At 53.4% G+C, this 57,671-nt stretch carries 54 protein-coding genes (2 of these 54 running past the window's edge); 20 read left to right on the forward strand and 34 right to left on the reverse strand.

Annotation, left to right across the window (positions count from 1 at the left end; all coding sequences use genetic code 11):
- The 3 genes from HNV11_RS02055 to HNV11_RS02065 all read right to left on the reverse strand — a co-directional run.
- Positions 1-461, reverse strand: the beginning of a protein-coding gene (locus HNV11_RS02055; protein WP_171738080.1) for an acyl-CoA carboxylase subunit beta. Its footprint begins 1,150 nt before the window's first position; the window shows 461 of its 1,611 coding nt (coding positions 1-461); the start codon lies at positions 459-461; its stop codon lies beyond the left edge, outside the window.
- A gap of 77 nt (positions 462-538) precedes the next feature.
- Positions 539-1,540: an MlaD family protein gene (locus tag HNV11_RS02060; RefSeq protein ID WP_171738081.1), complete on the reverse strand. Its 1,002-nt coding sequence runs from the start codon at positions 1,538-1,540 to the stop codon at positions 539-541.
- A 183-nt stretch (positions 1,541-1,723) separates the two neighbouring features.
- Positions 1,724-2,494 (reverse strand): N-acetylmuramoyl-L-alanine amidase family protein, encoded by a 771-nt coding sequence (locus HNV11_RS02065; RefSeq protein ID WP_394353881.1) that lies wholly within the window; start codon positions 2,492-2,494, stop codon positions 1,724-1,726.
- Positions 2,495-2,750: 256 nt separating this feature from the next.
- Here HNV11_RS02065 and HNV11_RS02070 point away from each other — a divergent pair, with 256 nt between their 5' ends.
- Positions 2,751-5,876 (forward strand): putative LPS assembly protein LptD, encoded by a 3,126-nt coding sequence (locus HNV11_RS02070; protein ID WP_240163691.1) that lies wholly within the window; start codon positions 2,751-2,753, stop codon positions 5,874-5,876.
- A gap of 77 nt (positions 5,877-5,953) precedes the next feature.
- On the opposite strand, the gene HNV11_RS02075 is transcribed toward HNV11_RS02070, so the two are convergent.
- Together HNV11_RS02075 and HNV11_RS02080 are read right to left on the reverse strand one after the other, a co-directional pair.
- Positions 5,954-6,796 carry an SRPBCC family protein gene (locus HNV11_RS02075; RefSeq protein WP_240163693.1) on the reverse strand — a complete coding sequence of 281 codons (843 nt, stop codon included), beginning with the start codon at positions 6,794-6,796 and terminating at the stop codon, positions 5,954-5,956.
- 131 nt (positions 6,797-6,927) lie between these two features.
- The gene (locus tag HNV11_RS02080; RefSeq protein ID WP_171738082.1) at positions 6,928-8,211 is read right to left on the reverse strand and encodes a bifunctional 3,4-dihydroxy-2-butanone-4-phosphate synthase/GTP cyclohydrolase II; all 1,284 of its coding nucleotides are present in this window, start codon (positions 8,209-8,211) and stop codon (positions 6,928-6,930) included.
- Positions 8,212-8,492: 281 nt separating this feature from the next.
- Here HNV11_RS02080 and HNV11_RS02085 point away from each other — a divergent pair, with 281 nt between their 5' ends.
- From HNV11_RS02085 to HNV11_RS02095, 3 genes are all read left to right on the forward strand, one after another.
- Entirely contained in the window at positions 8,493-10,403 is a 1,911-nt protein-coding gene (locus tag HNV11_RS02085) for a T9SS type B sorting domain-containing protein (RefSeq protein ID WP_171738083.1), read from the forward strand.
- Between the two features lie 60 nt (positions 10,404-10,463).
- Positions 10,464-10,796 (forward strand): YbaB/EbfC family nucleoid-associated protein, encoded by a 333-nt coding sequence (locus tag HNV11_RS02090; RefSeq protein WP_171738084.1) that lies wholly within the window; start codon positions 10,464-10,466, stop codon positions 10,794-10,796.
- A gap of 110 nt (positions 10,797-10,906) precedes the next feature.
- Positions 10,907-11,947: a glycosyltransferase family 2 protein gene (locus HNV11_RS02095; RefSeq protein WP_171738085.1), complete on the forward strand. Its 1,041-nt coding sequence runs from the start codon at positions 10,907-10,909 to the stop codon at positions 11,945-11,947.
- Between the two features lie 23 nt (positions 11,948-11,970).
- On the opposite strand, the gene HNV11_RS02100 is transcribed toward HNV11_RS02095, so the two are convergent.
- A complete protein-coding gene (locus HNV11_RS02100; protein WP_171738086.1) occupies positions 11,971-12,192 on the reverse strand; it encodes a PspC domain-containing protein in 222 nt (73 codons plus the stop codon).
- 337 nt (positions 12,193-12,529) lie between these two features.
- Here HNV11_RS02100 and HNV11_RS02105 point away from each other — a divergent pair, with 337 nt between their 5' ends.
- On the forward strand, positions 12,530-12,736 hold the full coding sequence (locus tag HNV11_RS02105) for a cold-shock protein (protein ID WP_171738087.1): 207 nt from the start codon (positions 12,530-12,532) through the stop codon (positions 12,734-12,736).
- Positions 12,737-12,795: 59 nt separating this feature from the next.
- Here HNV11_RS02105 and lysS read toward each other — a convergent pair whose 3' ends face one another.
- Positions 12,796-14,571: a lysine--tRNA ligase gene (gene lysS, locus HNV11_RS02110; RefSeq protein WP_171738088.1), complete on the reverse strand. Its 1,776-nt coding sequence runs from the start codon at positions 14,569-14,571 to the stop codon at positions 12,796-12,798.
- 207 nt (positions 14,572-14,778) lie between these two features.
- Between lysS and HNV11_RS02115 the strand changes: the two genes are divergently transcribed.
- Positions 14,779-15,633 (forward strand): SPFH domain-containing protein, encoded by an 855-nt coding sequence (locus tag HNV11_RS02115; RefSeq protein ID WP_171738089.1) that lies wholly within the window; start codon positions 14,779-14,781, stop codon positions 15,631-15,633.
- 75 nt (positions 15,634-15,708) lie between these two features.
- Entirely contained in the window at positions 15,709-15,903 is a 195-nt protein-coding gene (locus HNV11_RS02120) for a ribbon-helix-helix domain-containing protein (protein WP_171742030.1), read from the forward strand.
- A 3-nt stretch (positions 15,904-15,906) separates the two neighbouring features.
- On the opposite strand, the gene HNV11_RS02125 is transcribed toward HNV11_RS02120, so the two are convergent.
- From HNV11_RS02125 to rpmH, 6 genes are all read right to left on the reverse strand, one after another.
- Positions 15,907-16,590 (reverse strand): hypothetical protein, encoded by a 684-nt coding sequence (locus tag HNV11_RS02125; protein ID WP_171738090.1) that lies wholly within the window; start codon positions 16,588-16,590, stop codon positions 15,907-15,909.
- Between the two features lie 693 nt (positions 16,591-17,283).
- Positions 17,284-18,060, reverse strand: coding sequence for a type III pantothenate kinase (locus HNV11_RS02130; protein WP_171738091.1), 777 nt, complete (start codon positions 18,058-18,060; stop codon positions 17,284-17,286).
- A gap of 63 nt (positions 18,061-18,123) precedes the next feature.
- Entirely contained in the window at positions 18,124-18,813 is a 690-nt protein-coding gene (gene tsaB, locus HNV11_RS02135; RefSeq protein WP_171738092.1) for a tRNA (adenosine(37)-N6)-threonylcarbamoyltransferase complex dimerization subunit type 1 TsaB, read from the reverse strand.
- Positions 18,814-18,893: 80 nt separating this feature from the next.
- Entirely contained in the window at positions 18,894-20,552 is a 1,659-nt protein-coding gene (locus tag HNV11_RS02140; RefSeq protein WP_171738093.1) for a S41 family peptidase, read from the reverse strand.
- 61 nt (positions 20,553-20,613) lie between these two features.
- Positions 20,614-21,024, reverse strand: a complete 411-nt coding sequence (locus HNV11_RS02145; RefSeq protein WP_171738094.1) for a ribonuclease P protein component — start codon at positions 21,022-21,024, stop codon at positions 20,614-20,616.
- Positions 21,025-21,090: 66 nt separating this feature from the next.
- Positions 21,091-21,258, reverse strand: coding sequence for a 50S ribosomal protein L34 (gene rpmH, locus HNV11_RS02150; protein ID WP_171738095.1), 168 nt, complete (start codon positions 21,256-21,258; stop codon positions 21,091-21,093).
- Positions 21,259-21,465: 207 nt separating this feature from the next.
- Between rpmH and HNV11_RS02155 the strand changes: the two genes are divergently transcribed.
- The 5 genes from HNV11_RS02155 (at position 21,466) to HNV11_RS02175 (ending at position 27,342) form a co-directional block, all read left to right on the forward strand.
- Positions 21,466-23,040: a M61 family metallopeptidase gene (locus tag HNV11_RS02155; protein ID WP_171738096.1), complete on the forward strand. Its 1,575-nt coding sequence runs from the start codon at positions 21,466-21,468 to the stop codon at positions 23,038-23,040.
- Positions 23,041-23,119: 79 nt separating this feature from the next.
- A complete protein-coding gene (locus HNV11_RS02160; protein ID WP_171738097.1) occupies positions 23,120-24,646 on the forward strand; it encodes an amidase in 1,527 nt (508 codons plus the stop codon).
- Positions 24,643-25,506, forward strand: a complete 864-nt coding sequence (locus HNV11_RS02165) for a chromate resistance protein ChrB domain-containing protein (RefSeq protein ID WP_171738098.1) — start codon at positions 24,643-24,645, stop codon at positions 25,504-25,506. Before HNV11_RS02160 ends, HNV11_RS02165 begins: the two co-directional genes overlap by 4 nt.
- A gap of 82 nt (positions 25,507-25,588) precedes the next feature.
- Complete coding sequence (locus HNV11_RS02170) at positions 25,589-26,164, forward strand: hypothetical protein (protein WP_240163695.1); 576 nt, start codon at positions 25,589-25,591, stop codon at positions 26,162-26,164.
- Between the two features lie 29 nt (positions 26,165-26,193).
- A complete protein-coding gene (locus tag HNV11_RS02175) occupies positions 26,194-27,342 on the forward strand; it encodes a chromate transporter (protein ID WP_171738099.1) in 1,149 nt (382 codons plus the stop codon).
- 10 nt (positions 27,343-27,352) lie between these two features.
- Here the strand turns inward: HNV11_RS02175 and HNV11_RS02180 are convergent, their stop codons facing one another.
- The 13 genes from HNV11_RS02180 to hemA all read right to left on the reverse strand — a co-directional run bounded on the left by HNV11_RS02180 (position 27,353) and on the right by hemA (position 39,161).
- On the reverse strand, positions 27,353-28,537 hold the full coding sequence (locus HNV11_RS02180) for an acyltransferase family protein (protein WP_171738100.1): 1,185 nt from the start codon (positions 28,535-28,537) through the stop codon (positions 27,353-27,355).
- Positions 28,538-28,599: 62 nt separating this feature from the next.
- Complete coding sequence (locus tag HNV11_RS02185) at positions 28,600-29,841, reverse strand: MFS transporter (protein ID WP_171738101.1); 1,242 nt, start codon at positions 29,839-29,841, stop codon at positions 28,600-28,602.
- A gap of 105 nt (positions 29,842-29,946) precedes the next feature.
- Positions 29,947-30,360 carry a T9SS type A sorting domain-containing protein gene (locus HNV11_RS02190; protein ID WP_171738102.1) on the reverse strand — a complete coding sequence of 138 codons (414 nt, stop codon included), beginning with the start codon at positions 30,358-30,360 and terminating at the stop codon, positions 29,947-29,949.
- Between the two features lie 109 nt (positions 30,361-30,469).
- Positions 30,470-31,717, reverse strand: a complete 1,248-nt coding sequence (locus HNV11_RS02195; protein ID WP_240163697.1) for an MFS transporter — start codon at positions 31,715-31,717, stop codon at positions 30,470-30,472.
- Between the two features lie 49 nt (positions 31,718-31,766).
- Entirely contained in the window at positions 31,767-33,035 is a 1,269-nt protein-coding gene (locus HNV11_RS02200) for an MFS transporter (RefSeq protein ID WP_171738103.1), read from the reverse strand.
- Positions 33,036-33,138: 103 nt separating this feature from the next.
- Positions 33,139-34,098: a hypothetical protein gene (locus tag HNV11_RS02205; RefSeq protein ID WP_171738104.1), complete on the reverse strand. Its 960-nt coding sequence runs from the start codon at positions 34,096-34,098 to the stop codon at positions 33,139-33,141.
- Positions 34,098-34,649, reverse strand: a complete 552-nt coding sequence (locus HNV11_RS02210) for an NADH-quinone oxidoreductase subunit B (protein WP_240163699.1) — start codon at positions 34,647-34,649, stop codon at positions 34,098-34,100. The genes HNV11_RS02205 and HNV11_RS02210 overlap by 1 nt, the downstream gene beginning before the upstream one ends.
- Before the next feature lie 35 nt (positions 34,650-34,684).
- On the reverse strand, positions 34,685-35,233 hold the full coding sequence (locus tag HNV11_RS02215; RefSeq protein ID WP_171738105.1) for a hypothetical protein: 549 nt from the start codon (positions 35,231-35,233) through the stop codon (positions 34,685-34,687).
- Entirely contained in the window at positions 35,230-35,724 is a 495-nt protein-coding gene (locus tag HNV11_RS02220; protein ID WP_171738106.1) for an NADH-quinone oxidoreductase subunit A, read from the reverse strand. Before HNV11_RS02220 ends, HNV11_RS02215 begins: the two co-directional genes overlap by 4 nt.
- Positions 35,725-35,755: 31 nt before the next feature.
- Positions 35,756-36,367: a porin family protein gene (locus HNV11_RS02225; RefSeq protein WP_171738107.1), complete on the reverse strand. Its 612-nt coding sequence runs from the start codon at positions 36,365-36,367 to the stop codon at positions 35,756-35,758.
- A 131-nt stretch (positions 36,368-36,498) separates the two neighbouring features.
- The gene (locus tag HNV11_RS02230) at positions 36,499-37,059 is read right to left on the reverse strand and encodes a YqgE/AlgH family protein (protein ID WP_171738108.1); all 561 of its coding nucleotides are present in this window, start codon (positions 37,057-37,059) and stop codon (positions 36,499-36,501) included.
- A gap of 135 nt (positions 37,060-37,194) precedes the next feature.
- Positions 37,195-37,791 (reverse strand): DUF4230 domain-containing protein, encoded by a 597-nt coding sequence (locus tag HNV11_RS02235; RefSeq protein ID WP_171738109.1) that lies wholly within the window; start codon positions 37,789-37,791, stop codon positions 37,195-37,197.
- An 86-nt stretch (positions 37,792-37,877) separates the two neighbouring features.
- Positions 37,878-39,161 (reverse strand): glutamyl-tRNA reductase, encoded by a 1,284-nt coding sequence (gene hemA / locus HNV11_RS02240; RefSeq protein ID WP_171738110.1) that lies wholly within the window; start codon positions 39,159-39,161, stop codon positions 37,878-37,880.
- Between the two features lie 331 nt (positions 39,162-39,492).
- On the opposite strand from hemA, the gene HNV11_RS02245 reads away from it, so the two are divergent.
- Positions 39,493-40,686, forward strand: a complete 1,194-nt coding sequence (locus HNV11_RS02245; protein WP_171738111.1) for a sensor histidine kinase — start codon at positions 39,493-39,495, stop codon at positions 40,684-40,686.
- Positions 40,687-40,749: 63 nt separating this feature from the next.
- Here the strand turns inward: HNV11_RS02245 and HNV11_RS02250 are convergent, their stop codons facing one another.
- Positions 40,750-41,298 carry a hypothetical protein gene (locus HNV11_RS02250; RefSeq protein WP_171738112.1) on the reverse strand — a complete coding sequence of 183 codons (549 nt, stop codon included), beginning with the start codon at positions 41,296-41,298 and terminating at the stop codon, positions 40,750-40,752.
- A 38-nt stretch (positions 41,299-41,336) separates the two neighbouring features.
- Here HNV11_RS02250 and HNV11_RS02255 point away from each other — a divergent pair, with 38 nt between their 5' ends.
- On the forward strand, positions 41,337-42,413 hold the full coding sequence (locus HNV11_RS02255; RefSeq protein ID WP_171738113.1) for a LuxE/PaaK family acyltransferase: 1,077 nt from the start codon (positions 41,337-41,339) through the stop codon (positions 42,411-42,413).
- A gap of 286 nt (positions 42,414-42,699) precedes the next feature.
- Here HNV11_RS02255 and HNV11_RS02260 read toward each other — a convergent pair whose 3' ends face one another.
- Positions 42,700-43,413 carry a DUF6597 domain-containing transcriptional factor gene (locus HNV11_RS02260; protein ID WP_240163701.1) on the reverse strand — a complete coding sequence of 238 codons (714 nt, stop codon included), beginning with the start codon at positions 43,411-43,413 and terminating at the stop codon, positions 42,700-42,702.
- A gap of 355 nt (positions 43,414-43,768) precedes the next feature.
- Between HNV11_RS02260 and HNV11_RS02265 the strand changes: the two genes are divergently transcribed.
- The 3 genes from HNV11_RS02265 (at position 43,769) to HNV11_RS02275 (ending at position 45,735) form a co-directional block, all read left to right on the forward strand.
- Positions 43,769-44,245 (forward strand): hypothetical protein, encoded by a 477-nt coding sequence (locus tag HNV11_RS02265; RefSeq protein WP_171738114.1) that lies wholly within the window; start codon positions 43,769-43,771, stop codon positions 44,243-44,245.
- Between the two features lie 219 nt (positions 44,246-44,464).
- A complete protein-coding gene (locus tag HNV11_RS02270; RefSeq protein ID WP_171738115.1) occupies positions 44,465-44,965 on the forward strand; it encodes a hypothetical protein in 501 nt (166 codons plus the stop codon).
- Complete coding sequence (locus HNV11_RS02275; protein WP_171738116.1) at positions 44,962-45,735, forward strand: hypothetical protein; 774 nt, start codon at positions 44,962-44,964, stop codon at positions 45,733-45,735. The genes HNV11_RS02270 and HNV11_RS02275 overlap by 4 nt, the downstream gene beginning before the upstream one ends.
- Before the next feature lie 439 nt (positions 45,736-46,174).
- On the opposite strand, the gene HNV11_RS02280 is transcribed toward HNV11_RS02275, so the two are convergent.
- Positions 46,175-47,326, reverse strand: a complete 1,152-nt coding sequence (locus tag HNV11_RS02280; protein ID WP_171738117.1) for a sigma-54-dependent transcriptional regulator — start codon at positions 47,324-47,326, stop codon at positions 46,175-46,177.
- Between the two features lie 393 nt (positions 47,327-47,719).
- Between HNV11_RS02280 and HNV11_RS02285 the strand changes: the two genes are divergently transcribed.
- Complete coding sequence (locus tag HNV11_RS02285) at positions 47,720-48,673, forward strand: alpha/beta hydrolase (protein WP_171738118.1); 954 nt, start codon at positions 47,720-47,722, stop codon at positions 48,671-48,673.
- Positions 48,674-48,684: 11 nt separating this feature from the next.
- Here HNV11_RS02285 and HNV11_RS02290 read toward each other — a convergent pair whose 3' ends face one another.
- Positions 48,685-49,212 (reverse strand): DUF2911 domain-containing protein, encoded by a 528-nt coding sequence (locus HNV11_RS02290; protein WP_171738119.1) that lies wholly within the window; start codon positions 49,210-49,212, stop codon positions 48,685-48,687.
- Positions 49,213-49,414: 202 nt separating this feature from the next.
- The gene (gene uvrB / locus HNV11_RS02295) at positions 49,415-51,436 is read right to left on the reverse strand and encodes an excinuclease ABC subunit UvrB (RefSeq protein WP_317168050.1); all 2,022 of its coding nucleotides are present in this window, start codon (positions 51,434-51,436) and stop codon (positions 49,415-49,417) included.
- 355 nt (positions 51,437-51,791) lie between these two features.
- On the opposite strand from uvrB, the gene HNV11_RS02300 reads away from it, so the two are divergent.
- Complete coding sequence (locus HNV11_RS02300; RefSeq protein WP_171738121.1) at positions 51,792-52,994, forward strand: M20 metallopeptidase family protein; 1,203 nt, start codon at positions 51,792-51,794, stop codon at positions 52,992-52,994.
- 103 nt (positions 52,995-53,097) lie between these two features.
- Entirely contained in the window at positions 53,098-55,257 is a 2,160-nt protein-coding gene (locus HNV11_RS02305) for a prolyl oligopeptidase family serine peptidase (RefSeq protein WP_171738122.1), read from the forward strand.
- Between the two features lie 54 nt (positions 55,258-55,311).
- Here the strand turns inward: HNV11_RS02305 and HNV11_RS02310 are convergent, their stop codons facing one another.
- The 3 genes from HNV11_RS02310 to HNV11_RS02320 form a co-directional block, all read right to left on the reverse strand.
- Entirely contained in the window at positions 55,312-56,433 is a 1,122-nt protein-coding gene (locus HNV11_RS02310; RefSeq protein ID WP_171738123.1) for a glycoside hydrolase family 130 protein, read from the reverse strand.
- A 74-nt stretch (positions 56,434-56,507) separates the two neighbouring features.
- A complete protein-coding gene (locus HNV11_RS02315; RefSeq protein WP_171738124.1) occupies positions 56,508-57,263 on the reverse strand; it encodes an SDR family oxidoreductase in 756 nt (251 codons plus the stop codon).
- Between the two features lie 42 nt (positions 57,264-57,305).
- On the reverse strand, positions 57,306-57,671 hold the 3' end of the coding sequence (locus HNV11_RS02320) for a hypothetical protein (RefSeq protein ID WP_171738125.1). 1,905 nt of this gene lie beyond the right edge of the window; only the last 366 of its 2,271 coding nucleotides appear in the window; its start codon lies off the right edge, out of view; it ends in the stop codon at positions 57,306-57,308.

A 57,671-nucleotide genomic window follows, 5' to 3' on the forward strand; every position in this document is an offset into this window, starting at 1 on the left:
AGGTGCGCGTTGTTGCGGAACATCCGGCCAAAGTGTTCCTTATCGGCAAACACCTCGTCCTGTAGCGGCAGGTAAACACCCGCGCTGTCGACCAGGTAAATAATAGGCAGCCGGTTCTCCATCGCGATTTCCTGCGCGCGGAGGTTTTTCTTGGCCGTAATGGGAAACCAGGCGCCCGCCTTTACAGTCGCATCGTTGGCGACGATAACGCACTGCCGACCGGACACGTACCCAATACCAACGACTACGCCCCCGGACGGACAGCCACCGTGTTCGGCATACATGCCCTCGCCGGCAAACAAGCCAATCTCGACAAACGGTTTGCCATCGTCGGTGAGGTAGTCGATGCGTTCGCGGGCGGTAAGCTTACCCTTGCGGTGTTGATCGTCAATTTTTTTGGGACCACCACCGAGTTGAGTCCGGGTAGTTCGCTGATAAAGTTCGTCGAGGAAGGGTTGCATACCTGGTAGGCAGTTGGCAGTGGCCGGGAGGCCCGTAATTTACAGTTGTTGGCACCAGAACACCGGCTACCCGCGGCTTATTGATTGATAAGAGTGTCTTTCTGCGCTGCCACCTGCGTTGTGGTAGCCGGACTGCCGGGCTGAGCAGGCGGAGTTTTGTCTTTTCTGCCGAAGATTGAGAAATGCACGTATCGCTTTGGGTTCTCGCGCAAATCTGTCAGCAGGCGTTCGAGGCTGGCAGTAGTTTGGTTGACGTTACGGTAAAGAGCCTCGTCGGAGGTCAGCTTGCCCAGCGACCCCTGCCCGTTATTAATCCCCGCCAGAAGTTTCTGCAGGTTGTCGACCGTCTGGTTAACGCTGCTGAGGGTCTGCTTCAACTGCAATCCCTGCAGTGAATCGGCAAACGTATCGGCTTTCGCCAGAATAGGCTTCAGCTGGCTTTCGGTTTCAATCAGGGAAGCCGAAAGCCGGTTCACGTTGTCGAGCGTGGCGCGTAGGCCCGCCCGGTTTTCGGCAATGGTCAGGTCCAGCGTGCCAACGGCCGCGTTCGCGCTGCGTAGCGTCTGGGCCAGGATGATGCCTGTCTGGTCAAACTGAGCAACAACCCGGTTTAACTGATACGTCAGCGAGTCGACATTATTGAGAACCGGTAACGTTTTTTCCCGAATGAGCGCCGACAGGCCAGATTCTTTAGCCGCCACCAGCTGACCGCCGGTCTCGAGCAGAGGAGCGCCCGGATTAACCCCAATCTGAATCATTTTGCCGCCCAGCAGGCCGTCGTCGACTAATACGGCCCGCGACCCTTTAGTGACCCGGATATCCTTGTTCAGTTCGAGCGTTACCAGCAACTTGTTGCCCTGATTCTGCAGAATGTCAATTTTATCAACCCGCCCAACGGATAGGCCGTTGATTCGAACTGGATTAGAGGCCGTCAATCCGTCAATACTGTCGTAAATGACCTTGTATTTATTCGTTGAAGAAAAGAAATCAGAGCCTTTCAGAAAATTGAATCCAAAATATAACATCAGCAGCGTAACGACCGCTAACAAACCAACTTTTACTTCCTGCGAAATTTTCATGCGTGTGCGAAGGTGGACAGCCACAGAGGCCGCGCCAGCCAAATAGGATTGAATGTATAACCAACTTTAAAGCTGGTTTGTCCCATGAGGCCGGGGAATTTAGCGATTGGCGGGGCAAAGTGCGCTGACGCTGTCCTTTGGCGAAGCAGTACGAATTGAGCCGTTCCCATCGTACGGGGGCGGCTAATCGGCCGATTCAATTTCCTGCTTATACTGCGCAAAGGCTTTATAAATAGCATCGGCAATCTGCTCCTGGCCTGACTCCGACATCAGGTACTCTTCTTCAGTGGGGTTGGTCAGGTAGCCCGTTTCAATCAGAACGCTGGGCATGGTCGTACGCCAGAGGACCAGAAACCCGGCCTGCTTGACGCCGTTGCTTCTGCGCTCGGCATTATGCCGGAAACTCCGCTCCACTTTCTCGGCAAAATTGATGCTGCTGCCCATAAACGCGTGCTGGTAGTTAGCCAGCATAATGTGGGCCAGTGGCGAGTTTGGGTTGAAGCCCTTATAGGTCTGCTGATAGTTTTCTTCTTTCAGAATAACGGCGTTTTCCCGCTTGGCCACGTCCAGATTCCCGTTGGTTTTGTGCAGACCCATCGTATAAGTTTCGGTACCGTACACACGGCTCGACGAGGGGCTGGCGTTACAGTGAATGGAAATAAAAAGATCGGCTCTATTGCGATTGGCAATGGCCGATCGTTCGGCCAGCTCAACAAAGTGATCCGTAGAGCGGGTATAGATTACCCGCATCTGCGGCATCGCGGCTTTAATTTTACGCCCCAGTTCAAGCACCAGCTTGAGCACAACCCGCGATTCGCGCGTTTTGCGACCGATGCAGCCGGGGTCTTTGCCCCCATGACCAGCGTCGAGCACAACGGTACGAAGCTGGTTCGGAGCATTTTCGACCGGCTGGCTGCTGGCTGACCGTTGTGTCTGAACGGTATCCTGAAGCAGCTCGGGCGTGGGCAAAACCGTTAATGCCAGCAGGGGGCAGACTGCCAGCACCAGTGTTGTTACTATTCCGGGAGCCAGAATGAGCGTCCGAACACTCGTTGGTTTAATGTTTTTTAACAGCCGAAAACGTTTCAAAGCAATAGCGGGATAACAGTTCGTGAATACCTTTGTAAGCCATAGGCTTAACGGTCTTTTGGCAAATGTAATTTTTTTAATAAACCTGAAAAAGACATACTTTATTTTACGGCCTCCGCGGATGCGGGCGCCGTGGATACGGGTTTTCTTCTGCTTCGTCTGTTCACTCTGGACGCTGAGCGCACTTGGGCAGAATAATCCGACACCTCAGCAGCCGCCTAAAGGTGGTATTCCGCCCGCCACGGTGCCGGCGCAGCGTGTTCCCAACGCCCCCTCCGGGACGTCGTCGGGCAACACGCCTGCATCCCGCACGTCGGAAGGAAACCCGGCCGCTAGCAATGCAAGCAACCCTTCGTCGGCGACGACCACGCCCGGCCTTGTTTCGCCGAATATTGTCCGCCCCGAAAGCCCAACCGCTCTCGGGAGTGATTCCCTGCGCATCTCGGCCAACGATTCGGTTCAAAATGACGATTCGTTCAAGACAACGGTAAAGTATCAGGCAAAAGACTCCACGATTTACGCAGCCGATGGCCAGACGGTTGAGCTATTCGGTGACGCCAGTGTTGAATACGGTGAAATCTCGCTCAAAGCCGACTACATCCGCATTAATTACCTGACCAACGAAGTCTATGCCAAAGCGCGTTACGACTCAACGGCTCAGAAATACATTGGTCGCCCTATTTTCCAGGACGGTTCCAGCAAATACGATACCAAAGAGATTCGCTATAATTTCAAGACCAAAAAAGGGAAAATTCAGGGCGTCATTACCCAGCAGGGAGAAGGGAATATCCGGGGGCAGACGGTCAAGAAAGACGAGGAAGATAACCTGTATATCGGTCGGGCAATCTATACGACCTGTAACCTCGCTACGCCCCACTTCCACATCAACGCCAGCAAGCTAAAGGTTATTCATAATAAGCAGGTAGTGGCCGGTCCGTTCAACCTGGTCATTAACCAGATTCCGCTGCCGATTGGTCTACCGTTTGGCTTCTTCCCGTTCCCCAAGAAAAAAGACATTGGCGTATCGGGAATTCTGGTACCGCAGTACGGCGAGGAGCCCAACGGACGGGGTTTTTATCTCCGCGATGGCGGCTATTACTGGGCCGTCAGCGAGAACCTGGGTCTGCAGTTTAAAGGGCAGATTTACTCACGCGGCAGCTGGGGACTGGGCGTTTCGTCGGCCTATAACAAACGCTATCGGTACAGTGGGGGCGTAAACCTGCAATTTAACCGTAACCGCTCCGGGGATCGGGTAGACCGGACGCAGACGCCCCGTAATGACTTTTCCTTTACGTGGTCGCACTCGCCCGTACCGCGCGGACGGGGAAGTTTTTCGGCCAACGTCAACGTCAGCAGCAACAGCTACAACCAGTTTAACTCCTACAATACCCAGCAGTATATTTCCAACGTAGCGGGGTCGTCGGTGCAATATAGTCGCACTTTCGGGCAGTTTGCCCGGGCCGGGGCCAACGTTCGGGTGAACCAGCAGTTCGGGCAGGTAAACCCACAGACGAACATCCGCGAGAACGGCAAAACCGACGTATCAACGGATTTTAACTTCGGTCTGAACCAGATTTCGCCGTTTGCGCTCAAGGGCGGCAGTGGCCGGTGGTACGAAAGCTTCCGGGTAGGACTCGATATCAGTGGCTCGCTGACGGTCAACAACACCATCCGGACGCAGATTGACACCAGCGGGCTCGGCTTTCCGGTCAATACCGAGCTAAGGACAATCAATACCGTTCAGCGTACGCTCGATAGCATCGCCCGGGCCAACAATCTCCGTAATGGTATTGTTACGCCCGATCCAACGCTGATTCCGTTCAATACGCAGAACCTGTCGAGGCTGTGGGAAAATCGGGTTGTTCAGGCTCGCTATAGCATACCCATTACGCTGCCAAACCTGAAGCTGCTGCGTTACATCAACCTGACGCCGGGCTTCTCGCTACAGGGCGATATTTATACCAAGAAGCTCCGGTACACTTATTTGGGCTATAACGATCTCATTCAGGTCGATCCAACCACGGGCTTTTATGCTTCTGACCGAAATGCTGTTCGCATTGATACGCTTAAAGGATTCTTTCCGTCCTATAACTTCTCGATCAACGCCAGCATGAACACACGCTTCTATGGCACGTATTTCGTTCGGGGCAAGCGGATCGAGGCTATCCGGCACACGGTGGCTCCGTCGATATCGTTCAGTTACGTGCCTGATTTTACGAATCCGGCATTCGGCCAGTTTCAGGTGCTGCCCGCGGTTGGCAGCCTGGCGGGTCTGCCCGAATATCGGCGAACGCTGTCGGTGTTCCGGGGCTTGGGTGGCAGCAGCGGTACCGGCACCACGGAGTCAGCTTTTATTTCGTTCGGTATTGTGAACCAGCTGGAAATGAAGGTGCGCACGCGTGGCGATTCGGCCGGGCAGGATTTCAAGAAGGTGCCTATTTTCGATAACCTGAGCCTGACGGGCAGCTATAACCTGCTGGCGCCCGACTACAAACTGTCGCCGATTTCGGTCAATGCCAACACGCAGATTTTTAAGAATGTCAGTTTTAACTTCTCGTCGACTTTTGACCCGTACGCATTACGTCCCTACGGCGGAACACCGTACTACGGACTACCGACGGCCGTAACGGGCGAGATTCCGATCCCGCCGATTACCTTTTCGCCCCTGCTGCTGGAAACGCTGGGATACCTGAACCAGGAATACGCCCGGGTACCAAGCCGGTTTGCCTTCCAGGAAGGGCAGGGGCTGTTGCGGCTGACGAACGTACAGGCTTACGTCAGCACGCGCCTGGCCCCGAAACAGGCCGACAAAAAGAAAACCAGCCCAAACGCAACGGATGCGACGATGCGTGCCATTAACAACAATCCGGAGCTTTACGTGGATTTCAATATTCCCTGGTCGCTCAACATCAGCTATACGTTTGGGTTGACCAAACTAACCCCGGAGATCTCGCAGGTGGTGCAGGCGCTGACCCTGACGGGCGATTTGAGCCTGACACCCAAGTGGAAGATTACATTTAACTCAGGCTATGACTTCCAGTACAAGCGCCCGACGCTGACGACCATTGGTATCAATCGCGATCTGCACTGCTGGGAAATGGCATTCAACTGGACTCCCTACTCGGGCAGCAACATCCGTTCGGGTAATTATTCGTTCGATTTGCGGGCGCGTTCGTCTATACTGCAGGAACTCAAACTCAGCCGTCGCCGGAGTTTCTATGATAACGGCGGGTTCTACGGGCGATAAGGGGCACGTTTACACACGAAGAAGGCCGGTATGCTGAAACAGCTACCGGCCTTCTTCGTAGTTGCTAAGGCAATACGTTACAGCACAACCCCTTCGGGATGGGCGCGGCTTAGCGGATTTGAGTCCGACGTGTGGTAAGTAGAACCATCGCTGGAGCCTGCTGACCCTGCATTCGCGGAAGCTCCGCCGGTTTCCATTAACTCCTTAAACCGGCTGATATCTTCTTTGATCATGTATTTGAATGCCGGATTGAAGAGTTTCATCACGGCTTCGCCAATACTGCCTTCCGGTGCCCGGTACAGAATTGTAACCTGAACCTCGGTTCCCTGGTTGCCCCGTGCATCGACAAAGCGAACCTCCCCTGAGTTATCTACAGTGGCGCCCGGTACCGAACGCCATACCAACCGGCTGTTGGGCTCTTCTTCAATAATCTCGGCATCCCACTCGACGGTTGGCAGCAACTTCGCCACCGCCTTGCCCGCGCCGGCTTTTGCCACCCAGTGCGAACGCCGTTCGTCCTGCTGCGTTACCGATTCAAGGTGATGCATGAACTGCGGCAGGTTCTCCAGGTGGCGCCAGAACTGATAGACTTCCTCGCGGGATTTGTTGACCGTAATCCGTTTGTTGATTTCAACGACGTCCGTTTCGGTCTTTCTGCCCGATGTATCGCGGCCTATAGCACTGTTGATCGGACAATAGCCCGACGCGCCCCGGTACACCAGTACGCCCCCCAGAGTTGCCAGAAACAGGCCGCCAAGACCACCCCGGCGCAGACCAACGGTCGTTAACAGTGCGCCGACCCCGGCTGACCAGAAGCGTTCGTTCTCGCCTACGTTTATCTGACTCGATCCGCTCGGAATAGGTTCTACAGGCGCCATCGCCTGCATGCTGCTCTTCGCTGAATAATTCGTCTCTGCCACGATGATAGAGTTGTTTTGATTCTATCAATCAACCAGACTAATCTCTGAATGTTAAGAATTTTCCGGAAATGTTGGAGAAACAAAAAGAGCCTGCGTGTGCAGGCTCCCGGATAAATACTTTGGTTAGCTGATTATTGCTGCTCTTCATTGACTGGTTCATTCAGGATGGTGTGCCCCATTTTATCCCGTTTCGTACGCAGGTACTGGACATTATGGGGGTTGGCCTGCATTTCGAGCGGTACGGTCTCAACAATCTCTAGTCCATAACCCATCAGGCCCGCCCGTTTTTTAGGGTTGTTAGAAATCAGGCGAAGTTTGTGAATGTCAAGGTCGCGTAAAATCTGCGCGCCAACGCCATAGTCGCGGGCGTCCATCGGCAGGCCCAGTTCAAGATTAGCCTCGACGGTATCGCGGCCCATCTCCTGCAATTTATAAGCTTTCAGCTTGTTAATCAGGCCAATACCCCGCCCTTCCTGGAACATATAGACAACCACGCCCTTGCCCGCGGCTTCAACCATCTGCATGGCTGCGTGGAGCTGCCCTCCGCAGTCGCAGCGACAGGAGCCAAAAATGTCGCCCGTTATGCAGGACGAGTGAACACGCACCAGCACCGGCTCATCGGGCTCCCACGAGCCTTTTACCAGCGCCAGATGCGTATCGCCGGTGTTACTTTGCTTAAAGGCAATCAGATCGAAGTGCCCCCATTCGGTCGGCATATCGACGCCAATTTCGCGCCGGATCAGCGTTTCCGTGCGCAGGCGGTATTCAATCAGGTCCTCAATGCTGATAAGTTTCATCCCAAACCGGTCGGCCATCGCGCGTAGCTGGGGCAGGCGGGCCATTGTGCCATCTTCGTTCAGAACTTCAATCAATACCCCCGCCGGCGAAAGCCCCGCAAGCCGCGCCAGATCAACGGCTGCTTCGGTATGGCCCGCCCGGCGGATAACCCCGCCCTCAACGGACCGCAGAGGGAAAATATGGCCTGGTCGACCCAGATCGTCAGGCGTTGTGGACGGATCAACCAGCGCCTGAATGGTTTTGGCCCGGTCGGACGCCGAAATGCCCGTCGTGCAGCCATGACCCAATAAGTCGACTGATACCGTAAAGGGCGTCGTATGAATCGACGTGTTGCTGCTGACCATCATGTCCAGACCCAGCTCGTCGCAGCGTTCCTGGGTGAGCGGAGCGCACATCAGCCCGCGCCCTTCCCGAACCATGAAGTTGACCATTTCGGGGGTAATCATCTCAGCCGCGCAGATCATATCCCCTTCGTTCTCGCGGTCTTCGTCGTCTACAACCAGAACGATCTTGCCCGCCCGGATATCGGCGATAGCATCTTCGATGCGATCCAGCCGGATTGGAGCCTGTTCGGCATCCATCAGGTTGGAGTTTATGTTGGTATTATTATTGCTCATTGGTTTGGTTGATGCGTGTCGGTGGCCGTAAATTTGAGTTTCCGGTTTCTGCGATCAGAGCGTTGGCTCAGCGGCTGCTGACTGTTATTATAAACCGAAAACCGTTTTCCGAAGAGATACGTTTCGCGGGGCGCGAAAATGTCCGGCCTGATGTTTTTAGGGGGAACTGATCTACTGTACTCATTGAAAAAACTTTACCCTCCGTGCGAATTTTAGGACAGTGGCTGATTGGTAGTGGGAGAAAAGCCGGGTGGCCAAAAGGTGTACTATTCTGCTGGCTCATGCTGATTCTGGCTGGCAGAACAATGGCGCAGAACGTCTGTTTAAGCCCAGCCTATAAGGGCGATTTTACGTTAGAAAAAGCAAAGATATGCATTGGCAGCCCGGTGAAGATTGTTAGTGTTCCGGCCAGCCTGACCAGTGTTGGCTACAACTACGAATACAGCGGACAGGGATTTCCCACAAAAACGACCACGAATCTAAGTTATACGTACGATAAACCGGGATCGTACACCATCATCCAGGTTGGCAGCGGGAACGGCAGCGGAACCGGTACGATTGCCTGCAAACAGGTTGATGTATTGCCCCTCGACCCCGTCAACTTTACGGTAAAGACTTGTACCGACCGGAAGGCCATCATTAGTCTCGATGCCGCTACTCTTGGGCAGTACGATAGCTATTACATTAACTGGGGGGATGGGCAGGCCGAAACGAAAGGTCGGGCGGCTGCGCTGGCTTCGCTTACGCATATCTACACGAACAACGGGCCTTATAACGTAACGCTGGCCGGGCTGTATGGAGCACCTGTCAACTGCACGGGCATAGCAAAAATATCGCAGGCGTTTAATTTTAATCCCAGCACCTCAACGCCCGTAATCAGCCGGCTGACGACTGTTAGTGATAACTCAATTTCGCTTCAGTATACGGCCGGGAACGGCAATACGGTGCAGCTCCTGCAGCGGGACGCCAACGGGCTATACGCACCAACCAGCATGACGGCTACCGGCTCGGGAACGTTTACAATTCCGGTCAATGCAACGCAGGTGCAGTGTTTTCAGCTCGCTTATCAGGATGCCTGCAACAACATCGGTCAGAAATCCGAGCAGGTGTGTAGTCTGGTGCTGGAAGCTAAAGCCGCTGACAAACAGAACCAGCTCAGCTGGCAGCCCTATGCCGGTAGCGGAACGCCGTTTCGGCAGTATCGCCTGACGCGGAACGGGGCTGCCCTCGGGAGTCCTCTGGGCAGCCGGACAACGAGTAATTACGCCGACAGTCGGGTCGATTGCGGAGTGCGGTATTGTTACGTCCTCGAGGCTACTATTGGCCCAACGGCGGCTCCCACGGTTGTTACGTCGGCTCAAGCCTGCGCCGTAGGGCTTAATACCGATGTGCCGGGCAGCTTTGGTACCATTGTCGTTTCCGTTGAAAATAACCATCCGCGACTGATAGCAACATTACCCACATCGGGTACCTCCACGTCCTACACGATAAATATCAGCCGGGCCAGCAGTGCGTCGGGCCCTTTTCAACCCGTTGGCACGACGAACACCAACACCTTCACCGACGAAAACGCCGATGCGTCGGCTGGGTCTTACTGCTATCAGCTCACGTATCAGAATAGCTGCAGTTTGGCGTCAGCGCCATCTAAGCCTGTCTGCACGGTGTTTCTGTCCTCTAAATCGCCGACCAGTATCGACTGGACAGCCGATTCGCCATTCGCGCCGAGCAACGTAGCTAGTTATAGCCTCGAAATCCTTGATTCGCTGAGCGGTACGCAACGGATTATTCCACTCGGCACCAATACGCGCTATACCCCTGATCCCAACGACCCGAACCTGCAATCACAACAGTACCGAATTATTGCTTTGTCGGCGGGAGCCGGTTCAAGCTATTCCAATTTCTTCACCTTCCGGCGCGAGTCCAAGATTCTCATTCCGGATGCTTTTACGCCCAATGGCGATGGTATCAACGATGTGTTTATCGTCAAGGGCGTTTTCGTTGATCAATTCCGGATGACTATCTACAACCGTTGGGGCGAAGTGCTGTTTAGTACAACCGATAGAACCAAAGGTTGGGATGGTACGGTGAACGGGGAGATGGCTCCGGTCGGGCAGTATATGTACCGGGTTGAGGTTACGGATACGACCGGCCAGAAAACCGTTCGTACCGGTAGGTTGTTGTTGTTACGATAATAGCCGGTGATGGTATAGATTTACGGCCGCTGTTTGCTAACCATAAATTTCTGGAAAAGTATGAATATGATGGATATGTTCGGGAAGATGAAGGAGGTTCAGTCCCGGATGAAAGACGCTCAGGAAACCCTCAGCACCGTTACTGAAACGGGTGAGTCGGGGGCGGGTATGGTTAAGGTTACCGTTAACGGGCTCAAAAATGTTCTGAAGATCGAGATCGACCCCGATCTGATCAAGCCCGACGACCGTGAAATGCTGCAGGATCTGATCGTAGCCGCTACGAACAAAGCCATGGCGAATATCGAAACCAAAGCCCGTGAACACCTGCGTCAGGCCACCGAAGGGCTGCTGCCGAACATCCCCGGTCTCAACTTAGACGGGCTAATGTCCTGAGGAGTTCATAAGTTTGTAGTTTATGGTTCGTAGTTTCTCCGGCCGGGTCAGATTCTTCCGGCTGGTTGGCTGACTACAGACAATAAACGTCAAACGTTCAGACCCATTTCGTGCCTACCCTCGCAATCGTCATTCTGAATTATAACGGGCAACCGTTTTTAGCTAAGTTTTTGCCTACAGTGCTCGCCAACGCCGACGGGCACCCCGTTTACGTCGCGGATAGCGCATCGACCGACAACTCGGTTGGTTTTGTCAAAGCAAACTTCCCTGACGTCCGGGTGATTGAGCTTCCCCGCAACGAAGGGTATGCCGGGGGCTACAACCAGGCACTTGACTACATCCGGACGCACGACGGCGGGGCTACGTATTACGTTCTGCCAAACTCCGATATAGAAGTTACACCCGGCTGGATTGCGCCCATTCTTAGTCTCTTCGAGGCAAACCCGCAGATGGCTGTCTGCCAGCCTAAGATTCGTTCCTACAGCCAACGCGAACTTTTCGAACACGCGGGCGCGGCCGGCGGCTTCGTCGACTGGCTGGGTTACGTCTTCTGCCGGGGGCGGGTGTTCGCTACGTTCGAGGCCGATCATGGGCAGTATGACGACAACCGGCGGGTGTTCTGGGCAACCGGCGCGTGTCTGTTCGTACGGGCCGAGGTGTTTCACCAGACGGGTGGTTTCGATGCTTCATTCTTCGCCCATATGGAAGAAATTGACTGGTGCTGGCGGGTGCAGCAACTGGGGTATGAAGTCTGGACCTGCGGCCAGTCAACGGTTTTTCACGTAGGGGGCGGTACGCTACCCAAGTCCAACCCGCATAAGACGTATCTGAACTACCGGAACAGCCTGTTCATGCTCTACAAAAACTGGCCGGCCGATGGCTGGCTGTGGGGCAAAATCCTGCTTCGGCTAGTGCTGGATGGGGTATCGGCCCTGCTGTTTCTGAAAGTAGGCCAGTGGCGGGATATCAGCGCGATTCTGCGGGCGCATTTCGCCTTCTACGGCCGTCTGCCAGAGCTGCACCGGCAACGTAAGGCTTTACAGCGGCAACAAAAAAACGATGCCCGCCTGTATCCGCGAAGCATTGTCTGGCAATATTTTGTCGAAGGAAAAAAAACGTTTGCAGCCATAATGGGAGCTGATACGCTCTGAACTTGCCCGGACACCTGTCGGCTTTATAGTTCCCAGATTGTGGGATGGGCGTGCCGCCGGAGGTGTTTGTTCATTTCCATCCAGAACGCCATGATCAGGTACAGAATAACGGGCGACCCTAAGGTTAGAAACGACGTATAAATGAAGTACAGGCGGATGCTGCTGGCCGAGATGTTCATCTTCTCGCCGAGGAGCGTGCAGACCCCAAACGCCTGTTTTTCCACGAAATACCTGATCTTATTCATACCTCTTAATTGACAGCCTGATCCTATACACGGGAAGGCCAACTGAGCAAAGCTAACGAATAGAGACGGTATAATGTTTGCCGTTTACGAAGAAATCCGCAATTTTCTTAGCGAAATTACCTTAAAAGTAAAGGTGCCTGTATTGAAATCGGAACAAATTTATTTACTTTGTGTTGTACCGCGTTGGTGACTAGTCAAGTTATCGGTATGGTGCTGTTGACAAAGTCCGTTGAGTTTCAGCCAAGTGTTCAGCCTTATAAATACTTCGGTGCCTGTTTCGCGTCCTTTGTTACTAACTGACCCCTTGTATGTTTAATTGTTTAATTTTTTAAGTTTTATGCAAACAGGTGTAGTAAAATTCTTCAACGAAAGTAAAGGCTACGGATTTATCGTTGAGGATGATTCAAATCGGGACATTTTCGTCCACATCACCGGCCTGAACGGTATCACCATCCGTGAAAAAGACCGGGTACAGTTCGAAGTAGTTGACGGCAAAAAAGGCCTCAACGCCGTGAAGGTAAAGAAACTGGATTCAGACTACTAAGCTTTTGGGTCTGATAACAAAATAGAAACCCCGCCCGGATGCCGAGCGGGGTTTTTCTCTTATGAATTTCCTGTCCAGCTACGAACGGTGGCCAGATCAGGCATGGGAACGTCTAGTTTTAGTTTCTTCCGGACCCCGCCCAGGTCGTTAAAGAGCTTGTTCGGACTGGCTGTGCGTAGCTGTTCAACGGTCATGAAGCCTAATTTCTGCACCGCCAGAACCCACTCGGCCGGCACACCGGCAGCAAGGAAGTCGCTTTCGTCCGATTGTTCCAGTTTCTTTTCCGGGCGCATCTGCGGGAAAAACAGAACGTCCTGAATGGAAGGCTGGTTGGTCATGATCATGGTCAGCCGGTCAATGCCAAGACCCACGCCCGCCGTTGGGGGCATTCCGTATTCGAGCGCGCGCAGAAAATCCTCGTCCAGGGCCATGGCTTCTTCGTCGCCCCGCTCGGCTAGTCGTAACTGCTCTTCGAAGCGTTCGCGCTGATCGAGCGGGTCATTCAGCTCCGAATAGGCATTCGCAATTTCTTTGCCATTGCAGATAGCCTCAAAGCGTTCAACCAGTCCCGGTTTGCTGCGGTGCTTCTTGGTCAGGGGCGACATCTCGACGGGGTAGTCGGTAATAAAGGTCGGTTGAATCAGTTTCGGCTCGCAGGCGTCCCCGAAGAGTTCATCGATCAGTTTCGACTTACCCATGGTGCTGTCAACCTTAATGCCGCGGCTCTCGGCTACTTGCCGCAGTTCGGCCTCTTCCATCTGCGATACGTCAATACCAGTGTACTCCTGAATAGCCTCGAACATAGTCAGTCGCTTCCAGGGACGTTTGAAATCGATAATGTTCTCGCCGACGGGCACTTTCGTAGTTCCGGCTACGTCTATCGCTACTTTTTCAACCATCTCCTCAATGGTGTCCATCATCCAGAGATAGTCTTTGTAGGCGACGTAAAACTCGACCTGCGTAAACTCCGGGTTATGCGTTCGGTCCATGCCTTCGTTGCGGAAGTCCTTGGCAAACTCGAAGACACCGTCGTAACCGCCCACAATGAGCCTCTTCAGATACAGCTCGTTGGCGATGCGCAGGTAGAGCGTCATGTCAAGCGTGTTGTGATGGGTCCGGAAGGGCCGCGCGGCTGCTCCGCCGTGGATGGGCTGCAGAATAGGCGTTTCGACCTCCAGGTAACCTTTCTGGCTTAGAAACTGCCGGATGGAATTGACCAGTTTTGTCCGCTTCACGAATACGTCACGCACCTGCGGATTGACGATCATATCGACGTAACGCTGGCGATACCGCTGCTCCGGATCGGTAAAGGCGTCGTAGGTTTCTTTTTCACCCTGTTCATTTACGACTTCCTTAACAACCGGCAGGGGGCGGAGGGATTTGTTCAGTATTTTGAACTCCTTTACGTAGACCGACAGTTCGCCGGTCTTGGTCGAGAAAACGTGCCCCCGAACGCCAATAATATCGCCGATGTCGAGGAGTTTTTTGAAGACGGTGTTATACAGCGTTTTATCTTCACCGGGGCAGAGGTCGTCGCGCCGGAAATATACCTGAATCCGGCCTGTCGAGTCCTGAATTTCGGCAAAGGATGCGCTCCCGCTGATCCGGATAATCATGAGCCGCCCCGCCAGTTGAACGTTGCCCCAGCGTTCGTCGCCCGAAAGATCCATTTCGGGCTCAATATGGGTGCCGGGCCCGCCCGGTTGAAAAGCCGCCCGAATGTCGGCAACGGTGGTGTTTACGTCGTACAGTTCTGCGGGGTAGGGATCGATACCCATCCGCATCAATTCTTCGCGTTTTTGTCGGCGATTTATCTCTTGTTCGCTCAGCAGCATAGCAGTCAGACAGTTGGCCAGTGTACAGCCAGTATTTAAGGCCGCAAAAATAGCGAAAAGGATTGGCGTTTGCAGGATTATATGGAAAGAAGCCGCTGATGGTCACCGGGAGCCGTTCGTAAAAATCCTGGATAAGGTGCTCAGAGATTCACTAGCATTGTGCTATCAAAATGCTATCAATTACTGCCCTTAAATAACAACCCTATCATGAACGAAAAACAACTTACATCAGTCTCCGGCTATCTGTTTATGCTGTTAGCTGTGCTGTGCTTACTGGGTTCCGTCGGGCTGGCTTTTGCCCGGCTTGGTTTCGTGCTGCCGGGGATTATCTTCCTGATTTCCATGATTCTGTTCATGGGCATTACGGTCATCAATCCGAACGAGGCCGTCGTCTGTACGTTCTTTGGCGATTACGTAGGCACCATGAAGCAGAACGGCCTGCGGTGGGTTAACCCACTATACGTCAAAACCAAGATCAGCCTGCGGGCCCGTAACCTGAATGGCCAAACCATTAAGGTGAACGACAAAATGGGGAACCCCATTGAAATTGCCGCCGTGGTGGTCTGGCAGGTAGCCGATACAGCCCGGGCGTTATTTGATGTCGACAATTACGTCAACTTCGTACAGATTCAGTCAGAAGCGGCCGTGCGGTTTCTGGCCAGTTCGCACGCGTACGATAATATGGAAGACGAACACGAGACTGTAACCCTGCGCGATAACACCGGGCAGATCAACAAATTTCTGGAGCAGGAACTTGACGAGCGACTGGGGCAGGCCGGGGTTAGGGTTACCGAAGCGCGCATCAGTCACCTGGCCTACTCACCCGAGATTGCCGGCGCGATGCTGCAGCGACAGCAGGCCACCGCCGTCGTGTCGGCCCGGAAGCAGATCGTGGAAGGTGCCGTGGGTATGGTTGAGATGGCTCTGGAACGACTGGAGCGGAAAGGAGTAGTTCAGCTGGATGAAGAGCGAAAAGCCGCGATGGTCAGCAACCTGCTGGTCGTTTTGTGTGGCGAGAAATCGGTTAGCCCGGTCGTCAACGCAGGGACGCTCTATACGTAGTAGAAAAGTCATTCAGTTTCAGGGTACGGACTGTATACCTCTGAAACTGGATGATTCAATATGACCAGACAGACTATGGCTGCTGAAAAAAAAGCCTTTGTGCTGCGGATTCAGGCCGAGACCCTGAAAGAGTTGGAACGATGGGCGCAGGAGGAGTTTCGAAGTGTCAACGGGCAGATCGAGTTTCTGCTTAACGACGCCCTGCGAAAACACAGGAAGCGAACCCGCAACCCAGCGGATAACGACCCACCCGCTGACGCCCAGGCATAGGGCTCAATGCGGGGCGTTGCCGGGGGGGCGGGCAGAAGCTGTTCTGGCTTCCTGCTGCGATAGAAAATTGAAATGGTCAATTAAAACCAGACGACCCAGCAAGGTGCGGGCATTAATGTTGTGGTTACGGACATAGGTTTGCAACTCTTGGTCGTAAAGGGTTAGCAGGGGCTGGTAAATGTCCGAATAAAAGCGGTCTACGTTCAGGAAGTTGCCGGCCTCATACACATAATAGTTAAACTGATCCGGGTTCTGCGTCAGCGTCTTCTCGTCCGTATAATAAGCGGGATTGGTCAGGATCCATTTTGCTATACCGCGAGTCCGCTTCAACCGCCTGACTACTTTGAGCGAGCCATCCATATAGATCTCAAAAAAGGTCTGGTTGAATCGTTCCGGGCCTGTAGGATTAGCGAGCGATACGAACGTGCGCTGTTTGGCCTGCTCGTAGTCGAACCAACCGAACTGCCGTATCTGACTAGCCGAGTAAGCCCGAACGCGGCCATCAGTCTGTCGGAGCAGGACCGTTTCGGCCGACCAGTTATACGATAGTTCTCCTTCCAGTATCGTATTGTCCCAGAAGCTGAGCCGACCGGTCTGCCAGCTCGTTTTTGGTCGTCCGGCCCAGGTGCTGACAACGCAGAAAAGTACAAGCAGCATTGTCTGCACAGACGTAAACAGCGTCTTCATAAGATTTTTTAATAAGTTGGATAAACGAAAAATTAACTCAACCGGCGCTCTCAGCTCGTAGCTTCTCCGGCTTTGTAATTTCTAAGATAACCATCAGACTATAAGCTTGTTATTTGCCCATTTGCAGTGCAATTTGTCTTTGTTTAACTATGGGCAGAAAGAATTGGCTTGTTAAAAGAAGTTTGTTTTGAAGTAGAAATTTTAGCCGAAAGGGTTATACAAACCCATTAATCAGTATTTATTACACGGCTATGTTTTTATTGCTATCGAATGGTGAATATTGGTATAATACAAAAAAGACACCTTGTTTTGTGGTGTCTTCATTCAGGTGAATGCATAGTCTATTTATAAGCTAACCAGGTTTCCTGCTAATTCAGTCGTTACGGACTGGAGACTCTGCACGCGAGTAGTTGTATTGATTAATGAGCATAGGTCTGGTGAAAATTCTTCCAGGAACAATGGCCGTAACAACGTTTGTTTAAATGGCTACATTAAGTAAGCCGTCTGGTCAGCGTTTGGAAAATTCCATGCCAATAAAGTGTATGGAAAGCATAGAGTTGGACTTAATGCCTTAGATCTATTTCTTTTCAGCAGAATTGTTTTTCGCTATATTAACTTGCTGACAGACAGGCGTTAGTGGCGAAGATTGCTTAAGCTTTAAAAAAATCAGCCAAGCTCTTTTAGCCGCTATAATCAGTTGGTTGAAGCCGCTATCGTTTCACCAATCAGTCGGATACCATCCAGCGTTAATGAGGGTAATACATCCACAAAGGCGTCATGTAACGAAGGCAGCCGGCCCGATAATCCTCCCGTTGCAATAGCGATACAGTCGCCGTTAAGCTCGGCGCGGATGCGGTCGATCAGCGAGCGAACCAGTCCTTCGTAGCCCAATACAACCCCGGCCTGAATGGCATGGGTCGTGTTATCGCCGAGCGCCGTGGTTGGGGTTTCAATAGGCACTTCGGGAAGCTGGGCGGTATTGGCGAATAGCGACCGGATAGCCGTTTTAAGACCTGGAGCGATGGCGACACCCAGAATTTTGCCCGTTCCCGATACGGTCGTGAAGGTGAGCGCCGTGCCGAAATCGACCACGACGCAGTTACGTTGATAACGCGTATAAGCCGCCAGGGCATTTGCCACCAAGTCGGTGCCTATTTCGTGCGGACGCAGAATATCGAGGGGCAGGAGTGGATATACGCCCGGTCCAACAACCACTGGGCTAAACCCGAACAGGTCGGCCAGCATAGTACGCATAGTAGGCGTTAAATCCGGTACGACGCTGCTCAGGACGGTTGTCTGAACGGCACTGAGCGAAATACTGGCTTCCAGCAGCCACAACCGCAGCCGACCCTCGTAGGATTTAACCGGTTCATCAGGGCGGGCAGGTGTGCGCCAGATGTGTAGCCAGGCGGTTTGGTCGTAAAGGCCGAAAACGGCATCGGTGTTGCCGATGTCAACTATAATCTGCACGAGCGTAAGCGGGACGGTTGCCGGGGCGAAATAAGGAGAAAAACGGCAGATTCCCGCAATTCGTCAGACTACGGCCCGCCTGGGCTGCGTTGTCATAAAATCTTTCAGGTAAAACGGCTCGAACGTCGCTACGTCTTCAAACCTGCTTTCCGTAAAGGCAGATGTCGCCAGTTTGCCTACCGTTCGGGCAGAGGGCAGAATCGTTACGTCGGGGAAAACAGCATTAGGGTGCTGGCCCAGGAAAGTCCGGCATTTAGCGGCTCCGTCGCCGAAAAACACAACCGGCCCCTGCGTCAGCCACTCACCGAACGAGGTTTCGTCGATTATTTCGGCTGAGGTAGGCCGTAGTTCCTGCCCGGCCGAATCGTAGAATGCGCAGTACACTTCCATCCGGCGGGCGTCGAGCATAGGGCATAGCCGGGTATTGGCAGGGTAAAACTGGCGAATTTGTTCGGTCATGGCCGCCAGCGTGTTAACGGCCAGCAGCGGTTTGTCCAGCGCAAAACATAATCCTTTGGCGGTCGAGACGCCAATGCGTAAACCCGTATAGGAGCCCGGACCTTTGGCAACGGCAATGGCGTCGAGTTGATTTAGCTCATGGCCCGTGTGCTGCACTACGTCGTTGATGAGCGTTGTCAGCATGGCCGACGATGTACGTTCGGTAAACAGTTCGTAAGCGCCCAGCAGCATCCCGTCGCGGTGGAGCGCTACGGAGCAAGCCGTTGTCGATGTGTCGAGGGAAAGAATAAGCATGAAACAAAAAGACAGGCGAAGAAACAAACGGGAGGATTGTGATGCTGCCCGGTTATTTCTTCGCCAGGTCTTCGACTGATTTATTTTCCTTTGAGAATGGAGTTATACCGCCCCATATCCTTAAAAAGGTCAAGAGCCGCTTTCAGTTCGGGGTCAGTGGCAAAAGAGGCTTCTTTAAGTCCTTTCTGCAGATAATAATGTCCGGCGATTTCCTGCTCCAGCAGCGTGCGGATCTCGGGTTTGAACGTATTCAGGTCGGCATCTTTGCTGTGTGACATCTTGGTCTTGAGCGATTTCAGCTGATCCTGAATCTGATCGAAGTACTTTTCTTTTTTGGCGGAAGCTTCGAGCGTGCCGAGGTCTTTTTCAACCTGGGTGGTATAGTCATACTCCTTATCGCCCAGCCACTTCACAAACTCGCTGTATTCGGCATCGGTCAGGCGGAACTCGCGGGCGGGCTTGATGCTCGGATGCTCATGGCGGTATTTCACGGCATAGTCGAAAATCAGCCCTTTGTTGGTCAGGCTCAGCGCAATGGGCGTCGGCGTCTGGTCTTCAACCACGATATCCGGCAAAACGCCCCCGCCATCATACACAACCCGGCCAGCTTTAGTTTTAAACGCCGTTTTGAGCGAATCGGGAATTTTACCGACGCTACCATCCGGATTACGGTGGCTATAGTCAATGGCCTGAATACAGCGACCGCTGGGGATGTAATATTTGGCAGTCGTGATCTTGAGCTTGGTGTTGAACGACAGTTCGCGGGTTGTCTGCACCAGCCCTTTTCCATACGTCCGCTGGCCAATCAGAACGCCCCGGTCGTAATCCTGAATTACGCCCGATACAATCTCGGCAGCCGATGCGCTATGACTGTTGGTCAGCACAACCATTGGCATGTCCAGATCCAGGGGTGGGTTCAGCGCCGTGTAGGTCTTATTCCACTCGGTTACCTTTCCCTTAGTCGTTACCACCTCCGAATCTTTCGGGATGAAAATATTCGAAATGTCGATGGCCATGTTCAGCAGACCACCGGGGTTTTCGCGGACATCGATGATGAGTTTTTTCATCCCTTTGCCCTTCAGTTCCTGGAAAGCTGTGCGAACCTCCCGCGAGGCCGTAGCTGTAAAATCTTTCAGATCAATATAGCCAACCTCGTCCGAAATCATACCGTAATACGGCACGTTGGTCATCTTGACCACATCGCGGACTACGTTCAGATCCAGCGGTTCTTTCTGGCCGTACCGGCGAACGGTTAGTTTGACGGCCGTGTTGGTTTGCCCCTTAAGCAGTTTCCCCGCGTCTGCGTCTTTGCGGCTTTTTACGTCGACTCCATCGACCTTAATGACCTCGTCGCCAATCTGAAGCCCCGATTTTTCGGCAGGTGTGCCTTCATAGATCATTAAGACGATGCTTTTGCCATTCCGCTGACCAATCAGCGCGCCAATGCCGTTGTAGCGGCCGGTGGTCATGGTCATGTAGTCCTCAATCTCGTCTTCGGCGAAGAAGTTCGTATAGGGATCAAGGGCCTTCAGCATGGCGTCGATACTGGTCTTGACCATGCGGTTGGGATTTACTTCATCGACATAATACAGATTCAGTTCCTTGAACAGGGTCGCGTAGATGTCGAGGTTACGGGCGATCTCGAAAAACCGGTCGTCGGTTTTAAACGAGAAGAAGCCGATGCCTCCGGCAACAACTGCCGCAGAAGCAAAAAGCGTAAGGCGTTTGGGGAAGCGCATAAGTCAGTTGGCAGTTAACAACACCTGGATGCAGGGCCACAGCAGTCAGAAGAACGGCCTGCTATAAACTGCCCATTTTCTTTAAAGCTAATTTCATACCTTTTTCTATCTCTTCAAACGAAATTATCTGTTTGGCGGTATAAAGAAAAGCGATATAAGCCGGAGTTGGCCGGGACAGGGAGTCTTCACCAACTAAAAGTGATTTTTGAAGCCGGTAGGCTTCCCGAATCCGCCGACGGATGAGGTTACGGTCAACGGCGCGTTTGAAGGTCCGCTTCGGGACACTGATAACAATAGCGGGCAGGGATGGGGCCTGATCGACTGGCCGAATGGGCAGATAAAGCGCCCGAAATGGAAAGAGGTAGAACGTCCCGACGGTCTGCTGCGACCCGGCCGTACTACCTCTTTTAAATAACTCGCCCAAAACTTTTTTGCTGCAAAGCCGCTCGGATTTCGTGAAGGTTTGCCGCATAAAACTGGTTGACGGTTTTTGATTGCTGTTCGTACTGACGATGGCGAACCGAAAACCGTAAACGCCTTACATTTTGAAGCGTTCGCCTTTTTTCTCGTCCGAAACGGTCAGTTTCCAACGCCCTTTCGCGCGACGACGGGCCAGCACTTGACGGCCGTTGGCACTGGCCATACGCTCGCGGAAGCCGTGCTTGTTTTTCCGCTTGCGGTTCGATGGTTGGTACGTTCTTTTCATGATATATCTTCCCTAAAACCCTTGTTTTCCAAATGAGTCCGCAAAGATAGCAGAATGACAGTAGTTTATCAAGTGTTGTCTTTAGAAAAACAACCGGCCGGTACGCAGTCTGGATAAATCAACGGATTGGACGTAGCTTGTCAAACTAAATCTCCTGTTCGGCCATTCATTATTCAGTGCTCAATCACGGACTTTACGTTATACCCTATGCATTATCGCTTATCTGCCGACCGTTCTGCCCCGCACTACATCGCCGTCGAAGCCCGGTTAACCGACATAACTACCCCGGAGGTTGATCTGCAGCTACCTGCCTGGCGACCGGGGCGATATGAGTTGCAGCAATTTGCGAAGAACATCCAGCGGTTTGCGATTGTGGATCAGGCCGGTAAGCCGCTACCGTTTCGAAAAGTGACGAAAGACCGCTGGCGGGTGCAGACAAACGGCGTAACCGAACTAACAGCCCGGTATAACTACTACGCCCTGCTGCCGACGCCTAACCTGCTGAACGCCGGAAGCAGTTTTGTGAGCGATACGCTGCTGTACGTCAATCCAGTGAATCTGTGTCTGTATGCCGAAGGCCGGATTGATGAGCCGTGTGTGCTCGAACTAACAGTGCCCGATCAATGGACAGTTGCGGGTGGTCTGGCCCAGACAGCATCGGGCCTAACCGGCGTAAAAGCGTTCCGGGCAGCCGATTTTTACGAACTGGTGGATTGTCCGCTCATAGCCGCGCCCACGATACAGCATATTCAGTACGATACGCAGGGCGTTACGTTCCATGTCTGGATACAGGGCGGCCGACGTACAGATGGCGGGCTAACCTTCAACTCAGAACGAATCCGGCGCGATTTCAGCCAGTTTTCCAAAACGCAACTGGCGCTTTACGGCGAATTTCCCGAATGCGAATACCACTTTTTAACGCTGGTGCTGCCCGTACCGTATTATCACGGCGTAGAGCACCGCAACTCAACCGTACTCGTTCTGGGTCCGAACGACGAAGGCGAAGGTCTCTATCAGGATCTGCTGGGCGTATCCTCGCATGAACTGTTTCATGCCTGGAATATTATCCGTATCCGGCCTACGGAACTGTTACCGTATGATTTCACGCGGGAAAACTACTTCCCCACCTGTTTCGTCGCGGAAGGCGTAACGACCTATTATGGTGATCTGATGCTGCGGCATTCGGGGGTGTTCGATGATGAAGCCTACCTGAAAGAACTACAGGTACTGTTCAAACGTCATTTTGAAGCCAACGGCCGGGCATTTCAATCTTTGGTCGAGTCGTCGTGGGATTTATGGCTGGATGGTTATGAAAAAGGCGTGCCCGACCGGAAAGTATCGGTTTATCACAAAGGCGCCATCGGTGCGCTCATGCTGGACCTGCACATTCGCCGGTTGACCAACCATGCCCGTTCGCTGGACGACGTCATGCGGGCCATGTGGCAGCAGTTCGGTAAACCATTCGTGGGCTATACGCTCGACGATTACCGAGCCGTCACCGAGGCCGTTGCGGGTGAGTCGCTGGACTGGTATTATGAGCTATGCATTTTCGGCAACCAGCCCCTCGAAGCAACGCTGAACGAGTTTCTGGCCTGGGTTGGCTTACGGGTAGTTTATGAAGAGCCCACCGCCGATCAGCCGGGCGGTATTCGACTGCTGGAACTGGACGACGAAGCGGGGCGGCAGCAGCGGGCGCGCTGGTTCGGTGGCCCGTTGACCGAAGCGTCTCACGAAGGACTGGTTCCGGAGGATAAACTGGGTAAAGACGTAGTTGCCAAGTAAGCCGAAAATCCGGCTGCGGTTCCGCACCTACTTTGTTTTGGCTATATTGGCTCATAAACCATTCTAACGCACTGCCGGTATGTCCCTTTCCGTTTCCCGAGCCCTGACTTTCGACGAATACACCAAACACGATGCAACGGCGCTGGCCGATCTGGTACGTACCGGCGAGGTTACGCCCGGCGAACTCCTGGAAACCGCCATTGCTCGGGCCGAAGCTGTTAACCCCAAACTGAATGCTATTGTAACGCCCTTATACGATATGGGCCGATCAATAGCCACGCACCTGCCACAAGGAGGGGCGTTTCGCGGGGTGCCGTTTCTGCTGAAAGACCTGGAGCTGGAATGGGCCGGAACCCCGATGAAGTCGGGTTGCCGGGGGTATCAGAACTACGTATCCACGAACGATAGCGAAGTTATTAAACGGTTGAAAGCCGCTGGTCTGGTGTTTTTTGGGAAAACCAACACGCCCGAGTTTGGTCTGACACCCTATACGGAATCAAAACTGTACGGGCCTGCGCGCAACCCCTGGAAGCTGACCCATTCGCCGGGTGGATCGAGTGGCGGGTCTGCGGTGGCTGTTGCGGCTGGCATCGTTCCGGCGGCAACCGCTTCGGACGGGGGCGGCTCTATCCGGATTCCGGCGTCATGCTGCGGTTTATTCGGCCTGAAGCCGTCGCGTGCCCGCGTTCCCATTGGGCCGCGCTTTGGTGAACTCTGGAACGGAGCCGTCATTGGTCACGCCCTTACGCGGACCGTTCGCGACAGTGCCGGACTGCTGGACAGCATTGCCGGTCCGCTGGTGGGCGATCCCTACGGCATTGCTCCTCCCGAACGGCCGTTTGTAGAGGAGGTGGGCCGCGAGCCGGGTAAACTCCGGATTGCGTTTTCGACACAATCCCTCATGCCCTCGCAGACCACCGATCCGGAATGCGTGAAAGCCGTGCGGGAAACCGTAACGCTGCTGGAAAGCCTGGGACACGCAGTAGAGGAAATTCCATTGCCCTACGAAAAAACGCTCGTGACCGAAGCCTTTTTCGTGAATGTCCTGAGCGAAACGGCGGCTACCCTGCGGGAACTGGGCGAGCACCTGGGCCGACCCGTCCGGCGCGACGATGTGGAGCTGAACACCTGGGCGCAGGCCCGCTTAGCCGAAGGCTTTTCGGCCACCGATCTGGCTTACCAGAAACGTCGCTGGAACACGCTGAACCGCAGCATGGGTCAGCTTCATCAGACCTATGACCTGTTTCTTACGCCGACCCTACCGCGTCCGCCTATTCAGATCGGTACGTTTCAGAACAAGGTTTCGGAGCAGCGACTCCTGAAATTAGTAGATGCCGTGAATGGTTTGAAGTACCTTAAGAACAGTAAAATAGTCGAAGAGTTGGCCGAGCGGTCGCTGGGGTATATCTCGTTCACGGTAATCACGAACATGACCGGCCAGCCGTCTATGTCGGTGCCACTCCACTGGTCGGCGGATGGCCTGCCAATCGGAGTTATGTTTGCGGCCAAACTGGGCGACGAAGCAACCTTATTCCGGCTGGCGGGGCAACTGGAGCAGGCGCGTCCGTGGTTCAACAAACGTCCTGACCTGAGCCAGCCGCTATGAACTGGATAACCCGCGAACGACCTAAGATCGATCGCATTGCCTGCCCGTGGCTCATCCGCCGGTTTATTGACCCGGCCGCCCGAATCATTTTTGTACCGGCACAGGAGGTAATGAAGCAGGCTGAAATCCTGCAGGCAATTCCGTTCGATGTTCCCGATACGGAGTTTTCGCACTATGGGGATCACTGCACGTTCGATTACTTTCTGAAAAAGTACGTGCTGGCCGATCCGGCCCTGCATGCAATGGCGCCAATCGTGCGTGGAGCCGACACCGACAACCATGCCTTAGCGCAGCAGGCTGCCGGTCTATGGGCAATTTCGGCGGGGCTGGCTTATAACATTCGAAACGATTACGAACTACTGACTGTTGGCATGCAGCTTTACGATGCGCTCTATAGCTGGGCGAAGTACCTGCCCGACGAAAAACATACGCAGAACCCTACGGAGCAATTGTTGTTGCAGGTATATGCTTCTTATCTGAAGCCCAAACGGGGACGTAAAACGGCGGTTCCTGTCTGGGCCGATGAATTGCGGGCCATTATTCAGGATCATATTGATACCAACCTGACCGTCAGTCTGAAAGAGCTGGCCGATACCCTCCAGGTGAACCCATCGTATGTATCGCGGGAGTTTGCGCGTTACTTCGATAACCTTTCCTTCGGTGAGTACATCCGTAAGCTCCGGCTGGAAAAAGCAACGGAATTACTTCGGACCTCACGCCACACGCTGTCTGAAATTGCTTACCTGACCGGCTTTTCGGATCAAAGTCATTTCACCCGTATTTTTAAGAAACAGATGGGGCAAAACCCATCCGACTACCGAAAAAGTCTCGTAAAAAGTAAAACCCATACAAAGGGTTAATTCTGTTCTATTTTATGCCGTGATGAGCGTGTAGCATTGCAGCCAAATGGACGTTTGTCCGCTATTGACTTGCTAGCTGCTTATGCGTTTACGTTCACAAAATGCCTTCAGGGCTTCCATTCAGGTTGCCTGTAGATTGTTGCGTCTGAGAAAGGGATTATTTACATTCGTGGTGGCGGGCGTTTTACTAACCATCACGCAGCTCCAGGCTCAGGATAAACCGCCCGTCTATCCTCGGGTAGCGGGTTACGTCGGCTTGCTGCATCCGCTACTGACGTATAGTCAACAGGAAATGTCGTCCAATTTTAACGGCTACTATGTAGTTGGATTGCCAACCGGTATCAACCTCTGGAAAAGTGATCGGGTTGGCTTTTCGGTTGAGTTCGTGCCTCAGATTCGGGTGGAGAACGGCGTCAGTCGAATGAGTAACTTCCTGTTTCATCCCGGTTTGCTGGTCAATCTGGGGCATGGCTACACTTTTGCCGGACGAGTTGCTTTCGAGACGTCGGGCCGTTACGGCTTCACACCCGTGTTGAATAAAATTGTTAAACGTGGGCGCTCGAGTACCCTTTTTGTCGCGGTGCCACTGCCGGTTCGGTTTGGGCTTGATCGTCCCGCTTCACTCACGGCCGGGTTTCAGTTTGGAATTGGATTCTGAGTAACGTTCGTCATTCTTTCCGGTTGGTTATGAATACAAGTCCGGCTTACTCGCTTGCGCAGCTTACGCACTATTTTCTGCGGCTGGGTACGTTTGGTTTCGGCGGGCCACCCGCTCTGGTAGGGGCCATGCATCGCGATCTGGTGATGACCCGTGGCTGGGTCACCGAGGATGACTACCGTGAGGGTCTGGCGCTGGCGCAACTGGCTCCGGGTCCGCTGGCGGCTCAATTAGCGATCTATCTGGGCTATGTCCATTATGGTGTTTTAGGCGCTACGATTGCTGGCGTGACGTTTGTCCTGCCCTCGTTTCTGATGGTACTGGCGCTGGGCTGGGCTTATGTCCGCTTTGGTGGGTTGCCCTGGATGCAGGCAATATTCTATGGAATTGGAGCCGCGGTTATTGGCATCATTGCCGTTGGGACGTATCGATTAACCCGCAAAACAGTGGCGGCTGATGCGCTGAGCTGGGGACTCTTTGCGCTGTCGGCGCTGGCTACCGTGATTACCCAATCCGAACTGTTGTGGCTGGTGTTGCTGGCGGGGGTTATTTACTGGCTGGTTAAGGCTCCGCCAGCCTTCGTGAGTTCGGGACGAACTTCGTTTTTTGTGCCGGTCTGGGCCGACTGGCTGCCCGCAACGGATTCTGTCCTGTGGCAGTTAGCCGTATTTTTTGCCAAAGCGGGCGCGTTTGTCTTTGGCAGCGGCCTTGCCATTGTGCCTTTCCTGTACGGGGGCGTCGTAAAAGAATACGGCTGGCTGACCGAACAGCAATTTCTGGATGCTGTGGCCGTCGCTATGATTACCCCTGGCCCCGTCGTGATTACGGTTGCCTTTATCGGCTATTTAGTTGCGGGTTTCGCCGGAGCCTGCGTAGCTGCACTGGCTACCTTTTTACCCTGCTACGTGCTGACGATCGTGCCTGCCCCGTACTTTAAACGTTACGGTCGCCGACCCGGCATTAAAGCGTTCGTTGATGGGGTGACGCTGGCTGCTGTCGGGTCAGTTGCCGGGGCGGTTCTTGTGCTGGCTCAGCGGCAATTAATTGATGTACCCGCCCTATTAATTGCCCTGGCAACTATTGGGTTACTGATTCGCTTCAAACAACTCTCCGAGCTAAGCCTGATTGGGGCTTCGGCGATCATTGGGTTGCTGCTTCGCTACGCGCATCAGGTATAGGCGATACGCTTTACACCCGCGCCGTTTGTGTGCGGGCAACGGGTTTATCGCCGGGGGCAAACCGGTCTTTCAGCTTCAGGAACTGCTTCTCGAAATATTCGTAGGAGAGCCAGGCCAGCAAGGTCGTCAAGGCGTAGCTCGTTACGTAGAGTAGTACCGAAAAGCCAATACTGTAGGGCATGAACTGCCGGATGACGTACAGACAGGTGACAATGGCGACCGGATGGTACATATACAGTCCGTAGGAAATCTTGCCCATGAAGTTGCAGAGCCGGTTTTCAAGGTTAATGACCGAGTCGGGATTCGCGGCTAGATTCATGAGCAGGAACACAAAAAAGAGCGCATAGCCTTCGTAGTTCAGCCCCGGAATCCGGACGCCCAGTGCCAGCATCGTTCCCAGCACGGCATACACGACCCACTGCGCTGGTTTCTGATACAGCACGCGCAGAATCGGGTGTTTGATAAAGACCAGATAAGCGCCAATACCACCAATTGCCATGGAACCGATGCGGAAGTGGGCCAGAAAATCCGACACCATCAGCATGGTTGTGCCCGCTTCGGGAGCTGTCGAGCCGGGACCGTAACGCAGCCAGAAGAATGTCCCGCCCAGAACCAGCGCAATGCTGGCCAGCACCAGCAGCGTCCGGCGGGGACGTACACTGCCAATGAGCCACGGCCAGATCAGGTAAAACTGTTCTTCGACGCCAATGGACCACGTATGCGAACAAAGCGGCATCTCGTGGTAGAGCATCAGCGCGATATTGGGCATGACCAGTCCGAAGAACGCCAGCTTCTGCCAGAAATGATCGTACGCAGATTCCGAGATACCCGGAATCTGCAGGGCCGGAATATGCGGAAAGACAAAGAAACTCAATCCAACGAGCCAGAAGTACAGCGGCCAGATGCGCAGAATCCGACGGACGTAAAAGTTGCCGATATGAATCCGGCCCGCCGATTGCTTTTCGGCCAGGAGCAGGTACGTAATCAGAAAGCCGCTCAGCACAAAAAACAGGGCAACACCCAGTCGGCCGGCCTGATAAACGACCGGATGCTCATTGGTTTGGGTAAACGTATCGGTATAGCCAAAGATCGTTTTAAACTGCTCAATGTGGTGAAAAACCACGGAACTGGCGGCAATGAAACGAACCCCGTTGAAGCCGGGAAAATACACCGTTGCCGGGGACACTGGACGCATGGTGCTGAAAAAATCGGTTTTGTTGAGTGAGCAACGGATCGGTGCGCTCCGTCTGCGGTGGGCTAAAGTTCCGCATAATCCAATTCTTTGCCAAACGTCTCTTCCATAGTGGCCAGCGACCAGAAGCCCAGCCCAAAGCAGACCAGTGCCACGATGGCTCCCGCGCCCAGCACACCAACGGTTAGTTTCAGGGTCTGAAAGGCCGGAATGGTAAGCAGCGTGGTGGCCCGGACGTTATTGGCGACCGAAGTTGTGGCGGTAGCGCGGAGGTTAGTGCCAAAGCTCTCGGCCGTGATGGTCAGAAACATAGCGATATAGCCGATACCAAAGCCCATACCCATGCAGACGAAGTAGAACGTACTGGCATTTTTCAGGCCACCATAAAGATAAATAAACACGAACACGAAGGTCATGCCCATCATTAGGCCAATGGCCCACCGGCGCGAACGCAGATACTGGCTTAGAATTCCACTGAATAAATCGCCGGCGACGGTGCCGATGTACGTATACATCACGCAGCGCCCCGGCTGAACCGCTTCATTCAGATTCAGCGCATTGCCGAATTCATTACCGAAAGTAGCCAGGATACCGATTACGAGATAGGTCGGTACCGAAATGCCCATGCAGCGGAGGTAACGCATGAGTCGGTCGCGCTTCTGAAACAAGGCCCAGAAGTTACCCATGGCAACGTTTGTGCCCTGCACACGCCTGAACATGCCCGACTCCAGTACGCTGACCCGAAGCGCCAGCAGGCCAAGCCCCAGCCCCCCCCCGATAAAATAGGTAGTGCGCCAGTCGAACAGTGTGACGGTGAAATAAGCGACAACCGCGCCGAACAGCCCGACGCTGGCTACCAGCGAGGAACCGTAGCCCCGCAGTTCTTTGGGCAGAATTTCGCTCACGAGCGTGATGCCCGCGCCCAGTTCGCCCGCCAGGCCAAATCCGGCGATAAATCGAAGGCCGGCGTAAAGATTGGCGTTCTGCACGAACCCGCAGGCAATGTTGGCAAGGGAATAGGTTATGATGGAACCGAACAGCACCGATAGTCGCCCACGTTTGTCGCCCAGAATACCCCACAGGATGCCGCCCGCCAAAAGGCCCGCCTGCTGAAAATTCAGAATTCGGCCGCCAATGAGCGAGATGTCAGCTTCCGACAGACCGAGGTCTTTCAGGCTCGGCACGCGCACAATATTGAACAGCAGAAGATCATAGACATCCACAAAATAGCCCAGCGCGGCCACGATAACCGGCAACGTAAAAAGCGGACGTAACGAAGTAGAGGAAACGGCAGAGACGGGTTGCATAGGAACGAAGAAACCGGACAGGCGGCAAGTTAGGAAAAACCGCTATAAAGAAAATGGCACGAAGCTGAGCCCCGTGCCATTGCCAAATTACCGAAGGAGAAACGATTAATTCATTGAGATGAGCCTCGTTGGGAGTTGCTCTTCCAGCGTCGGGGTTGATAATTTGAAAGTGATCTGTTCAGTCTGGGTGCCGTTTGAGATCCGGAAGGTGTAATTGCCGTCGCCAAGCTGGCTCATGTCGAACTGCTGCCGGAAGCCTTTTTGTTTGCCGCTTTTCTTGGGTAGTGCTTCCCAGAACATTACCTGACCTTTCTGATTGATCAGCGATACACTGATTTTTTCTTCTGGTTTATATTTTTCCAGACACATCCATAGTTTGCAGGCATTAGCGGCAGGGAACATGGCTACGGCGAATGATTTTTGTGCGTTTTTCTCATCCTGGGCATTGCTGGGCGCACATACGGAGATACTCAGAACCAGCAGCAACAGGCTGGTAACCAGTTTACTGAACGTTTTCATTGGGTTGATAAGGATTAAGTTGGAACCTTTAGCTGTCAACCCAATGATGCAATCCGGCCGCTTCAAAGCCGCCGTTCAGGAGCAACGGTTTAAGAAAATGATGAGTGGTTTACTCGACGAAATCCAGCTCTTTGCCGAAGGTTTCTTCAGTGCGGCTGAGCGAACTGAACGCCAGTCCATAAACGACCAGACCCAGCAGCCCGGCCGCCACCAATGCCCCAACCGACGGCTTAAATGCCTGAAAAAGCAGGGTCATGGGAATAAGCGTTCCGCGAACAACGCTCGGTACGGACGTAGTGGCCGTGTTGCGCAGGTTGGTGCCGTAGAGTTCAGCAACCATCGTCAGGTACATGGCGACGTAGCCCGTGCAGAACCCTGCCAGTCCACAGACGGTGTAAATACCGGCTGCCGTGCGAATGCCGCCAAAGAGATACACTCCGCTCAGGAGCATACTAAACAGCAGCAGACCGCCAATGGCCCACCGGCGCGAACGCAGAATCTGGCTCAATGGCCCGCTCAGCAAGTCGCCCCCGGCCAGTCCGACGTAAATCATCATGACGCATCGGCCGGGCTTTACGCCTTCCAGAATTCCCATCGCTTGCCCAAGCTCGTTGGCAAACGTGGCCAGAATACCCACCACAAACCAGGTCGGCATACCAATTGCCACGCAGCGCAGGTACTTGATGGCCGACGGCCAGTTTCTGAAAAATTGAAAGAAATTGCCCCGGCTTACGTCGCTATGCTGCGATTTGAACCGGCTGAACAGCCCCGACTCAAACACACTGACGCGTAGCAGCAACAGCGCCAGGCCCATGCCGCCCCCAACGAAGAAGGCTGTTCGCCAGTCGAAGTACTCAACCGTCAGATACGCTACGCCCGCGCCGAGGTAACCGATACCCGCTACCACCGATGTGCCGAACCCGCGAATCTGTCTGGGCAGGGTTTCTGCAACCAGCACCATAGCCGCGCCGATCTCGCCCGACAGGCCTATACCCGCCACAAAGCGTAAGCCAGCGTAGGTGGTTACGTCCTGCACGAACCCGCAGGCGATGTTAGTTAGCGAATACGTAATGATGGAGCCAAACAGCACCGACATGCGCCCGCGTTTGTCGCCCAGCACACCCCACAGAATCCCACCCAAAACCAGCCCCGCCTGCTGGCAGTTCAGAATAAAGGTGCCCGCCTGCGATACCTCAGCCTCCGATAAGCCAAGCGATTGCAGACTCGGTACGCGCACGATGCTGAAAATGAGCATGTCGTACACGTCCACGAAGAAGCCCAGCGCCGAAACAATCACCGGCAGCGCAAACAGCGGACGTAACGAAGGTCGGGGTGGAGAAACAGGCGTCTGAACCAAGATGTTCCGAGGAAAGTGCTTTTAAGGGTGTACGTCAGTTGCCGGTGTTTTACTCTTCCAGATAATTCAGGTCCTTGCCGTGGGTTTCGGGAATGGTCAGGATGGAATAAAAACCGATGGCGAAGCTGATCAGCCCCACAATCGCACCGGCATTGATAACGGCCAGCGACGGTTTGAGATACCCGTACAGACTCGTCATCAGAATCACCGTACCGCGCACCATGTTAGGGACGGTCGTCGCGGCCGTGGCGCGCAGGTTCGTGCCAAACTGTTCGGCTCCGATGGTCACGAACATGGCCCAGTAGCCAATGCCGAAGCCCATAGCCAGGCAAAGTGCGTAGAGGACTGTTGCGCTTTTGATACCAACAAACAGGTAAACCAGGCTGAAAACAAGCGCGATGGCCATGAGCAGAGCCACGCCTTTCTTACGCGATTCGAGCGCCTGACTGATAAATCCGCTGGACAGATCGCCAGCGGCCAGCCCTACGTAACACCACATAATGGCCAGACCGGGCTGAATTTCTTCAGTAAGGCCAAGCGCTCTGCCAAACTCATTGCTGAATGTCGCCAGAATACCAATCACGAACCAGGTGGGCAGACCAATGCCAATGCATTTGAGGTAGCGGCTCAATCGGTCAGAATTGGTGAAAAACGAGAAAAAGTCACCCCGGCGCACGTCCTTTTGTTCCGTAACGTCCTTAAACATACCCGATTCAACAACCCCGACACGTAACAGCAACAGGCCAATACCCAGGCCCCCACCCACGAAGAAGGCCGTCTGCCAGTCGAAGTATTTAACGGTAAAATACGCGACAACGGCTCCCGAAAGGCCAATGCCGGCCACTAGCGAGGTGCCAATTGCCCGTTTCTCTTTGGGTAAAATCTCGCTCACGAGCGTAACGCCCGCGCCCAGCTCACCCGCCAGCCCGATACCCGCAATGAAGCGCATGAGGGCGTAATAGGCCGTTGGGTCCATGAACGTAACGTTCTTCACAAATCCGCAGGCAATGTTGGCGATGGAATAGGTGATGATGGAACCGAACAGGACTGACAGTCGCCCGCGTTTGTCGCCCAGCACACCCCATAGAATTCCGCCTAATAGCAACCCGCCCATCTGCCAGTTCAGGATGGACGCGCCAACGGTCGAGATCTGCTCGGCACTCAGGCCGAGATCCTGTAGACTGGGCACCCGAACAATGCCAAAGAGTAATAAGTCATAGATGTCAACGAAGTAACCCAGCGCGGCCACAATAACCGGTAAGCTAAACAGACCCGATGGCGCTGAATGAGGTTTTGGAGAAAGAGTAGGAACAGCCATGCGGCAGAATCAAGAAGAATGATACTAATGCTTCTGCAATAATACGAAATGGCCAAAGAAGATTGGGAATGTTACGCATCTTTGCCCGGTAAAGATGCGCTAATCAGGCAGACGGTGCCTGCGGCTCGTGCGGGTTGGGGTTAGTGGCGGGACTATACACCGGCTCGGTTAATGGCGCCGGGGCGATTGACCGTAAGCGGAGTGAAGGCCGGGGAAGTTGTTCGTATTGAAAATAAGCCGTCCCCAGCCAGCCGACCTTCAGCGCCACCCGGCCGAAAACCAGCGCCTGCTGAACCAGAAACATGAGAAGTATTGTCGGCCAGTTCCGCATCGGAATCAGATCGTCAATCAGGAAATAGATGGCAAACAGGCCTGTTCCGGTCAAAATCAGAAGCCAGTACAGACCATAGGTTCTACCCAGGTTACGTAAGACCAGTCGACCGGCCTGTCCGAACGCCCGGAATGCGTTTCGCTCGTCTTCGCGGAACATCAGCACTTTGGCGAAATCGCCGATGCAGAGCAGTAGTGTAGCGGTCAGGACAAACAAACCAAAGAATCCCAGTCCAATCCAGAACAGGCCGCGCTCGGTGAAGAGATCACTCAGGGCGATACTCACCAGCGTGCCCGCAACGAGCCAGATGCCGGCCCCCGCCAGCACAAACAGACTCGTAACGCCGAACAGCCGCATAAACCGCCCGAAATAATGGCTGCAGGCCTGCCAGAATGTTCCCAAGTCGAACCGAGGACCGGTCTGAGTGAAACGCATCAGGATACCACCGGCCCAAAACACGCTAAGCAGCAGATAAACAGGTCCCAGCCATCGCCCGACGCTGAGCAGTGGAGCAATAGCGCGGCCGCTGCGGTGCATGAAGTCAGAATAGACCGTATAGTTGAATCCATCCAGCAGGGTTAAAAACGCGGGCGAGTCCTGATCTTCTACTTTCAGCGCATTAAAGAACGGCAGCGCAGCTACCAGACCCAGCACCAGCGTAATGCCATACAGCAGCCAGATGAGCCGGCCCGAGCGAAAAAGATGTCGGAAGGAAACGGTCAGCGCGTTCATCAGGAGGCTGGCAGAAGATCGTCGGACGGAGCTGGTTTATCAGCCGAAAGTACGACTTCTTTGCTTCCAAGCAGCGGATGCTCGGTTCGGATTTTCTCCTGCAGTTTCAGGAATCCATCGATCAGCGCTTCCGGGCGGGGTGGGCAGCCCGGCACGTACACATCAACCGGAATAATTCGATCAACGCCTTTGACCACGTGATACCCGTGCTGCCAATAGGGGCCACCGCAGTTTGAGCACGAGCCCATTGAAATCACATAACGTGGCTCGGGCATCTGCTCATAGAGCCGCCGGATACGGTCGGCCATCTTATAGGTTACTGTTCCCGACACGATCATAATGTCGGACTGACGGGGGGAGGGGCGGGGGAAAATACCGAAACGGTCGAGGTCGTAGTTCGACGCAAAGGCCTGCATCATCTCAATGGCGCAGCAGGCCAGTCCGAAGCTCATGGGCCAGAGCGATTTCTCGCGTGACCAGTTGAGCAGTTCTTCGGAACGCATCAGAATAACGCTGGCTTCGCCGGATTTATCGGGGGATTGGGAGGTCATGCTTTAAAAGGTTACGGTATTACGTCTATAACGCTTCATGGACGAACGCGGTTCAGCACATCCAGTTGATACGCGTAGGTAAAGGGTTCCAACTGACGACGCAGGTTTTCGCTTACCTGTTCACCGTCGCGCCCTCTGGGGCGGATCACCTTTCGGGAGTTCGGACCGAGGTGGTTACCCAGCACAGCCCCCAGGCCGGCCCCTCCAGCAACCGCCAGCGTCAGGTTAAGCCCATACAAAACAGGGCTGCGGAATCCGTTTTTCTGCGAACTGCGCACAACCGTATAGCCCAGCAGCAAGCCACCAAGAATGGCACCCTGAACCGGACTGCGCTGACGATTGCGCCGTCGAAGCACGACCTTTTTCACGCCAGACAGGGGAATGTTTCTCGTGGGCTGATACCAGCCGGTTCCTTCGCCATTGATTGTTACGTCGGTCTCCGATACGTCGGCCAGCGTTCCCCGCAACCGCGGACCGCCCTGCATAACAACCTTTACTTTGTATACCTCAACACTGGGTTTTTGCGCCAGCGCAGCAGTAACAGCGGTCAGGAGAAAGAGCCAAATAAAGACAACGGGCCTCATGCTGGTTTTTGGTCGGTCTTTCGGCCCGGACTGTACTTGTCGTTTACCTGCTGGTATAAGTTTGTCGGGACCCGGCTATCAACGGTCGGCACTTTCGGCTGGGGCTTAACCCAGTCGAGATACCCTTTCGCCCAGACGTAAGCCAGCCCAAGCGCCAGAATCACGACGAATAAAATGGCTTCGGTCAGCGCAAACCAGCCCCACAGCCCGTCCGTTGCCCGAATCAGGCGTTCCTGACCAAAGACCGTTGCCCATGGAAAGAGAAACACCAGCTCGACATCGAACAGCACAAACACCAGCGCCACAACATAGAACCGGATGTTAAACTGAACATTAGCGTTCCCGACGGGTTCCTCACCCGACTCGTAGGTACTATTTTTTTCTGCGTTCGGATGATCGGGTCGCAACAGCCGCGCAATGAACAGAACCAGCCCGATGAACGCAAAAGCGGCCAGAATAAACAGCAGGATGATACCGAAGTCGGAAAGCATAGTCGGGTCGGTGGATTATATCCTGTACGCCTTACTTTTTTTGCTTTGGATACAGATTATACACAATAGATGCCTGAAGCACCCGATTCTTGTAAACCGCCAGTGGCTCGGGCGATACATTCGTAAAGCCGTACACGTAGCGTACGTGCAGACTAAATTTGTCGAGCATATCCAGAAAATCGTAATGCGCACCCACGACCAGACCCAGGTCGTTTTTTGCCCCCGGTCCGCCCGACTTACCGGCATTCAGAGCATAACTAAACTCCGGACCGGCCTGTAACGTAATTCCTTCGGTTGGAATATAGCCCAGCAGCAACGGAACACTCAGATAATAATAGTTGTTGCGAATGGTTTCGCGGGTTGTCGCGCCTATGCGCTGCACCTGCATCGTACCTCCTTTTGCCGCAAGCAGTACTTCGGGCTGTATCACGAATTTATGAAGCCGATACCGGTACATAACGCCTAAATGCGGGTCGAGCTTCTGCTTTGGAATATTGGGACTAATCCCTGAAATATTGAGCCGGGTTAGCGATACCCCCGCTTTGACCCCAAAATGACCACCGGTCGGATTGTCACTTTGAGCATAGGAAACTGAAGAACAGGCCAGAAAAGCGGCCAGAAAAAACCAAGAATACGTGCGCATACAGGAATAGATGGCGAGTAGTTACCATCCAATAACGGCTGATTATCCTGCAAAATTGATTAAAAAAAGTTAAGATACGGCCGCCGGAATGCAGGACCAGTCTTTAATAGGCCAGCCGAAGTTGTAGCTGGCTAGTTCAGGCGGGGGTCAACGGGGTAATTAGCAATGGATTTAAACTCACCTCCCATGCGCTTGAGTACTCCCCGCCAGAACTGGTCGGCTGGGGTATCAAACAAAAAACCGGCATCCGTACGGCTAACAATCCAGGACTTCTGATCCAGCTCAGCCGCCAGCTGCCCGGCGCCCCAGCCCGAGTAACCAACGAAAAAGCGAATGTCCCGTTCCGTGAGGGTGCCAACGTTTACGGCCTGCTTAACCTGTTCAAAGTCGCCACTCCAGTACAGACCATCCTGAATGGCAATGGAGCCATCAATGAGGTCAGGGCGCCGGTGAATAAAATGCAGCGTATTCTGCTGAACCGGTCCACCCACAAACAGTGACTGATCGGCGTAAACGTCCTCAATGACGTCGCTCAGATGCAGATCGGTCAGCTGATTGAGAACCAGACCGAACGTGCCAGCCGGACTGTGTTCGCAGACTAATACGACGCTGCGTTCAAAGTTGGTGTCGCCCAAAAATGGTTCGGCAATTAAAAGACTGCCATTAGTAACGGGTAGCGAAGTAGCGTCCATGAACCAGATAACATTAAACGGATAGTCTTCTACAAAACGACGAGCTATTGGACGATGTTACTAAAATCGGGCCAAAATTATTAAAACCGCTGATCCATACTTTATTATACGATCAACCGTTCTGGCCAGACTTCTTTACTGCCGATCATCGAAAACCAGGCCTACTTTTTTGCCCGAAACACGAGCCAGCAGGGGACGTAGCATCTGGTCGGCATTTCGGCGGGTTTGGGTCAGAATACCACCGTTCAGAGCAGCCTGCCGGATTTGGCGTTCGGCCTGCCGATAGGCGTCGCTCACTAACTGCGATTCGTTGAGGAACGAAAAGCGGGTGTCGTAAACCCGCGACCGGTCATGGTTGATTTTCCAGCCGCAAAGTTCAGGCTGAGGCAGCCGGATCGTGACCGAATCGGCGTCGGCCTGGATATCCTCTGGTTTGATTCGGGTGAGATCAATACAGCCGGTCGCTTCGCCTTCAACAATCAGGATGGCGTTTGCATTCGGCAGAAACGTATTGATCTGTTCGTGCTCAACGATGTCTTTGAACGTGTATTTAACCAGTTCCAGCTTACCCAGGGACGTAACCTCTTTCAGCACAGTGCGTTCGGTCGTTTCGCTGCGCCGGAATCGGCTAAGCAAACTGCTGGATCGGACCTGCTCCCAGATGGCGATCAGTCCCGCTATGAGCATAGCAAAGAGGATCAGGCGAAGCAGGGCGTTGATGAATTTGGACATTAGTTGTGAAAGGCTTTAGTACGTAAACATAAAAAAGCTCCCAAACTGTTGCCAATTTGGGAGCTCGATAGGCTGTAGACCGTTGCTTAGTGCAGGCCTTTGGCGTCTTCGGCAGGCTGCTTCTCCAGATCAAAGAGATCGTTCAACACATCGATAAGCGTTTCGGCTTCGCCCCGTTTGCAGGCTGCTTTGAGCTGCAGGACGGGGAGTTTAATGATTTTCTGCATGATGCCCCGCGTAATCTTGTCCACTTTTTCGGACTCGTCGGGCGTCAGGTGCTTCATGTGCCGGGCAATTTCGTCTTTACGAATCTGCTCCAGCGCGTTTTTCAGTTTATTGATCGTTGGCGAAACAACCATTTCCTTCGACCAGTCGCCGAACTCGGCCACCGACTGCGCAATGATTGCTTCAACCTGCGGAATAGCCGCCAGCCGCTGGTTCAGTGCCTCATCAGCGCGGTTGCGGATGTGATCGATGTTATAGACCAGAACCCCCGGAATCTGTTCCACAGACGCGTCGACGCTGCGCGGCACCGATAAGTCAATGAAATATTTATACGTCAGGACGTTCAGACCCTTTAGCAACTCGGGCGTAATCAGCGGCTCGTCGCGCATGACAGACGAGATGATGACGTCGGCCCGGTGAATTTCGTCCGTGAGGCTCTCAAAGTCGGCAACCCGGAAATTAGCCGCGTTGGCAAGGGCATCGGCCTTAGCGCGGGTGCGGTTGATAAGCGTAATATTCCGAACGTTGCGGGCTTCCAGGTTTTTGCAGACGTCGGTTCCGATCTCACCCAGACCAATAACCAGAACGTTAGGGTTCTGCTGTTCGCCAACCAGTTCGTCAATCAGCTCCACGGCTGCGTAAGAGACCGAAGCAGCTCCGTCGCGGAACGACGTCTCCTGCGCTACACGCTTGTTGGTAAAGAAAATGGTGTGCATCAGCCGGTGCAGAAACGGTCCGGCCATGTCCAGATCTGCCGACCACTGATACGCCTGCTTCACCTGATTGGGTATCTGCATATCGCCGACTACCTGCGAATGCAAGCCCACGCATACTTCAAATAAGTGCTGAACGGCTTCGTTATGAGCGCCCAGAAACTGGAAATAAGGCAGATATTGATCGGTGTCTGTCAGCCCTTTTTCAATGAGCAGCAGGCGGGCAATTTCGGCATTGAGGTCCTGGTCAAACGCGTAATAAACCTCTGTCCGGTTGCAAGTTGAGACGACGAGCAGATCCGTCAGCCCAAAAAAGTCCCGCAGGCGAAGCATCAGCCGCTTGGCTTCGCCTTCGTTAAGTGCAATTAGTTCACGAACTCCGAGGGGAGCCGTTTTATGCGATAAACTAATTGATTTGAAAGTGTCTAACATGGTTATAACGCACTCTATTTGGCCTTTGACCAGCACAAAATTACGGTACAATTGCCGGACATGAAAACAGACTGAACAAACGGTTGAGTTATTTAGAATGTGTCTATATAAACGCTTGTTCTCTTTGTTCAATCCTATTCTTTAAGTCAACAAAGGTTCATCATCGGAGGTTCGTTTTTGCACAATTGAAGCGGTTTTAACGTTTACAAATCAGGTAACCTGTTTGGTTTGATTCGTAAGTAGGCAACAGGTTTATTTTAGAGTACGACGAAGTCAGTTTTGAAGGATTGTTTCCTGGCAGCAACCTGATCAGAACCGGCTGCACGAGGCTATGCTGAAATCATTTGACATTTACAGTCAGAATAATATTCTGAAAATTATTGTGGCCCTGAACGTACTGCTGGTTGGAACGGGGTCGCTCTTATACACCAACCGGCTGATCAATAAGCTGGAAGACCGGGAGGAGCAGTACGTTCAGCTATACGCCCGGAGCATTGCGTATTTAGTCAGTTCAACGCACACCAACTCGGGTGACATTACGTTTGTTACCGATCAGATTCTCAGAGCCAATACGACAATTCCAGCCATTTATGTAGATCCTGATGGGCAAATAGCTAATTACCGAAATCTGGATGCTCCTAAAGAATATACACCCGAACAGGTAGAGCAGTTTCTTCGGCAGAAAATTGTCGAAATGAAAAAGCGGCATAATCCCCTGGTCGTTGACATTGGTAATGGCGAACGCGGGCTGGTGTACTACACAAACTCCAGATTGCTGCGTCAGTTAACTTATTTCCCCTACGCTCTGCTGACTATTTTGACGGCGCTGGGGGTGCTGGCTTATCTGGCCTTTAGTTCATCGCGCCGGGCCGAGCAAAACCGGGTCTGGGTGGGGCTGGCCAAAGAAACGGCGCACCAGTTAGGTACACCCATGTCGTCGCTGATGGCGTGGGTCGAGTACATGCGCTCCGATCCGGCGCAGTATGATCAGAGTATAACGGACGAGATTGAAAAGGATGTTCAGCGGCTGGAAACCATCACGGCGCGGTTTTCCAGTATTGGTTCGATACCAACGCTGAAAGATGAAAACATAACCGATGTGGTTCAGCAATTTGTGGATTATCTGTCGAAGCGGATTTCAACGAAGGTCAGAATGAGCGTTACGAGTCATCTGCCGCCCGGTCAGACGATCAAGGTCAACAAACTCCTGTTCGAATGGGTCATTGAAAACATCTGCAAGAACGCCGTTGACGCCATGAAAGGCGTTGGCGAACTACGGCTGACGATGGTACCGCTGCCGCATCAGGAGGTGGCCATTGATATTACGGATACCGGCAAAGGGATTTCGAAGAAAAATATGCAGAAAGTCTTTACGCCGGGCTACAGCACTAAACAACGGGGCTGGGGCCTGGGCTTAACTTTAGCCAAACGGATTGTGGAAGAGTATCACAACGGCCGGCTGTTTGTTAAAAGTTCGGAAGCTGGCAAAGGAACCACCTTCCGGATTGTACTCCACGCCGATTAAACCCGGAAGCCCGCGTTGTCACGGACTTCTGTAAATCAATACGTATTTGTCTGTAAATCAGCCTTAGTTTTCAGGGAAGGCGACCGTTACGGTGTCGGTTTCGATGACGTTACTCTGGTTCAATGCCCGGTCCCGAATCTGGATCTGGTATTTGACCGGATACCGACGGAAGCGGTTCCCGTAATAATAAATCTGGCGGAATTCAAGGGTGCCTTCAATAGCTCCCTTCGGCTTGCCTTTAGTCAGGTCTGGGAAATACAGAATCCGGTTCTCCTGCAGGTTGACCTCTTCGTATTTCTTATTAACCAGGCGGAACGTCCGGATTTTATAATTACCCCAGTTCCCGTTCGATACATAACGGGCCGAATCAGCTTTCGGTACGGGCACGTCGTTACCAAGGTTACCATCGCCATCTTTGAAGCCAATCGTGATGATAACGGAGTCGCGCTTCTGCTTACCAATCCCGGTTCCGGCCTCGATGGTGTAGGGCGGGCTCACCTCTTTAAACTCAATTTCGGGCGTATCCGAGTAGTTAGGCTCGTTGAAACAGGCCGAGAGTGTGAGGGCAATCCCAAACACGAAAAGGTACGGTTGAATTAGTTGCCGTCGCATACTGTTAGTACTGGTAGTGCAATAAACGCTTTTTTACGTTGTCTTTCTCATTAACGCTTTCCGCCGAAGCAGCCGCTCGTCGGCAATGGCTCCGGCAGCAGATTCTGACCATTAATCTGGACCGGAACAAGTTCGAGTCGCTGGCCCTGGATGTTTTCCGGTATCAGGCCGCCTGGAATCCCGTTTACAGGGCGTACCTGCGTCATCTCAACGTTTCGGCTGAACACGTTACGGACTTACGCCGGGTACCTTTCATGCCGATTGGTTTTTTCAAAACGCAGACCGTTCTGACTGGCTCCGGAACCAATGCCTCAGCGCTCTCGGACACGTTGACCTTTGCCAGTAGTGGCACCACAGGCGAGCAAACCAGCCGTCACCTCGTACCTGACCCAAACCTGTACGATGCCGTCAGCACCCGGACTTTCGAGCAGACCTACGGCCCGTTGCAGAACTTCCATATTCTGGCGCTGCTGCCATCGTATCTTGAACGAAATAACTCGTCGCTGGTGTATATGGTTCAGCGATTTATAGCGCAGACAAACTCGAATCAATCCGATTTTTTTCTGCACAACCACGATGAACTGACCGGGCGGCTCCGGCAACTGACCCAACAGCCCGATGGCCGGCAGATTCTGCTCATCGGCGTTACGTTCGGGTTGCTCGACTGGGCCGAGTCGGGTCGTGAGCTGTCGTTTCTAAAGCAGAATCCTAGCCTGATTGTGATGGAAACGGGTGGGATGAAAGGACGCCGGAAGGAGTTGCTCCGTGATGAAGTGCACGCCATCCTGACGAGTCGGCTGGGTGTCGATGCTATCCATTCGGAGTATGGCATGACCGAACTGCTCTCACAGGCGTATTCGCAAGGGGAGGGAATCTTCCAGCCCAGCGCGACATTACGGGTCTTTCTGCGGGATATTAACGATCCGTTTTTTCTTTATCCTGACGCTTATGAGCGCACCGGCGGCATCAATGTAGTAGACCTGGCCAATCTGGATTCCTGCTCGTTCATCGAAACGCAGGACCTGGGGCAGTTCGTCGGCGCAGCGGGCAGCTTCCGGGTGATTGGCCGTTTCGACAATTCAGACGTTCGCGGCTGCAACCTGATGGTTATCTGATCTACTGAACAGGACCAGTAGTACTTATTTCGATCCTGATACAATGCACCGTTGAATCTACTCAATGGTGCGTTGGCACGTAACACGAATAAACTCGTTAGAGGCAGAAGCCGCAGTATGGCGAATAGCGTTAATGGTGCGCTCAAAACTACCCTGCCTGCCCCACGCCTATTACACATAGGCGACATTCTCACAGATACTGGGTCAACTCATCGTTGGTTCTTACGTAGAGCGTGGGCCGCTTGCCGGTGATCTGCGTAAACTCGCGGATGAAGTGCGACTGATCCTAGTAGCCAAATTGATAAATCAGTTCGTGCCAGTCGGTCACTTGCCAGCGTTGGGCGGCCATCTGCGCACACAGGATTCCGACTCGCCGGATGCGGGCGTAGTACTTGGGACTAATGCCTACTTTGAACAAAAACTGCCGTTCGAACTGCCGTCGACAAACATAGAGGTCATCCATCAATTCATTAATGTTCAGAAGGCCTTGGCGGTCAGCGATCAGGTTGGCTGTATAATCGGTGCGATCAGCTTGGTTACCTCGGCGCAGGAACTGACGACTTACAAACCCCTCTAACAGGGCCACCCGTTCTGCGTCGGTTTGAGCTTCGGCGAGTTGATCTGGTAACGACCCCACCAATGGCTTCAGCACATCGAAAAGGCAAATGCGCTCGTCAGTGAACTCATACATAGGCAGGCCAAACAGCGAGTTCAATCCCGCCGGCCGAAACACGATACCCGCCATATTGATGCGTCCCGTTAGTTCAAGTTCGTACCGGCTGGTTGCCTGTCCTGTCAGAAAGGCATTCGGGGCTATTTGATCCGTTCTGGCTGTTCTGACGCGGTAAGCATCTCCCAGGTTGAAAACCATAGAACCAAAACCTGATGGGGGAGATTCGATGCGAAGTGGAGCCGTCAGTTGATCACGCTTTTCCCAAATGAAGTAGCACTCCACAAACGGGGCAAGATGTGGAGCCGGGGCAAATTTCTGGTAACGCATGAGCCGAACGGGGTAGAGAAGGGTGAAGCCTTATTAAATGTACCCTGAGTAGCAGCGAGATACAAGGTTTGTCGAGCTCGTATTTAGGAAACGGTCTTGCCAACTACACCGAAAAGAACCACTCCAACAGCTACGTATTAATACGGGTGGTGCTTTCAGGCTGCTTAACCAAAGCAATCAGGCCAACGGTGTCGATGGGGTTTGAGAAGGTAAGCTAACCCGCTGAACCGGAACGCCCGCACTGCATATGGGTTGTAGATACGCTCAGGTAGATACTCGCCGAGAATGTCGCATTTGTACAATCGGACTCGGGCCAGGCAAGGTAGTTTTATGAACCTTACTGAATGATCTAAATATGAAAACTAGCCCTCTATTTGTAGCATTAGCTATACTGTCCATTGCCTGCCAGAATACCGGCAAATCGTCAGAAACAGAAACGAATTCTTCTACCCAATCGCCTATTGAGGGCAACTGGGAGTTGGTGGAAAACCGGGTGAATGGAAAGGTGGTTAAACCGAAACGTCCTCAGCAGTTTAAGGTCTATCACGATGGCTTTTATAGCTTCATTATGTATAAACCGGATGGCAGCTTTTATATGACCGCAGCCGGGCCGTATAGCCTAAACGGAAATCAGTATAAAGAGACCGTCAGGTATTGCTCCGACACGACGCTGGTGGGCACATCCGACTGGCAGGAATGGAAACTTGACGGGGATACGCTCATTTTCTCCGGTTTCAAAAAAGTCACTGATCCAACCGGCAAAGACGTAACAAAAAAATGGGGTGGTGATCATTTTGTTGAAAAACGAGTCCGCGCTAGGTTTGAGCAGTAAGGATAACCAAACAAGATTGACTTCGTTCAACCTTCTATTACCTTATTCTTATAGGCTTCCGACTAAGGTGTGAATGTTCAATGACTATCCACCTGCTTAAAAATACCCATGAAAGAGCTTACATGTCTATCCCTCATTGTTTGGATAATTGCTACCAGTAGCGTTCTGGGCCAGGCTGTTAACCAATCTAATACTCGTATTGAACTTCGGCGTTACATAATGGACGTACGATTCATTGGCAAAAAAAGCCAACAATCGGGTGTACTGTTCGACCTGACCGATTCTTCAGTTGTACTGGCTCCTATACAGGATCTGAAACCTTTGGTAAACGCCTTAGTTCGCCAACACGGTGGTACGTTGCCACCGATTGATTCATTAATGTCGGCCTTGCCCCTACGGGTGTATCGGTATGTCGACATCAGCCGATTGACGCTGCAGCGCCGGGGACGTGCCGGTAAAGGCTTTTTATTAGGAGCCGGTTTAGGGGTTATCCTCGGATTTATTCAGGGTGGCGACACATCAGGATTTATTCGGTTTCCGGCAAGCTTTTACGCAATTGCTTACGGCGTAATTCTCTCCGGAGTCGGTTTGATCATTGGGTCCGTTAACGTCGAAAGCGTAAATATCAGAGAGCAGTCGGTCGCAACGGAGGTGCCAAAGCGATTTCAACGGTTCACCATTGTCGAACAGTTTAAACAGGCTAGCCTATACACGCCATGAAAGCCCTTTGTTTTCTGCTCCTACCCTTGGTGACATTGGCCCAGAAAAGCATTCTTCCACCACCGGAGCCAACCGTGCAGGCGTTTGGACGACCTTGGACGGTTGCGTTCTCATGGGCAGGCTGGCAGGGCTTCGGACCAGGTGCATCTATTGTGCAGAAAATGAGAGACACTGGATGGGAATCTACAAATCCGGGCGGGTGTTTCTTTGGGTGTACAGGGCCGACCAATTTTCCGCGTGTTCGCAAAAACGTTACTGCCGATCTGGAAATCACTTACCAAAAGTCCCGTCGACATGGCTATCAGCTTAGTCTAGGAATGCCCCTTACCGCCGAGATTACAGGCCGTTCTTCGAATGGACCTTACCTGTATCTACAGAGTCGAATCTATTATGGGTCGTTTCGCTGGGCCTGGTTTGGGTTAAAGGGCCGGCTAATCGGCAGCGCTGGGCCCGCTTTGCTGCTGGTTCAGGATTTTGAGAAACTGGGTTCGCAGGCAGGACCCCGGCACAGTCAGCTAAGCCCCGGTATGCACTTGAGTGGGCAGTTCCGGTTCATCAATAAACGCATTTGGTTACTGGCCGCTAAAGCCGATGCTCGAATAGGACTACCGTCCTCTACGGGAACTTATGAACATGAAGCCTACACGTATACGCCCCAGGGTAGCCAGCAAAAGACCCTCCAATTTTCAGCCGAAAACATCCCTACATTTCATATGAATCTGGGATTACAGCTTGGCTTTAAACTCCTGAAGCGTACTAACCTTCAGTAGAGAAACGCCCTTCTCATGTCCAGACAGCCATAGTAGCTGTTGTTCTCCTAACCGGAACTGTGGGGGTTGCTTGTATTATTGTACAGAATATATTCAGTTTCAGTGTTTTGTGTGCTGCTACCTCGGGCTAGGAAAATGATCATTTACAACCGAATTAAAGCCAATGAACAGGCGCGTCTAAAGAAGTTTCGGTTTAGTCCGCCCTGGAAAACTACGTTCTGCCGTTTTGATTACAGCTATAGCTACCTTAGATAATTCACGTTTATGAGTGGGCCAATGGCTTTAAAGCTGGGACGCTAGGTAAAATCACCCGGCGTCCCGGTTAATAGTGTATTGTATCCACTTTAGGAATATCGAACGCCAGATTCAAGCCGTGGGTCGTAGTGGTAAAATCAGAGTTTGGGCAGAGTTCAATCTCGTTCAAACTCTGGTTCAGGAATTACGCGTACAGCTTCACATCATCCAGCGAAATCTCGTCGCCACACATGATCACTAATCGCTCGACTACGTTTCGCAGTTCGCGGACGTTGCCGGTCCAGGGCAGCGACTGGAGGTAAGCCATTGCCTCGGGGCTCAGGTCTTTTACGGCCGATCCGTACTCATTCGCAATGTCGTGCAAAAACTTATCGGCCAGCAGCGGAATATCAGCCCGCCGTTCGGCCAGGGGCGGCACGTGGATAACAATTACGCTCAGGCGGTGGAAGAGGTCTTCGCGGAAATTACCGTTGGCGATCTCCTGCCGCAGGTCTTTATTCGTGGCTGCGATTACGCGCACATTGACCTTAATCTCTTTATCGCCCCCAACGCGGGTAATCTTGTTTTCCTGCAGCGCCCGTAGCACTTTGGCCTGCGCCGAGAGGCTCATGTCGCCAATCTCGTCGAGGAAAAGCGTACCACCGTCGGCCTGTTCAAACTTTCCGACGCGCCGGGCACTGGCCCCTGTAAAAGCCCCTTTTTCGTGACCGAACAGTTCGCTTTCAATCAACTCACCGGGGATGGCCGCGCAGTTGACTTCAATCAGCGGCATACTGGCGCGGCTGCCTTTTTCGTGAATCTGCTTGGCCACCATCTCTTTGCCTGAGCCATTGGCGCCGGTAATCAGCACCCGCGCTTCGGTAGCCGCCACACGGTTGATCGTTTCCTTAACTTTCCGAATTGGGTCTGAGTCGCCAACGATTTCATTTAGCTTATAGATCCGTTTCTTGAGTGTCTTGGTTTCCTGCACCAGTTTGGCGCGGTCGATTGCGTTACGTACCGTTACGAGCAGGCGGTTCAGATCGGGTGGTTTCGTAATGAAATCGAAGGCTCCGCGCTTGGTTGCTTCAACCGCGTTTTCAACGTTACCGAAGGCCGAGATCATGACGAACTGCGTGCCCCGACTGGCGTCATTGGCTTTTAGTAATAACTCCAGCCCGTCCATTTTGGGCATCTTGATGTCGCACAAGGCTACGTCGTAACCCGTGCGCATAATCATATCCAGACCTTCCTCGCCGTCTTTCGCTTCGTCTACCTCGTAGCCTTCGTACTCTAAAATATCGCGTAGTGCCGCTCGAATACTCTTTTCGTCATCTACGATAATCAGTTTGGCCATGCGTGTGGGTATGGGTTAGGGAGTGCTGAGGCACCGGGCCGAAAATAGGTATTTTACAAACGTATCTGCAAGTACAGGTCCTTAAAGTTACCGGAAACGACCAAAATTTTGTTGTATGACATATGCCTGTTTACCGGAGCCGAGGGTATTCTAACTACTGCGCTTCAGCCTGGGCGAACTGGATTTCCGGCGATTAATCCCCAGATGCCCGAAAAACAGGCACCAGTAGGTCAAAAAAGAAAGGAAATGGCTCGTTTGTGCATACCAAAGGCCTTTGTTTCGTTACAGGAACGGGTGTTCGTTGCTGCGAAGTTCTAATCGCTGGTCTGCTACCGGCTTTTTCGCTGCAACCATACGTTTTGCCAGTTACATCTTCTTACGTTCCTCTGTCTGATGTCTGTACGTAGTTTTCTTCTGTGTTTGCTGATGGCCGTCTGGGCATTGACGGCTCTGGCTCAGTCGCGCCGACGCGCTCAGCTGACCACGCCCGAAAGCAACGGTCCGGTGCCGGTTGTTACGGCCCCTCAAACCCGGTTACTGGAGAGTCTGGTCATGAACAGTTCCATCCTGAACCAAACGGTTAAATACTCAATTTACCTGCCGCCGGATTATTACGTGTCGAACCGGCGGTATCCGGTTGTGTATTTGCTTCATGGATACGGTGATAATGAAACGGGCTGGATACAATATGGCGAAGCCAACCGGATTGTTGACGAAAAGATCCGGCTAGGCGAGCTGCCGCCCATGATTATTGTCATGCCCAATGGGGGCGCAACCTGGTTCATCAACGATTACCAGAACAAGGTGCGGTTCGAGGATATGTTTGTGCAGGAGCTGATCCCGCACATTGATTCAACGTTCCGGACCCGCCCTAAACGCGAGTACCGGGGCATTTCCGGGCTTTCGATGGGGGGCTTTGGCTCGCTGGTACTGGCCATGCATCACCCCGAGCTGTTCGGCTCCTGCGCTGCCCTGAGCGCTTCGGCACGTACCGACGATATGTTCAAAAACATACCTGACGAGCGGTACAACAGTGTGTTCGGACCGGTATTCAGCGGCCCCGTAAAAGGCGAAGATCGGCTGACCGTTGCGTGGAAACGCAACAGCCCCATCAACCTGGCTCGTTCGGCACCCGAAGGCGATTTGAGCCGGGTGCGCTGGTACATTGATTGTGGCGACGACGATGCCCTGTCGGCGGGGAATGCCATGCTGCACGTTGCGCTGCTGGACCGGAAAATTCCCCATGAATACCGGGTTCGCGATGGGGCGCATACCTGGGCGTACTGGCGGAGCGGCCTGCCCGATGCGTTAAAATTTATTGCGGATAGCTTTATGGGTAACGACTGATCTGGCTGAGGCTATTGTTTCTGAATTGGCACAACGGCTTCGGTATCATCCCAGACGAGCATCATGTCGGTACCGTTAGGCTGCGGCACAAAGTTGATGGTAAACTGTTCGGCCGCCGGGCTGTGGGGACGGGCAACAATCGGCACGCGCATAACATCACGTTTCGGGTCATAATTAGTGCCCCACTGTCCGGTTTCGTCGTTGAAGATGGCGATCCAGCCCTGCTGAGATGGGATAGTCCAGAAACTGTATTCGCCGGCGCTCAGAGGTTTGCCAGCCACCGTTACGCCCTGATCGAAATTAATCAGAGTGGCTTCATTCGCGCCGGTACGCCAGACTTCTCCATATGGCACCAGTCCACCGAATATTTTACGGCCTTTCTTGTAAGGCTGGCAGTAGTTGACCGTAACCGATAAGCCGTCCTGATTGTACTGCGCAACGGCCTCGGGGCTGTTGGACTTGGTTAAACTCCGCAACGTAAAGAACGCTGCAAGTAGAATGACGGCAATGATGCCGAGGATGATCAATATGCGTTTCATGGCAGGTAGTCGGTTTTGAGCGGATAGTCAGCAAGTTAGAAAAAAGTAGACTGGCAACGGATAGAAAACGAGATAAGCCCGATAAAACCAGATTTCTACAGCACAAATTGCCATAAAGAACAAGAGGTAGGTCAAACCGGCTGGTTCAACCTACCTCATTGTTTCATTTAGACTTATGCCGGAACGGGCGACTTATAGGAATTCAGGCCGTTTCTTTCTTTAGCTTGTCGCGTAGCTGGAATAGCTCATCGCGCAGACGGGCCGCTTCCAGGAAGTCGAGCTCTTTGGCGGCCCGTTCCATTTTAGCCTGCGTTTCAGTGATGACCTTTTCCAGATCACTCTTACCCATGTACTGCACAACCGGATCGGCAGCAATGCGAATCTCATCCGGCTCAATATAAAATTGCTTCGGTTTTGAGTCGGCCACTTTAGTCTGACCCATAATGGACTCGCGCGACTTGAATACTGTTTGCGGCACGATGCCGTGATCCTGGTTGTACTCCATCTGGATGGCCCGGCGCCGGTTGGTTTCGTCAATGGCTTTCTGCATTGACCCCGTAATGGTATCGGCATACATAATCACCTTCCCATTAACGTTCCGGGCGGCCCGGCCGATGGTCTGGATCAGGGACCGGATGTCGCGCAGAAAGCCTTCCTTGTCGGCATCCATGATGGCAACCAGCGATACTTCAGGCAGGTCAAGGCCCTCGCGGAGCAGGTTTACGCCTACCAGCACGTCGAAATTACCCAGCCGCAGATCGCGCAGAATCTCGACCCGGTCGAGCGTTTTCACTTCGGAGTGGATATAGCGGGTTTTGATACCTACGCGGTCGAGGTACTTGGTCAGCTCCTCGGCCATACGCTTGGTGAGCGTCGTAACCAGAACCCGTTCGCCGTTTTTGATGCGGGCGTCGATGGATTCAAGCAGGTCGTCAATCTGGTTCAGACTCGGCCGAACCTCAATCTCGGGATCGAGCAGACCCGTTGGCCGAATCAGTTGCTCAACAACGACTCCTTCGCTCTTGCGGAGTTCATAATCCGAGGGCGTTGCCGACACGTAAATCGCCTGACCGGATAAATCCTCAAATTCCTGAAAGGTCAGCGGCCGGTTATCCATCGCCGAAGGCAGCCGGAAGCCGTAATCAACCAGGGCGGTTTTGCGGGAACGGTCTCCGCCCCACATCGCCCGAATCTGCGGAATCGTTACGTGGCTTTCGTCCACCACGAGCAGGAAATCGTCGGGGAAATAATCGAGCAGACAGAACGGCCGCTGACCGGGCAGCCGCCGGTCGAAGTAGCGCGAGTAGTTTTCGATGCCCGAGCAGTAACCCAGTTCGCGCATCATTTCGAGGTCAAACTCGGTGCGCTCCCGAATCCGGACCGCTTCCTGCTCCCGGAACTCCGATTCGAAATAGCGGACCTGCGCCACCATATCGTCCTGAATTTCGTGGATGGCATTGTTGAGCGTATCGCGCCCCGTTACGAAGAGGTTGGCCGGGAAGATCGTTACGAGCCGCTCATCCGAAATCTTCTTGCCGGTGCCGGGGTCAATGCGCTGGATGGTTTCAATCTCATCGCCGAAGAAAATGACCCGGTACGCAAAGTCAGCGTAGGCAACGTACAGGTCGACCGTATCGCCCTTGACGCGAAAATTGCCCCGCTGGAACTCGCCTTCGGTACGGCTGTAGAGAATCCCGACAAGCTGGTGCAGAAACTGGTTGCGGCTCATTCGTTCGCCTACGCCAATCCGCACAACGTTACGCTTGAATTCTTCGGGGTTGCCCATGCCGTAGATGCACGAAACGGAAGCCACGACAATCACGTCGCGTCGGCCGCTCATCAGCGCCGACGTAGCTGACAGCCGTAGCTTGTCGATTTCCTCATTGATGGCGAGGTCTTTTTCTATGTAGGTTCCCGTTGTCGCAATGTAGGCTTCGGGCTGGTAGTAATCGTAATAGCTGATGAAGTACTCAACCGCATTTTCAGGGAAAAACTGCTTGAATTCGCCGTAAAGCTGGGCCGCCAGCGTTTTGTTATGGCTCAGAACGAGCGTAGGGCGATTGAGCTGGGCAATGACGTTGGCAACCGTAAACGTCTTCCCCGAACCCGTTACGCCCAGCAGCACCTGCGCCGGTTCGCCTTCTTTAATGCCACCAATAAGTTTTTCAATAGCAGCGGGTTGATCGCCGGTTGGCTGGAATGCAGAGGTTAATTTGAAGTTCATTAGCATTGCCGCCTGCGCGGCCAGTTGAATCTGGCTAATTTACGAAGATTTGGGCTGGATTACAAGGACGGTTTTAAAATCCGAAGCGGTTCCCGTGGGTCAACTCGCCATCGGCCGGGAGTGTTTTTATATGCCCGGAAACCGCTCTGTCTGTTCAGGCATCCCGTGATAACTTCCTCAAATAATCGAATCGGTGGGGTTTGCGGAAACGGATGCGAGCGATTATCGGTTAGTATCGACATAATGAGTACCCCGCAGCAGTTGGCTGTCAACATAGAATTATATTCGCAACGGTATGCTCGCCGTCCCATATGCTACTTCGCGTTAGAGACAGCAGGATGCCCACATTAACCATATGCTCGACTCGATCAAATCCCTCGCCCGGCAGTACGCAGCTGATATTGTTCAGACCCGCCGACACCTCCACGCGCATCCTGAGCTTTCCTTTCACGAACGGAACACGGCGCGGTTTGTGGCCGATCAGCTAAAGGCCATTGGCATTACGCCCCAGGAAGGCGTTGCCGATACAGGTCTGGTCGCCCTGATTGAAGGACGTAAAAGTTATAGTTCTTCGGCTAGCTCACGAGTAGTTGGTCTGCGGGCGGATATGGACGCGCTGCCGATCCATGAAGCCAACAACGTACCCTATAAGTCGACCGTGGATGGGGTGATGCACGCCTGCGGCCACGATGCGCATACGGCCTCCCTGCTGGGCGTAGCCCGGATTTTGAACGTTCTGCGCGATCAGTTCGACGGAACGGTGAAGCTGGTATTCCAGCCCGGCGAAGAAAAAGCCCCTGGTGGCGCATCTCTAATGATTAAGGAAGGGGTTCTGCAGAACCCGGCTCCCGTAAGTATGATCGGTCAGCACGTAGCGCCTAATATTCCGGTGGGGAAAATCGGCTTTCGGGAAGGCATGTACATGGCCAGCACTGACGAATTGTACCTGACAGTGCGGGGCAAGGGCGGCCACGCGGCCATGCCCGATAACCTGGTCGACCCCGTCCTGATTGCGTCGCATATCATCGTGGCGCTGCAACAGGTCATCAGCCGAAACCGGCCCCCGGCCAGCCCTTCGGTGCTGTCGTTCGGGCGGTTCATTGCCGACGGCGTGACGAACGTAATTCCGAACGAGGTAACGATTCAGGGTACGTTTCGCTGCATGAACGAAGAGTGGCGGGCCGAAGGCAAACGGCGTATGGTCAAACTGGCTGAAGGCATTGCCGAAGCCATGGGCGGCTCGTGCGAATTTGAGATTGTGCATGGCTATCCCTTCCTGCAGAACCACCCCGAACTAACCCGCCGACTGCGGGCGCAGGCCGTTGACTACATGGGGGCTGAGAATGTCGTTAACCTCGACTTATGGATGGCCGGCGAAGACTTTGCTTTTTATTCGCAGGTAGTAGACTCCTGCTTCTACCGGCTTGGTACCCGCAACGAAGCGCGGGGGATTACGTCGGGTGTTCATACGCCAACGTTCGACATCGACGAAGCCGCGCTCGAAACCGGTGCCGGGCTGATGAGCTGGCTGGCCGTGCAGGAATTACAGACGGTCTAATCCGTTTTGAAGTAAGTAAACGGTCAGAAAAACAGGTAGTTATACGCTAGCTGGCAGAATGAGCAGATGGTATTTTCGTGCAGGTTTCTAACTAACTATCTGCATGAAAATACCATTTAGTGTTTGTATTGGGTTACTTGTTAGCCTAAGCACCCTCGCTCAGAACATGCCGGCTACACGTAAACAGCCAGTTACCGACGTTTACTTTGGTAAAGCCGTTGTCGACAATTACCGCTGGCTCGAAGACATGAACAGCCAGGAAGTAAAAGACTGGTTCAAAGCCCAGGGTGACTACACGAACGCCATACTCGACCAGATACCGGGCCGCGACAAGCTGATCCAGCAATTCGTTGACTACGATAAGTTACTGGCCGTTCGCTACGGAGAGATCAAAAAACGGGGTAACACCTATTTCTACCGCAAAACGCTGCCGAGCGAAAAAGCCGGTAAGCTCTACAGCCGCGAGGGTAAAACGGGTAAAGAAACGCTGCTCTTCGACCCGCTGGCCTACGAAAAAGGCAAAACGTATCTGATGACGGCTTTTACGCCCTCTTCCGACGGGAAGAAAATGGTTATTGGCCTGCAGGAAGGCGGGGCTGAACTCTCGACCGTCCGAACGATGGAGGTAGCTACCAAGACTTTCGGGCCGGAGAGCATCACGGCGGTGTTTGGCGGTGAGGTAAGCTGGCTGCCCGACAACAGCGGATTTCTGTACACGCCCAACAATTCGATGGACACCAAAGACCCTCAAGGCAATCTGAACACCAAAGGGCGGCTGCACAAACTCGGTTCCGACCCCGCCAACAACCCTGACCTGTTTTCCATTGAGAAGAACCCCGACTTTGGCATCAAGCCCGACCAGTACCCGGTTATGTACTACTCCGACGATAACACGCAGGTGTATGGCTATCTGGGCACGGTAGACCGCCGGGCCACAGCCTGGGTAGCCCCGGCCTCGGATGTGGGCCAGTCGACCATCGGCTGGAAGCGACTGTGCGCTGTTACCGACAGCGTAAGCAGCTTCGTCAAGTTAGGCGACCGGCTATTTGTGCAGAGTGTGAAAAACGCGCCCAACGGGCAGATTGTGGTAACCGACGCGACTAATCCCAACCTCGCAACGGCGACCGTACTACTGCCCGAAGGCAAGCAGAACATTACCCGAATGGCCTCGTCGAAAGATTTTCTATTTGTTATCCTGAGCGACGGCATTAACGAAAAAATCCGGCAGTATGACCCACGCACCAGCCAGTGGGCCGACGTACCGATTCCGGGCAGCGGTACCAAGGGTATTGAGTTCTACGACGCGCCACGCTCTAACGAAGTCCTGGTGTATGCGACGTCGTGGAACGATCCCGGAACGCTCTATGACTATAATCCAGAGACGGGCAAATTGGTTACCAGCGCTTTCCATACGCCGATGAACTACCCCGGCGTGGCGGACCTGGTGGTGGAAGAGGTAGAGATTCCGAGTCACGACGGAACGATGGTACCGCTGTCAATTATTTACCGGAAAGGACTCAAGCGTGACGGTAGCGCAGCCTGTCTGATGGACGGCTACGGCGCCTATGGTATTTCAGGAACGCCCTACTTCAGCCGTCGAAATTTAGCCCTGCTGAACCGGGGCGTTGTGCTGGCCGAAACCCATCCGCGCGGTGGCTCCGAGAAAGGGCAGGCGTGGTACAAAGCCGGTTATAAAACTACCAAGCCAAACACCTGGAAAGACTTTATTGCCAGTGGGGAATACCTCATTAAAAACGGCTACACCAGCGCGGGCAAACTTATCGGTATGGGCACCTCGGCGGGCGGCATTCTGATTGGCCGGGCCATTACGGAGCGCCCCGATCTGTTTGCTGCGGCTATCAGCAACGTAAGCTGCTCGAACGCTCTGCGCATGGAAAACTCGCCAAACGGCCCCATCAACGCAGCCGAGTTCGGTACTGTCAATGACTCAACCGAATGCATGGCGCTCTACGAGATGGATGCATTCCAGCACGTAAAAGAAGGCACCAAATATCCGGCAGTGATGTGCATCGGGGGCATGAACGACCCCCGCGTGATTGCCTGGCAGCCGGGTAAGCTGGCCGCAGCCCTGCAAAACGCCAGCACATCGGGCCGCCCGGTGCTGATGCAGGTCAATTACGACAACGGCCACTTCACCGAAGATAAGACCGTGACGTTTCGCAACTTCGCTAACATGTTAGCCTTTGGACTCTGGCAGGCGGGCCATCCGGACTTTCAGCCCAAAATGGTCGTGAAAAAATAGACGCGTTAGACAGCTAAAAAACAGAGCCTCCAGATTAGTAGAGGCTCTGTTTTTTTACGTAAACACTTCTTTCGGCATATGGGTAATCCGGCAGGCCAGGTCGACTTCGCCGGAGGCCACAATATAGTGGTCGCCTGCGTCGAGAATGCCCGTTGTGAAAACGACATCCGAGAGATACATCTGATCTTTTAGTTCATGCAGTAAATCCGGGCGGGATTCGAGTACGGGTGTCTGGTCTTCGAGCCGGAGAATGCGCGAGGGATCATTCGCGTCCAGTAGCGCCCAGAACGTTCGGTAGATACCAACAATGCCCTGCCGTTCGACACCGTGGTAGAGCAGCAGCCAGCCCTGATCGGTCAGGATAGGCTGGGTTCCGCCCCCGATTTTAGCCGTGGACGTTGAGCCTTTACGTCCCCGGATGAATGGCGCATCGGTTGGTTTCCAGTGGAGCGCGTCCGGCGATTGGGCCAGATGCATGGCGGGTCCGGGCAGGTAGGGGCTACCGGGCGGATAGGCAAAGTACAGATCGCCAAGCGGTCGGGTAAGGGCGTAAAACTTGCCGTTTACCTTGCCCTCGAAGAGCAGCATATCCTTGTTCTGGTGATCCAGAATGATACCCTGCAAGTCATAATTCAACCCATCGGTCGAGGTGTAAAGCGTCGTGCTGTGGCGCTCGGCACTAACCGAGCAGGTGGTCATGTAATAGGTATCCTCGATCTTGCTGATGCGGGCATCTTCCACGCCGTATTCCTGATACGACTTGCGGGGCGCAATGATTTTATCGTAATGAATGTGGCGCACCTCCGTTCCGTCTACGTTCAGTTCAACCGGCAGCAGCCAGGAGAGCGACGTCAGGGCCATGATTCGAACCGGGTGATTCAGTAACTGGAATTTCCGGGGGTCGGCGGCATTGACATCGTCGAGCGGATACTCGTCCAGAACGTAACCCTGTTCCGGGTCCCAGCGAATAGCATGAATATGCGTACCCACAATGGGTTGCCGAAGCGCTTCGGCAACCCGGATCATGATGAGCAGATTCCCGTTTGGTAGCCGGGTCAGGCCCGGATTGAAAGCGCCCAGCACGTATGTTTCGGCCTGAATGGACGTACGCAGGGGGGAACTCTGAAGGTCAATATCGTTGGGGCCGAAGATGATCAGGTCGGTTGGGAAATTCATAAGCGCAAGCTGGTCATAACAGGCACATACCCTGTTCATGTCGTTTGTGGACAGGAAACATGGGGAAATAATGGTTAAATCAGCTGCATGTGCGGCCGGATCTGCATGGAAACCACATCGCAGCGGTGGGGTTGCGTCACGACGTAATGCACAGCAACGGCAATGTCCTCGGCCAGCAGCATTTCTTCTTTGGCAATCTCCGCTTTCTGCTCATCGGCGGTCGTTCCGTGGATATCCGATTTTACCTTACCCGGCTCGATCAGACAGACTTTAATCCCGGTTTCGTTAACCTCTTTCCGCAAAGCCTCGGCAAAGCCCTGAATCGCGGCTTTCGTTGCTACGTAAACAGAACTGCCACTTTCGCGCACATCAGCGCTCATGGACCCGATAAACACAATATGGCCTTTTTTCTGCGCCTGCATCCGGCTAACGGCTTCCTTGGTGCAGGCCATGTACCCCAGCAGATTCGTTTCGACGACGTTACGCCAGCCCGCATTGTCCATGTCGGCGATGGATTCACCGGCCAGAGCCGCGTTGCTGATAAACATGTCGATACCGCCCAGAACCCGATCGGCCTGCCGAAACACGCGTTCGACATCCTCCTGCTTCGATAAGTCCGCAACGATACCATCGGCCTGTCCGCCAACTTCCCGAATTCGGCTCAGGGCTTCGTCTAACTGTTCCTGATGGCGGCCGAGCGTAAAAATCCGGGCTTTATAGGAGCCGAGTAAAATGGCAATTGCCTGACCAATACCCGTCGTTCCGCCCGTTATCAGAATTCGTTTACCTTCCAGCGGTTCAACTTTTGTGTGTGCGTTACGTGCTTCCATACGTTAAGTTATGCGTTGTTTTTAGGGTTAGTGAGCGTGTGTTCAGCTTTTTGACTCGGTTTGCCACTCGATGCGCAGGCGCACACCGCCCGGTACCTGCACTTCGTAGAAGTCCTCAGTCTTGGTTTCAAGGGGCCATTCCCGTTCCGTTCCGGTCTGCACTTCAACAACCCGAACCGAGGGCAGGGCCTTCCGGTTGGGAAAAATGCGTAACCGGCATTTCAGCTCGGGCAGCCCGCAAATCTCGAAGGTGACCTCACCCGTTTTGGGCGTTCGGGTACGGAAGTCGGCCCGCAGAATAGGGTATTCAGTGAAAACAACGATTGGCACCTTAGGCAGCTTCAGATACGCGCACTTGGTAAAAACAAAGGCACTGGCGCTGCCGTAAACTTCCTGCCCAACCTGCCC

It is taken from the genome of Spirosoma taeanense, assembly GCF_013127955.1.
Taxonomy (GTDB): Bacteria; Bacteroidota; Bacteroidia; order Cytophagales; family Spirosomataceae; genus Spirosoma; species Spirosoma taeanense.

What these genes read in the sequence shown, in the direction of transcription:
- HNV11_RS02270 (WP_171738115.1), top strand. Translation starts at nt 44,465, where the DNA reads ATGGACGTACGATTCATTGGCAAAAAAAGCCAACAATCGGGTGTACTG.
- HNV11_RS02165 (WP_171738098.1), top strand. Translation starts at nt 24,643, where the DNA reads ATGAACTGGATAACCCGCGAACGACCTAAGATCGATCGCATTGCCTGC.
- HNV11_RS02190 (WP_171738102.1), bottom strand. Translation starts at nt 30,360, where the DNA reads ATGAAAACGTTCAGTAAACTGGTTACCAGCCTGTTGCTGCTGGTTCTG.
- HNV11_RS02285 (WP_171738118.1), top strand. Translation starts at nt 47,720, where the DNA reads ATGTCTGTACGTAGTTTTCTTCTGTGTTTGCTGATGGCCGTCTGGGCA.
- HNV11_RS02155 (WP_171738096.1), top strand. Translation starts at nt 21,466, where the DNA reads ATGCATTATCGCTTATCTGCCGACCGTTCTGCCCCGCACTACATCGCC.
- HNV11_RS02205 (WP_171738104.1), bottom strand. Translation starts at nt 34,098, where the DNA reads ATGAACGCGCTGACCGTTTCCTTCCGACATCTTTTTCGCTCGGGCCGG.
- HNV11_RS02230 (WP_171738108.1), bottom strand. Translation starts at nt 37,059, where the DNA reads ATGGACGCTACTTCGCTACCCGTTACTAATGGCAGTCTTTTAATTGCC.
- HNV11_RS02100 (WP_171738086.1), bottom strand. Translation starts at nt 12,192, where the DNA reads ATGAATAAGATCAGGTATTTCGTGGAAAAACAGGCGTTTGGGGTCTGC.
- HNV11_RS02280 (WP_171738117.1), bottom strand. Translation starts at nt 47,326, where the DNA reads ATGGCCAAACTGATTATCGTAGATGACGAAAAGAGTATTCGAGCGGCA.
- HNV11_RS02185 (WP_171738101.1), bottom strand. Translation starts at nt 29,841, where the DNA reads ATGCAACCCGTCTCTGCCGTTTCCTCTACTTCGTTACGTCCGCTTTTT.
- HNV11_RS02120 (WP_171742030.1), top strand. Translation starts at nt 15,709, where the DNA reads ATGGCTGCTGAAAAAAAAGCCTTTGTGCTGCGGATTCAGGCCGAGACC.
- HNV11_RS02210 (WP_240163699.1), bottom strand. Translation starts at nt 34,649, where the DNA reads ATGACCTCCCAATCCCCCGATAAATCCGGCGAAGCCAGCGTTATTCTG.
- HNV11_RS02305 (WP_171738122.1), top strand. Translation starts at nt 53,098, where the DNA reads ATGAAAATACCATTTAGTGTTTGTATTGGGTTACTTGTTAGCCTAAGC.
- HNV11_RS02145 (WP_171738094.1), bottom strand. Translation starts at nt 21,024, where the DNA reads ATGCGGCAAACCTTCACGAAATCCGAGCGGCTTTGCAGCAAAAAAGTT.
- hemA (WP_171738110.1), bottom strand. Translation starts at nt 39,161, where the DNA reads ATGTTAGACACTTTCAAATCAATTAGTTTATCGCATAAAACGGCTCCC.
- HNV11_RS02180 (WP_171738100.1), bottom strand. Translation starts at nt 28,537, where the DNA reads ATGCGTCCAGTGTCCCCGGCAACGGTGTATTTTCCCGGCTTCAACGGG.
- HNV11_RS02115 (WP_171738089.1), top strand. Translation starts at nt 14,779, where the DNA reads ATGAACGAAAAACAACTTACATCAGTCTCCGGCTATCTGTTTATGCTG.
- HNV11_RS02290 (WP_171738119.1), bottom strand. Translation starts at nt 49,212, where the DNA reads ATGAAACGCATATTGATCATCCTCGGCATCATTGCCGTCATTCTACTT.
- HNV11_RS02245 (WP_171738111.1), top strand. Translation starts at nt 39,493, where the DNA reads ATGCTGAAATCATTTGACATTTACAGTCAGAATAATATTCTGAAAATT.
- HNV11_RS02275 (WP_171738116.1), top strand. Translation starts at nt 44,962, where the DNA reads ATGAAAGCCCTTTGTTTTCTGCTCCTACCCTTGGTGACATTGGCCCAG.
- HNV11_RS02310 (WP_171738123.1), bottom strand. Translation starts at nt 56,433, where the DNA reads ATGAATTTCCCAACCGACCTGATCATCTTCGGCCCCAACGATATTGAC.
- rpmH (WP_171738095.1), bottom strand. Translation starts at nt 21,258, where the DNA reads ATGAAAAGAACGTACCAACCATCGAACCGCAAGCGGAAAAACAAGCAC.
- HNV11_RS02225 (WP_171738107.1), bottom strand. Translation starts at nt 36,367, where the DNA reads ATGCGCACGTATTCTTGGTTTTTTCTGGCCGCTTTTCTGGCCTGTTCT.
- uvrB (WP_317168050.1), bottom strand. Translation starts at nt 51,436, where the DNA reads ATGAACTTCAAATTAACCTCTGCATTCCAGCCAACCGGCGATCAACCC.
- HNV11_RS02250 (WP_171738112.1), bottom strand. Translation starts at nt 41,298, where the DNA reads ATGCGACGGCAACTAATTCAACCGTACCTTTTCGTGTTTGGGATTGCC.
- HNV11_RS02140 (WP_171738093.1), bottom strand. Translation starts at nt 20,552, where the DNA reads ATGCGCTTCCCCAAACGCCTTACGCTTTTTGCTTCTGCGGCAGTTGTT.
- tsaB (WP_171738092.1), bottom strand. Translation starts at nt 18,813, where the DNA reads ATGCTTATTCTTTCCCTCGACACATCGACAACGGCTTGCTCCGTAGCG.
- HNV11_RS02080 (WP_171738082.1), bottom strand. Translation starts at nt 8,211, where the DNA reads ATGAGCAATAATAATACCAACATAAACTCCAACCTGATGGATGCCGAA.
- HNV11_RS02315 (WP_171738124.1), bottom strand. Translation starts at nt 57,263, where the DNA reads ATGGAAGCACGTAACGCACACACAAAAGTTGAACCGCTGGAAGGTAAA.
- HNV11_RS02060 (WP_171738081.1), bottom strand. Translation starts at nt 1,540, where the DNA reads ATGAAAATTTCGCAGGAAGTAAAAGTTGGTTTGTTAGCGGTCGTTACG.
- HNV11_RS02170 (WP_240163695.1), top strand. Translation starts at nt 25,589, where the DNA reads ATGCGTTTACGTTCACAAAATGCCTTCAGGGCTTCCATTCAGGTTGCC.
- HNV11_RS02160 (WP_171738097.1), top strand. Translation starts at nt 23,120, where the DNA reads ATGTCCCTTTCCGTTTCCCGAGCCCTGACTTTCGACGAATACACCAAA.
- HNV11_RS02070 (WP_240163691.1), top strand. Translation starts at nt 2,751, where the DNA reads ATGCGGGCGCCGTGGATACGGGTTTTCTTCTGCTTCGTCTGTTCACTC.
- HNV11_RS02215 (WP_171738105.1), bottom strand. Translation starts at nt 35,233, where the DNA reads ATGAGGCCCGTTGTCTTTATTTGGCTCTTTCTCCTGACCGCTGTTACT.
- HNV11_RS02265 (WP_171738114.1), top strand. Translation starts at nt 43,769, where the DNA reads ATGAAAACTAGCCCTCTATTTGTAGCATTAGCTATACTGTCCATTGCC.
- HNV11_RS02125 (WP_171738090.1), bottom strand. Translation starts at nt 16,590, where the DNA reads ATGAAGACGCTGTTTACGTCTGTGCAGACAATGCTGCTTGTACTTTTC.
- HNV11_RS02220 (WP_171738106.1), bottom strand. Translation starts at nt 35,724, where the DNA reads ATGCTTTCCGACTTCGGTATCATCCTGCTGTTTATTCTGGCCGCTTTT.
- HNV11_RS02200 (WP_171738103.1), bottom strand. Translation starts at nt 33,035, where the DNA reads ATGGCTGTTCCTACTCTTTCTCCAAAACCTCATTCAGCGCCATCGGGT.
- HNV11_RS02235 (WP_171738109.1), bottom strand. Translation starts at nt 37,791, where the DNA reads ATGTCCAAATTCATCAACGCCCTGCTTCGCCTGATCCTCTTTGCTATG.
- HNV11_RS02300 (WP_171738121.1), top strand. Translation starts at nt 51,792, where the DNA reads ATGCTCGACTCGATCAAATCCCTCGCCCGGCAGTACGCAGCTGATATT.
- HNV11_RS02105 (WP_171738087.1), top strand. Translation starts at nt 12,530, where the DNA reads ATGCAAACAGGTGTAGTAAAATTCTTCAACGAAAGTAAAGGCTACGGA.
- HNV11_RS02085 (WP_171738083.1), top strand. Translation starts at nt 8,493, where the DNA reads ATGCTGATTCTGGCTGGCAGAACAATGGCGCAGAACGTCTGTTTAAGC.
- lysS (WP_171738088.1), bottom strand. Translation starts at nt 14,571, where the DNA reads ATGCTGCTGAGCGAACAAGAGATAAATCGCCGACAAAAACGCGAAGAA.
- HNV11_RS02175 (WP_171738099.1), top strand. Translation starts at nt 26,194, where the DNA reads ATGAATACAAGTCCGGCTTACTCGCTTGCGCAGCTTACGCACTATTTT.
- HNV11_RS02260 (WP_240163701.1), bottom strand. Translation starts at nt 43,413, where the DNA reads ATGCGTTACCAGAAATTTGCCCCGGCTCCACATCTTGCCCCGTTTGTG.
- HNV11_RS02090 (WP_171738084.1), top strand. Translation starts at nt 10,464, where the DNA reads ATGAATATGATGGATATGTTCGGGAAGATGAAGGAGGTTCAGTCCCGG.